Here is a 56640-nt window from a genome sequence, read left to right on the forward strand (position 1 = left end):
CCTGCCCAAGCCGGTGCGGGTGGTCGCGGTGGCGTCCGTGGGCGGTGTCGTGCTGGTCGCGGGCGTCGCGATGCTCGTCCTGCCCGGGCCGGGCATCCTCGCGATCCTCGCCGGTCTGGCGATCCTGGCGACCGAGTTCGTGTGGGCGCGTCGCGTGCTGGAGCGCAGCAAGGCCGCGGCGAAGGCGGGCGTCGACAAGGGGCGCGACGCGCTCCAGCGTCGCCGCTGAGCGAGCCGGTCCGCCGACGCGCCGACCTGGGGTCGCTGACGCGCCGACCTGCCGACGCGCCGACCCGCTGACGCCCCGACCCGGGCGGGACCCGACCGTGCGTCAGCGACCGGCGCGGGGCGTCCCGCCGAACACGGGGTGTGCCGCGAGGTCGTCGGTGCGCGAGTCCAGGAACCGTCGCAGCGCCTCGTAGCGCTCCTCGGCGTCGCGTCGCGCCGTCCCCGCCGGGCAGTGCTCGATCTCGTGGTGCGCGCGGGCGGTGGCCGCGGCGACCTGGAACCAGCTGGCGCCTGCGAGCTCGGCGGCGAGGCGCTCGTCGGCGCCGCTGCGGGGCACGTCCGTGTCCGTCATGGTCGGTTCCTCCCGCCCGCCATCGTCGCGCCGCCCACCGACATCACCGGGATGCCACGCGGTGGGCGTGACCACCCGCAGGGAAGGAGCCGGCGACGGGTCGCGGCGGACGCGGGCGGGGGGTGAGGTGCGGCGCACGGTCAGGCGACGACGGAGGAGCCGAGCGTGACCTGGTCGTGCGGCACCGCGGCGACCTGCTGGCCCGGGTACCGCAGGCCGGTGAAGTAGGCGTTGACGTGCGCGACGATCTGCTCGCCGCCGACCCACCGGCCCGCGAGGTGCGCGCCGGTCGTCGTGTGGCAGTCGGAGACGACCGTGACGTCGTAGCCCGCGGCGGCGGCGGACTGCGCGACGGTCCGCACGCAGTAGTCCGACTGGGCGCCCGCGATCACGAGGTGCGTCGTGCCTGTCCGGACGAGGACGGACTGCAGGTCGGTGCCGGCGAACGCGTCGCGGTACGCCTTGTGCACGCGGGCCTCGCCCGGCACGGGGGCGAGCGCGGGGTGCAGCTCCCATCCCGCGCTGCCGCGGGGGAAGTCCTGCTCGTCCTGGACCCACACGACGGGGACGCCCGCGGCGCGGGCCCGGTCGACGAGCGTGACGGTGCGGGCGAGCACCCCGTCGACGTCGACGCAGTCCCCGACGACGCCGACCTGGAGGTCGACGACGAGAACCGCCGTACGCGGTGTGGTAGCGCTCCCATCCATGGACCCGATTGTCCACGACCACCGGCGCGGGAGCGAAATCGACGCACCCGCGCCGGTCGCGGCGTCCGTCGGCCCCGCCGCGTCAGGCGACGGGGCGGATCTCCGCGACGTCTCCCGGCCACAGCACGGTCACGACGAGGCGCGCGAGGTCCTGCACGTCGTCGGTCTCCACCACGTAGTACCCGCCGAGCTGCTCGACGGTCTCCGCGTACGGGCCGTCCGTCACGGCCGGGCCCTCGGTGTCGTTCCGCACGACGACGGCCCTGCTCGACGACGCGAGCTCGTGCCCCCCGACGATCGTGTGGCCGCGCTCGGCGCACGCGGCGCTGAACGCGTCGTGGTCCGCGTACGCGGCGGCCCGGGTGGCCTCGTCGGCCGTCTCCCACGCCTTCTCGTCGCCGTGCAGCAGCACGACCCAGGTCTGCGACATCGTCCGTCCTCCTGTCGTCCCCCGACGGACCGAGCGTGCCCGTCGTCCCCATGACGCGCGAGGCGTCCGCGGATCGACAGGGTGTGGCGTCAGCCCACGAACACCTGCGCGCACAGCATGCCGCGCGCGCTGTCCACGCACGCGACGCCGATGCCGGTGAAGTCGGCGGACAGGAGGTTGGCGCGGTGGCCGGGCGACGCGAGCCAGGCGTCGACGGTGGCCTTGGCGGTCGGGTAGCCGAGCGCGAGGTTCTCGCCGACGGTCCGGCCGCCGCACGACGCCAGGATCGGCTCCAGGGGGTCGTGCTCGAAGCGGCCCTCGGCGACCAGGACGGTCGCGCGGGCGAGGGCCTGCTGCTGCGCGCACGCGGAGACGGCGAGGTCGGCGACGCCCTGCGCGCGGCGTGCCTCGTTGCCGAGCGCGACGATCTCGCCGTCGACGGGCTGCGGCACGGGTGCGGCCGCGGGTGCGGACGAGGTGTCGGGTGCGGGTGCGGGTGCGGGTGCACCTCCGCCGGAGGGGGCGGGCGACGTGGTCGCGGCGGGAGCGGCCGGGGCGTCGGTCGCGGTGGGTGCGGCGGACGGGGTCGCGGACGGCGTGGCCGACACGGTCGGTGAGGCGGACGCGTCGCTGAGCTCGGCGCGCCCGCCACCGCGGCTCACGGCGTCCCAGAGGCGCTGCTCGAGCCCGGCGCCCGGGGACGCGGTGGCCAGGCCGTCGGCGGCGCCGGGGGTGAGGACGGACGGGGCGGCGATCGCGGCGGCCGCGAGGCCGGTCGCGACGACCAGGGTCTCGACGACGACGCGGCGGCGGCGCCGCGGGCGGCCCCGGTCGCGTCGGCGCAGGTCGCGTCGTCGAGGGGCCGGCTCCGGGAACGTCACGCCCGGAACGTTATCCGACCGTGACATTTCCGTCATCCCGGACTGGACGCGGGTCCGACTCGCGTCGGCGTGTCGCGGTCGCTGGGGGCCGACGGGGATTGCGCTTTCCGGACACGTGTGGCACGTTGAGGAGGATTCGTCGGGAAACCGGTTTCTGACCGCATCTGCGGTCATCCGTCCCCCGCACCCGCGTCCCGAGACGAAGGAGTCTCATGCGCACCACCGCCCCCCTCCCGCGGAGCCGCGCCGGCGCCGCCGCACCCCGCGCACGCACCCGCACGGCCGCCGCCCTCGCACTCGTCGCGGCGCTCGGCGTCACGGGCGCCGCGACGGCCCTCCCCGCCGCCGCGGGCACGCAGCACCGCCCCCCGACCGCACCGGCGGCCGCCGTCGACCTGGGCCGCGAGGTCCTGCCGCCCGGCGACGGCTGGGCCTCGTGGTCCGGCACCACCCGGCCCGACGGCGTCGCCCGCACCGCCGCCCCGACGACCGGTGGCGTCGCCGCGGGACCGCGCGAGGTGTACGTCGTCGACACCTGGCAGGAGCTGCGCGACGCGCTCGCCGGCAAGCCGGGTGGGTCGCAGACCGACGCCCGCCGCAACACCGTCCCGCGGATCGTCTACGTGCGGGGCACGATCGACGCGTGGGAACGCCCTGACGGCACGCGGACCACGTGCGCGGACCTCGAGCGGCAGGTCACCGTCGAGGGCACCGGCGCGCCGTTCGCGATGAGCGACTACATCGCCGCCTTCGGCCCCGGCGTCGACCCGAGCGGCCCGCTCGAGACGGCGCGCACCGCGGCGGCGGCGCTGCAGGCGGCCCAGACGCTGCAGCACGTCGGCTCGAACGTCACGCTCGTCGGCGTCGGTGACGACGCCCGCATCGTCGGCGGGTCGCTGCGGATCCGCGACGCGAGCAACGTGATCGTCCGCAACCTCACGCTGTCCGACGCGTACGACTGCTTCCCGCAGTGGGACGCGAACGACTCCGGCGGCAACTGGAACTCCGCCTACGACAACCTCTCGGTGTGGACGTCGACCAGCGTGTGGATCGACCACAACACCTTCGACGACGGCGACCACCCGCCGGCCACGCTCGACGTCGTCTACGGGCGGCCGTTCGAGGTGCACGACGGGCTGGTCGACATCACGCACGGCTCCGACCTCGTCACCGTCTCGTACAACGCGCTGCGCGAGCACGACAAGACGTCGCTCGTCGGCTCCTCGGACTCCCGGACGCAGGACCGCGGCCAGCACCGCATCACGTACCACCACAACCGCTGGACCGACATCGGCCAGCGCGCGCCGCGCGTCCGGTACGGCGACGTGCACGTCTACAACGAGCTCTACGAGCAGACGAAGCCCGCGCTCTACCCCGACGGTGTCGGCTTCCAGTACTACCTGGGCGCCGGGCGCGAGAGCAGCATCGTCGCGGAGCAGAACGTCTTCGAGCTGCTGCCGGCGTCCGACCCCGCGAAGATCCTCGCCGGCTGGGGCGGCACCGAGGCGAAGGTCACCGGGTCGCTCGTGAACGGCGAGCCGTTCGACGTGCTGGCCGCGTACAACGCGACCGCCGCGACGCCGCTGTCCGCGGCGGTCCGGTGGGACCCCGCCGCGGCCTACCCGTACACCGCGCAGCCGGCGGCCGAGGTCGCGGCGACCGTGCGCGCCCAGGCCGGCGCGGGCGTGCTTCCCTCCGGCTCGCCCGTCGCCGACCGGGCACCCGACCGGTTCCGGCTCGCGCACGACAACGGCTGGGACACGGGCCTCCACGACGGCGACTACACGGTCACCGCGACGCTCTACTGGGGCAGCAACGGCACCGTCGCGAAGCTGTACGAGGACGGCGTGCTGATCGACGCCGCGTGGCTGGAGGGTCGGACGCCCGGCCGCCAGCAGGTCGCGTTCGACGTGTCCGGCCGGACCGACGGGGACCGGACCTACGTCGTCGAGGTCCTCAACCCGTGGGGCTCGTCGACCTCGGCGCCGCTCACCGTCAAGGTGCGTGACGCGGCACCCGCGAAGGCCGTGCTGCGGCACGACAACCGCGACGGCGACGGCGACCTCACGGTCACCGCGAGCCTGTGGTGGGGCACCAACGCGGAGCGCTACGTCCTGTACCGCGACGGTGTCGAGGTCGACAGCCAGACGCTCACGCCGGACACCCCGCACGCCCAGCAGGTCACCACCCGGCTCACCGGTCTCGCGCCCGGCACGTACGTGTTCACCGCCGAGCTGTCCAACGCCGCCGGGACGACGCCGACCGCACCCCTCACGGTCGTCGTCCGTCGCTGACGGCAGCGGGGGCGCGGGGACCATCGTCCCCGCGCCCCCGCCCCCGTGGCCGTAGTGTTCGGTCCGGCGGGGTCGTCCAACGGCGGGCGACCCCCGACCACGGAGGTGGACGATGGCCTCGATGCGCCACGAGCTCGAGCAGCGCCGCGACGGGATGTGGACCGGTGCGTACGTCACGCTGCTGCTCGTCGTCCCGGCCGCCTACAGCGCCGTCCTCGTCCCCGGCTTCGTGCTCAAGGTGCTCGTCGTCGCCGCGACGATGGGGCTCGCACTCGCCGGGTACGTGCTCGCGACCAGCGCCAAGCGCCTCGAGGTGATCCTCGACGAGTCGCTGCCCGGCCCGACACCGCCGGGTGTCACCCCGCCCGCCGAGGTCGAGCACAACCCCTGACGGGTCGTCAGCCCAGCGCCTGCGCGAGCCGCTCCACGAGCTCCGCCTGCGCGGCCACGACCGCGAGCCGCGCGTCGTCGGGCGTGAACCACGCCGCGCGGTCGACCTCCGGCACCGTGAGCGTCCGGCCCGACCCCGGGGGCCACTCGACCTCGACGGTGTTGCTGCGGACCGACGTCTCGTCGACCGAGCCCTCGCGCGCCCACGCGTGCACGACCTTCCCGCCGCTCTGCCGGACCGACCCCAGCGGCAGGTCGGGCGACGTCGGCGGCGGGGGAGCGACGCCGAGCTCCTCGGTGAACTCCCGGACCGCGACCGCGAGCAGGTCGTCCTCGTCGGGCTCGGGCTCGCCCTTCGGGATCGTCCAGGCGCGCTCGCGGCGCTCCCAGAACGGGCCGCCCATGTGCGCGAGCAGCACCTCGACGCCGTCCCCGGTCCGCCGGTACAGCAGCAGCCCGGCGCTCACGCGGGCCGCCACGCTCAGCCCTTGCCGAGCGCGTCGATCGCCGCGACCTCGTCCGCCGTGAGCTCGAACCCGAGGGCGCCCAGGTTCTCCTCGATGCGGTGCTGCTTCGTGGACTTCGGGATGACGACGACGTCGTGCTGGACGTGCCAGCGCAGCACGACCTGCGCGGGCGTCACGCCGTGCGCCCGGGCGGCGTCCGCGATGGGCGCCGCGTCGAGGTCGGTGCGCTTGAGCGGGCTGTAGCCCTCGACGACGACGCCGCGCTCGCGGTGCGCCGCCAGGAGCGCCGGGTCGTGGTCGACCGGGCTGTAGGGGATCTGGTTGACCGCCGGCGCGACACCGGTCGCCTCGATGAGCTCGTCGATCTGCGCGATCGAGTAGTTGGAGACGCCGATGGACCGGACGAGTCCCTCGTCGCGCGCGGCGACGAGCTCGCGCCACGTGCTGGGCGTCGCCTCCTTGTTCGGCGGCCAGTGCACGAGCCACAGGTCGAGGTGGTCGGTGCCGAGCGCGGCGAGCGACTCCGTGAGCGTCTGGCGCTCGCGGCCGACGTGGTCCGGCGGCAGCTTCGTCGTGACGAACACGTCGTCGCGGTCGATGTCGATCGTGGCGAGCGCGCGGCCCACCTCGGCCTCGTTGCCGTACCCCGTCGCGGTGTCGACGTGGCGGTAGCCGAGCTGCAGCGCGGCCGTCACCGCGCGCTCCGCGTCGCCGCCCTCCGCCTGCCAGGTGCCGAGCCCGAGCACCGGGATCTCGCCGCCGGGGATGGTGAGGGTGGGAGTGGTGGGAGGAAGTGTCATGCGTCCATCCTCACCCGCGCCTCCCGACGGTGCGCGGCGGGTCGCCGGGGGGCCGGGCGCGCGCTCACCCGCTCGGGCGGTCGCCGGACGCCTCGATGCGTTCGTACACTTGTTCGATGGTGCGGGAGGTCGACTGGTCGAAGTGGCAGCGCACGCCACGCGGCTGGGTGCGCGTGCCGCCGGCGTCGTGCCCGGCAGGCCACCGGTGGACGACGAACGGCCCCGGGCGCCCGTCCGAGCGGTTCGTCACGTGCGGCTGCACGATCGACCGGCACCACACGCTGTGGGTCTGCCCCGCGTGCGGCATGCACTGCGCGGAGGGCTGCCGCGACGTGCGACTGTGGGCCGGGACGACGGTGTCCGTGGGGGTCACGGTCGAGCGGCGCGGTCGGGTGTAGGGCGGCGGCCACCGCCTCCGGGTGCGCGGCGACGTGCCCTGCCGCGACACTGGGCGCGTGCGGACCGCGGGGGACCGGTCGCCCGGCGCGCGCCTCGTCGCGGCGCTGGTGCTCGTCGTGCCCGCGCTCGCGGCGTGCGGCACGCCCGCGTCCGGCCCGGTCGCGGCGCCGACGGTGACGGTACGGCCGGAGGCGGTCGTCAAGGCGGCGGCGCCCAGCCCGGTGGTCCCGACGCCCACGCCGACCCCGGCGCCGCCGTCGACGCCCACGCCGGCGGCGACGCCCGCACCCGCCCCGCCCGTCCCCGCGTACACGGGGACGGTGAGCGCGCTGACACCGGAGGTGGTCGCGCGGATGTCCGCGTCGTGGCGCCCCGGCTGCCCGGTCCCGCTCGAGGACCTGCGGTACGTGACCGTGACGCACCACGGGTTCGAGGGGCAGGTGTCCCAGGGCGAGCTGGTGGTGCACGCCGACGTCGCGGACGGGATCGTCGAGGTGTTCCGCGCGCTGTTCGGTGCCGGGTACCCGATCCGGTCGATGCGGCTGGTCGACGACTTCGGTGCGGACGACGACGCGTCGATGGCGGCCGACAACACGTCCGCGTTCAACTGCCGCGCGATCACGGGCGGCACCGCGTGGTCGGAGCACGCGTACGGCAGGGCGATCGACGTCAACCCCGTCGAGAACCCGTACGTGATCGGGCGGCACGTCGCACCGCCCGCCGGGCGTGCGTTCGCGTCGCGCACCCCGGCGCCGGGCGTCATCCTCGCCGACGACGTCGTCGTCCGGGCGTTCGCGGCGGCGGGCTGGCGGTGGGGCGGCTACTGGGACTCGCCCGTCGACTACCAGCACTTCTCCGTCTCGGGCCGCTGACCGGGACGCCCGCCGGCCCCCGTCCGGGGCTCAGCGGTCCCGGTGGACCACGGGCGCGACGGCCTCGACGACCGTGCGGGTCACGCGTCTGGCGTCGCGCGTGGCGGCGGTCCCGACGAGCACCCCGAGCGCGATCGAGAACAGCGCGAGGACCGTGTCGACGAGGTCGGAGACGCCGAAGGAGTACCCCGTGGCGAGCTCGGAGACACCGCGGAACCCCAGCGCGCCGGGGACGAGCAGCCAGAACGCGGGGAGCATCGTCACGACGGCGGGCGGGCCGCTGCGCGCGCGCTGGATCGCCTGCGAGACGGGGACGACGACGAGCCCGCCGACGAAGCCCGACAGCTGCGGGTTGAGGACGAGCCCGCCCACGGCCTGCGCGGTGTAGGCGGCGTAGAGCGCGAGCAGCAGCCACCAGAACGTGCCCCGCGGTGGCGACGAGAAGAAGCGGTGGCCGACGGCGACGCACAGCACCCCGAGCCACGGCGTCCACGCGCCGAGCGGGTCGAGCCGGGTCTCGGTCGCGAACGGGCCCGCGATGCTGACGGCTGCGACCACGCCGAACGCGAGCAGCAGCAGCTGCGCCCCGCCGAACACGAACCGGCTCGCGCCCGCCACGACCTGGTTCGACGTCAGCTCGATCGCGGCGACGGTGAGCACGGCACCGGGCAGGAAGCTCACGAGCGGCGGCGCGAGGATCCGGACGGGGTCCCCGCCGAGCGCGGGCGACACGAGCGTGATCGTGACGACCGTGACGAGGAACGACGCGGCGACGGGCAGTGCGGCGCCCAGCGTGGGCCAGCGGCCGCCGAGCAGCCGGAGGATCCCGACGACGGCCCCGAGCACGAAGAACACCGGGAGCGTCGCGGCGGTCGGGTAGAGGATCAGGCCGAAGCCGACGGTGAGCAGCGCGTGGCCGAGGACGACGAGCAGCGGACCGAACCGCGCCGGTGTCGCGAGCACCTCGCGCAGCCGGACGCGCGCGGCGGCGAGGTCGGCGTCGCCGCGGGCGAGGTCGCGGACGAGCCGGTCGACGCCGCCGATCTGGTGCAGCGGCAGGGTGCCGCTCGCACCCGGACCCGTGAAGTCGCTCAGCGTGCCGTGCGTCGTCTCGACCTGCACGAACACGCCGGTCGGCAGCACGATCGTGCGGACGTGGTCGGCGCCGTACGCGGCCGCGACCTCGCCGATCTGCCGCTCGGTGTCGACGACGGACTGCCCCGACGACAGCAGGGCGGCCCCCAGCTCGCGCAGCAGCGGGACGAGGTCGGGCGGGACCTCGGGCGGCTCGACGGGCTCGGGCGGCGCGGGCGGCGCGGCGGGCTCGGTGAGCGCGTGGGCCGCGCGTCGGAGGCGTGCGGCGAGCGCCCGTCGACGCGCCACGGCCGCCGGCGCGGGCGCGAGGCGGGTGCCCGCCGGCGTCGACGGTCCGCGGACGGCGGGCGTCCCCGTGGGTGAGGTCGGCGGAGGGTGGACGACCGGTGTGCCCGCGGGAGACGTCTCGGGCGACCGCGTCCCGTCGTCGCGCATGCCGCCTCCCGCGCGTGCGCCCGGGCCGTCCTGCCGGGCTCGTCCGATCGTGCCGGTCCTCCTCGGATCGTACGGACGGACCGGTCAGGCGTCCCGGCGGGCGGTCCGGGCGACGGTCCCGACGACGGCGAGCTCGACGTACTCGTCGACCTTCATGACACGCAGCGCGGCACGCACGGGCGCGGGGACCAGCCGGGCGCCCGCGTCGCCGCGCAGGCGGACCGGGTCGTCGAGGACGAGCACGCGGCCGCCCCGGACGAGCCGGGCGCCGCCCGCCGCGTCGACGTTGCGCAGCCACTGCACGTCGGGCCCGTACGTGAGTGCGAGGACCACGCCGCGCGGCGTGCGGAACGCCATGACGGGCGTGCGGTAGCGGCGGCCCGACGAGCGCCCGACGTGGTGGAGCGTCGCGAGCGGCGGGACGCGGTCGGAGACCAGGCCCATCACCGGGTTGGTGACGACCCGGTTGACGCGGGTGATCCAGTGCGGGATCGGCATGAGGTGGACCGTACCGACGGTCCACCGTCGTGGCACGCGGGTCCACCGCAGCCGTCGCGACGACGCGTGCGGTGGCGGAACCTACGAGGTCGACGCGGCCTCCGCGACCGGGGCGCCCGGCGTGTCGCGAACGGTCTCGGTGGGCGGACCTCGACTTGCCTGCCTGCGGGCGGCCCGCCCACGGTGGAGAGGTCCGCAAGCGCTGCCCCGGCGTCGGACGGCCCCCGGGTCGCCGGTGACGGGGTGGTGTTCCCCGGCACGAGAGGAGCCGCCTGTGCTCACCCTGACCGAGAACGCCTGCACCGCCGTCCGGACGCTCACCGAGCGGGCGGGCCTGCCCGACGAGACGGGCGGGCTGCGCATCGCCGAGCAGGACGCGGGAGGTTTCGAGCTCGCGCTCGTGGCCGCCCCGGTCCCCGGTGACGACGTGGTGTCCGACGCGGGTGCCCGCGTCTACGTGGACCAGCGCGCGTCGCACACGCTGTCGGCGCAGCAGCTGGACGTGGAGCCTACGGCGAGCGGCTCGAGCTTCACGCTCTCGCCGCAGTGACCCGGGTGCCGCGGTGAGTCCGCGGCCCTGGACCGTCCCCGCTCGCTGAGCGGGGCGGCGTCCCCGGACGGCGGGGCGGGAGGCGTCACTCCCGCCCCGCCGTTCAGCGTGCGGGCGTGTCGGGCGCCGCGAGGCCCTTGCCGACGGTGAGCAGCAGCTGGCTCACGACGTCGTGCGGGCCGGTGGTGCCCTGAGCGAGCTCGCTCCACGCCGCGTAGAGGGACGCCCACACGGTGGTCTGGACCCATGCGGCCGTGAGCCGGGTGTCGAGGGAGCCGTCGGCGAGCCCGCGCGCGCACGCGGCGTCGAGCGCGTGCGTGAACCCGTCGGGCGGGTCGCAGTCCTCGAGCGGCACGAGGCCGGTGAACACGAGCGTGAGCAGGTCACCGAGCCGCAGGCACTCCTGGCAGGCGCGCAGGATCGCGTCGAGCCCGGGTCCGTCGTCGAGCCGTGCGCGGTCGGCGACCGCCGCGAGGCGTGTGCCGGCCTCCTCGGCGACGGCCGCGAGCAGGTCGCTGCGCTCGGGGAAGTAGCGGTGGAGCGTGGTCCGGCCGACGTCGGCGGTGTCGGCGATCTGGCCGAGGCTCGCGCCGGCGTCCTGGGCGAGGGTGCGGATCGCCGCGTCGACGATGGCCCGTCGGGTGCGCGCGCGTGCGCCGCTCGCGATGTCCGTGCTCACGTTCGGACAGTAGCACCGTGTTCCACAGTGGAATGTTGGTTGACCGCGATGGAACACAGATGTTCCACTTGGCGCATGGCTCCGACCACCGCGCCCGCGACCGAGAACTCCGGCACCGCCGACCCGCAGCCCGACGGGGTCCCGCCCGCGCCCGACCTCCCGCGCGGCGAGCGGTTGCGCATCCTCGTCTCGTTCGCCCGCCCGCATGCCCGCACGCTGTCGATCGGGCTGGTCCTGGGGCTCGCCGCGACCGCGATGGGCCTCGCGACACCGATGGTCACGAAGTGGGTGCTCGACTCGCTCACCGTGTCCGGCGACCTCGCCGCGCCCGTCGGTGTGCTCCTCGCGCTGCTGGTCGTCGGGTCGGCCGTCGGGCTCGCGCAGTGGATCCTCATGGGCACCGTCGCCGAGCGGATCGTCTACGACGCCCGGCGGTCGCTCGTCGACCACTTCCTCCGCGCGACGGTCCCGGCGATCACCCGGAGGCCCGTCGGCGAGCTCGTCACGCGGACCACCTCCGACACCGTGCTGCTGCGCGAGGCCGCGTCGTCGAGCCTCGTCAGTCTCGTCAACGGCACCGTGTCGCTCGTCGGGACGCTGATCCTCATGGCGGTCCTCGACCTCGTGCTGCTCGGCACGACGATCGCCGCGATCGTCGTGGTCGGCGCCGTCATGGCGCTCCTGCTCCCGGGCATCGGCACGGCGCAGCAGGCGTCGCAGGAGTCGATGGGCCGGCTCGGCGGGACGCTCGAGGGCACGCTGCGCGCGGTGCGGACCGTGAAGTCGAGCCGGGCCGAGGCGCGGCAGGGCGAGAAGATCCTCGTCGACGCGCGCGGCGCTCGCGACCACGCGATCCGCGCGGTGCGGACGACCGCCGTCGCGTGGACCGTGTCGTGGGGTGGCATCCAGCTCGCGATCGTCGTCATCCTCGGGCTCGGCGCGTGGCGGGTCTCCGAGGGGCTGCTCGCGGTGTCGAGCCTGGTCGCGTTCCTGCTGTACGCGTTCAACATCGTGGGCCCCATCTCGGAGCTGACCCAGAGCTTCACGCAGCTGCAGTCCGGCATCGCCGCCGCGGCCCGGATCCGCGAGGTCACCGCGATGGAGACGGAGGAGCCGCCGACCCCGGCGGCGGCCCCGGCGGCGACCGCGGAGAGCGTGCCCGCCCGCACGACCGACGACTCGGCCCCGGTCGTGGAGCTGCGCGGCGTGACCGCCGCGTACGGCCCGGACGCGCCGCCCGCGGTCCGCGACGTGTCGTTCGCGATCCCGCGCCGCGGCCACACCGCGCTGGTCGGTCCGTCGGGCGCGGGCAAGACGACGGTGTTCTCGCTGCTGCTGCGGTTCCTCGAGCCGCAGGAGGGCACGCTGCTGCTCGACGGCGTCCCGTTCGCCGAGGTCGGCCACGACGCGCTCCGCGCGCGGTTCGCGTACGTCGAGCAGGAGACCCCGATCGTGCCGGGCACCATCCGCGACAACCTGCTGTTCAGCGCACCCGACGCGACGCAGGAGGAGGTCGACCGTGTCCTGCGGGCCGTGCGGCTCGACGGCGCGTTCGACGGGCTGGACGACGGGCTCGACACGTCGCTGTCGTCGACGTCGGTGTCGGGCGGTCAGCGGCAGCGGATCGCGCTCGCCCGTGCGCTGCTGCGCTCGCCGGACGTGCTGCTGCTCGACGAGGCGACCGCCCAGGTCGACGGCCTGACCGAGGCCGCGGTGCACGACTGCATCCGCGCGGCGGCGGAGACCGGCGCGGTCGTGACGGTCGCGCACCGGCTGTCGACGGTCGTCGACGCGGACACGATCCTCGTGATGGACGAGGGCCGTGTCCGCGCGCGCGGCACGCACACCGACCTGCTGGCGACGGACGACCTCTACCGGGACCTCGTCGAGGCGCTCCGCATCGGCGTCGAGCTCCCCGCCCGCGCGCCGGCCTGACCGCGCCCCGACCTCCTGGGCCGGCGGGTCAGCCGCCCAGGAGGTCCTCGAAGGACGGGACCGCGTCGTACAGGCCCGTGGGGGCGCTGGGCTCGCGGTCGGCGACCTCCTCGGCCAGCTGGCGGCCGGCCCGGCGGATGCGGTCGGGCAGCGGGTTGACGCGGTCGCTGCCCGCGTCGGCCCAGTCGTCGGTCGCGGCGAACACCGCGGTCGGCACGACGTCGGCCCGCAGGTAGGCGAACAGCGGGCGCAGCGCGTACTCGAGCGCGAGCGAGTGCCGCGCGGTGCCGCCGGTCGCGCCGAGCAGCACGGGCCGCCCGACGAGCGTGTCCTTGTCGAGCACGTCGACGAAGGACTTGAACAGCCCCGAGTAGGACGCGGAGAACACGGGCGACACGGCGATGACGCCGTCGGCCCGCTCGACCGTGTCGAGCACCTCCCGCAGCGGCCCGGACGCGAACCCCGTGAGGGTCATGTTGACGATCTCGTGGGCGAGGTCCCGCAGCTCCACGGTCTCGACCTGCGCGGTGATGCCGCGCTGGGCGAGCTCGGCCACGGTCGCGTCGGCCAGCCGGTCGGCCAGCAGCCGCGTCGAGGAGGGCTGGGACAGCCCGGCCGAGACGACGACGATCGAGCGGTTGCTCATCGTGTCCTTCTTCCTGTGCTCTCGATGGTCCGTGTGGCTCAACGCGTGACGGCGTCCGCTGCTTCCACGTCGTCCTCCGCGGTCCGGCCGGTCCAGCGGTCGGCGGCGGCGGTCGCGGGGGTGGCGGGCAGTGTGCCGGCGGCACGGGCGGCCGCGACGCGGTCGGCGTGCGACGGCGGGTTCGCCGGGACGTGCGCGGGGCGGACGGCCTCGGCCTCGCGGCGCAGCACGGGCACGATCTCCTCGGCGAGGAGGTCGATCTGCTCGAGCACGGTCTTGAGCGGGAGGCCGGCGTGGTCGACGAGGAACATCTGCCGCTGGTAGTGGCCGACCTGCTCGAAGAACTTCCCGTACCGGTCGATGACCTGCTGCGGCGACCCGACGGTGAGCGGGGTGTCGCGCGTGAACTCCTCCATCGACGGGCCGTGGCCGTAGACGGGGGCGACGTCGAAGTAGGGGCGGAACTCGTCCCACGCCTTCTGCGAGTCCTTGCGGACGAACACCTGGCCGCCGAGCCCGACGATCGCCTGGTCGGCCTGCCCGTGCCCGTAGTGCTCGAAGCGCTGGCGGTAGAAGTTCACCATCTGCGCGGTGTGCTCCATGGGCCAGAAGATCGCGTTGTGCAGGAACCCGTCGCCGTAGTACGCGGCCTGCTCGGCGATCTCGGGCGAGCGGATCGACGCGTGCCACACGAACGGTGCGACGCCGTCGAGCGGGCGCGGGGTCGAGGTGAAGCCCTGCAGCGGGGTGCGGAACTTGCCGGACCAGTCGACGACGTCCTCGGTCCACAGCCGGCGCAGCAGCGCGTAGTTCTCGATCGCGAGCGGGATGCCCTGGCGGATGTCCTGGCCGAACCACGGGTAGACGGGGCCGGTGTTGCCGCGGCCGAGCATGAGGTCCATGCGGCCGTCGGAGATGACCTGGAGCATCGCGTACTCCTCGGCCAGCCGGACGGGGTCGTTGGTGGTGATGAGCGTGGTCGCGGTCGACAGCACGATGTTCTTCGTGCGGCCCGCGAGGTAGCCGAGCATCGTCGTGGGCGACGACGGGACGAACGGCGGGTTGTGGTGCTCGCCCGTCGCGAAGACGTCGAGGCCGGCGGCGTCCGCGTGCTCGGCGATCGTGAGCATGTTCCGCACGCGCTCGGTGTCGTCGGGGGTGTGCCCGGTGGTCGGGTCGGTGGTGACGTCGCCGACGCTGAAGATCCCGAACTGCATGGTGCGCCTCGTTCCTGCTGCCTCGATCCGGGAAGCCCCGGAGGTTCATGCGTTTGCATGTATCGTCGCGCTCAACCGACCGGCCCCGCGACCTATTCCCAGCCTGCCGTGCACGCCGCCGGGAGGACAGCGGAGCGCGGCGGCGCGCCGACCGACCGGTCTCGGGGCGCCCCGTCGCCCCTCCCCGGTTACGGTGTCGGGGAAGGGCAGTCGGGGGTGGGGAGGGCCGGCGAGCGTGGCCGACGACCAGGTGAAGGTGCTCGTCGTCGAGGACGACGTCGACACCGCCCAATTCGTCCGGACCGTCCTGGAACGTCGCGGTGGGATGTCCGCCACCGTCGTGCACGACCCGATGTCGGCGCTCGCCGAGGTCGCGCAGCAGACGTTCGACGTCGTCCTGACTGACATCCAGATGCCCGGCATGAGCGGGCTCGAGCTCCTCGGGGAGCTGCGCTCGCGCGCGCCCGGCGTCCCCGTCGCCGTGATGACCGCCTTCGCGAGCGTCGACTACGCCGTCGAGGCGCTGCGCCGCGACGCCGACGAGTTCCTCGTCAAGCCCGTCGGGGCCGCGATCCTCGTCGAGAAGGTCCGGGCGCTCGCCGCCGAGGGCCGCAGCCGCCGGGACGCCGCCGGCCCCACCGAGACCGTGCTGGCCGTCGGCGCCCACCCCGACGACGTCGAGATCGGGGTCGGCGCGACGCTCGCCTCGCACCGCGCCGCCGGGGACACGGTCGTCGTCCTCACGCTGTCGAGCGGCGCGATCGGCGGCGAGGTCCACGCACGCCGGCACGAGGCGCTCGCCGCGGCGGCCGTCATCGGCGCGCGGCTGTACCTGCACGACTTCGAGGACACCCGGCTCGACCCCGCGGGCGGGCTCATCACGACGATCGAGGAGACGATCGCCGAGGTGTCGCCGACGATCGTCTACACGCACTCCGTGCACGACCGGCACCAGGACCACCGCGCGGTGCACCAGGCCGTGCAGGTCGCCGCGCGCCGCGTGCCGTCGCTCGCGTGCTTCCAGAGCCCGTCGTCGACCGTCGACTTCCAGCCCGACACGTTCGTGCCCGTCGACGGCTTCGTCGAGACGAAGCTGCAGATGCTCGCCGCGTTCGAGTCGCAGGCGCACCGCGACTACATGGAGCCCGAGCTCGTGCGCGCGACCGCCCGCTACTGGTCGCGGTTCGGGACCGGCCGGTACGCGGAGCCCCTGGAGACGGTCCGGGTGGCCGCGATGATCTCGGGATCGGGGCGCGCGGGCGGGATCGCCGCGGCCGCGCACCAGCCCGCGCCGCTGACGCACGACGACACGGGAGGCACGCGATGACCAGGGTCCTCGTCACGGGAGCGGGCGGGCCCGCGGGCGTCGCCGTGATCCGCTCGCTGCAGCGGCGGGGCGACGTCGAGGTGTACGCCGCCGACATGGACCGGTGGGCCAGCGCGATCTACCTCGTGCCGCCCGAGCGTCGGCGGCTCGTGCCCGCGGGACGTGCGCCCGAGTTCGTCGACGTCGTGCGCGCGATGTGCCGCGACGACGGCATCGACGTGCTCTACCCGACCGTCGACGTCGAGCTGCCGCGGCTCGCCGCCGCCCGCGACGACCTGGCGGCCGACGGCACGCTGCTCGCGTCACCCACGCTCGCCACCATCGAGACGTGCCTGGACAAGCTCGCGCTCGCCCGCGCGTGCGCGCGCACCGTCCGGGTGCCCCGGACCGAGCTCGTCGGGACGCCCGAGGCCACGTCGGGCTGGGACTTCCCCGTCATCGTGAAGCCGCGCCGCGGGGCCGGCTCCCGCGGGGTCCGGACGGTCTTCACGGCCGCGGAGCTCGACGCCGTGCACGCCGAGGAGGACCTGCTCGTGCAGGAGATGCTCCCCGGCGACGAGTACTCGGTCGACGTCCTCGCCGGTCCCGACGGCCGCGTGATCGCCGCGGTGCCGCGCGCGCGCCTGCGCGTCGACTCCGGCGTCGCGGTCGCGGGCGTGACCGTGCGCGACGACGAGCTCGTCGCCGCCGCGTCCGCGGTCGCCCGCGCGGTCGGTCTGACGAGCGTCGCGAACGTGCAGCTCAAGCGGGACGCCGACGGCACGCCCGCGCTCCTCGAGGTCAACCCCCGCTTCCCCGGCGCGATGCCGCTGACGATCGCCGCGGGCGTCGACATGCCGTCGCTCACGCTCGACGCGGTGCTCGGCCGCGACGTGCCCGAGCGCGTCGACTTCGCCGAGATCGCGAACGTCCGGTACCTCGAGGACGTGTTCCTGCCCGTCGACGAGGTCCTGCCCGCACCCGACGCCGCGCACGCCCCGTCCGGCGCATGACGACCGGCACGGCCGCCGGCCCGTCGCTGCGCGGCGACCACCACGTGCACTCGGCGTTCTCCGACGACGCGGTCAGCACGCCCGCCGAGAACCTCGCGGCGGCCCGCGCGGCGGGGCTCGACACGATCCGCATGGTCGACCACGTCCGCGTCTCCACGACGTACGTGCCCGACTTCCTCGCGGTCGTGCGCGGACTGCCGCCCGTCGACGGGCTGCGCGTCCTGACCGGGGTCGAGGCGAAGATCCTCGACGCCGACGGCCGTGTCGACGCGCCGCCCGAGGTGCTCGCGGCGCTCGGCCGCCCCGACGGCGCGGACCGCGTGCTGCTCGCCGACCACCAGTTCCCCGGCCCCGACGGTCCGTGGAGCCCGCGCGTCGTCGTCGAGCACCTCGCGTCCGGTGCGCTGACGCCCGCGGGGGCCGTCGAGACGCTCGTGACCGCGACCGTGCGGGCCGTGCGACGCGTCGGGCGTGCCCAGCTCGCGCACCCGCTGTCGCTGCTGCCGAAGATCGGCCTCACCGAGGACGACGTGCCCGACGACCTGCTCGACGAGCTCGCCGCCGTCGCCGTCGCGACCGGCACGCCCGTCGAGGTCAACGAGAAGTGGCGCTGCCCGGGTCCGCGCGTGCTGGCGCGCTGGGCGGCCGCGGGCGTCACGCTGGTCGCGTCGACGGACGCGCACGTCGCCGACGACGTCGGCCGGTACGCATGGCTGCGCGGGTCGGGCAGGCTGGACGCATGACCGACGACGACACGACCACCCGACCGGCCCGGGCGCGCACGACCGCCCGCGTGCTGGTCGTCGACGACGAGCCCGACGAGCGCGCGCTGCTCGCGACGCACCTGCGCCGGGCGGGGTGCGAGGTCGTCGAGGCGCCGAGTGCGGAGGCCGCCCTGGCCGACGAGTCGCAGCTCGACGTCGACGTCGCGTTCGTGGACCTGCGGCTCCCGGGCATGGGCGGCTGGGAGCTGGTCGAGGAGCTGCGCCGGCGGCGGCCCGGGCTGCCGGTCGTCGTCACGTCCGTGCTCGACGAGCACGACTACCCCGACGTCGAGGCCGCACTGCCGAAGCCGTTCGTGGGGGAGCACGTGCGCGCCGCGCTCGAGCGGGCGCTGCCGGACGGGTCGCCGTGACGTCGTCCTACCGCTCGACGATCCCGTCCGTCCCCGCGGGCGGGGGCTCGCGCCTGCTCACGAAGATCGCGTCGCGCCTGGGCGACGACGCGAACGTCGTCGAGCGACAGCTGCCGTTCCTCGGGGTGTACCTCGTCGCCGTCCTGACGCTGTGGATCCCGTCGATCACCGTGTCGGTGCCGTGGGCGGTCTGGGTGTCGGCGGCCGTCGCGGTCTCGGTGGCCGTCGTCGCGCGCCTCGTGCGCTGGCGCGACGAGCCCGAGTGGACGCAGGACCTCCTGCCGATCATGCAGATCGTCTGCATCGGGTTCCTGCGCTACGGCACGGGCGGCATCGGCTCGATCTTCACCGTGATGATCTTCCTGCCCGTGCTCGCGCTCGCCGCGCAGCGCGGGTGGCGCGGCCCGATCATCTCCGTGGTCGGGGTGAACCTCGTCATCCTGCTGCCCGCGATCCTCGACCCGGACACGCCGCTCGACACGCTCGTGCTGGTCCGCGGGCTGTTCGTGTCCCTGGTCGCGCTGGTCGTGGCGGTCACCGCGCACGAGGTCACGGAGCGGCTGCGCGCGCGCACCGAGGCCGTGGCGGTCATGCGCGACCGCGAGCAGGAGATGGTCGAGCGCATGCGCGCCGACGCGTTCGAGCTCGCGCGCGTCGCCGACGCCCGGCGCGCCGCCCGCGACGAGCTGGTGTCGATCATCGACTCCGCGACCGAGCAGGCGATCATCGCGACCGACGCGACGGGTGTGGTCCGTGTCTTCAACGCGGGCGCCGAGAGGCTGCTGGGCTACGCGCAGGGCGAGGTCGTCGACCGGCTGCGGATCACCGACCTGTACGCGTCCCCCGAGCCCGAGCCGCCGGGCGGCCCCCAGCGCGCACCCGGCTCGGTCGCCGCGCGGCTGCTCGAGTCGATCGTGACGCCCGAGGACGGCGTGCGCACGGGTCGCGACGCCCGGTACCGCCGCCGCGACGGGAGCGAGGTCACCGTCCGGCTCGCCGTCACGCGGCGGCTGGACGTCGACGGCAGCGTCGCGGGCTACGTCATCGTCGCCACCGACGTCACGGAGGAGCGCGAGGCGTCCCGTCTCAAGGACGAGTTCGTCAGCCTCGTGAGCCACGAGCTGCGCACGCCGCTGACGTCGGTGCTCGGGTACCTGGAGCTGCTGCTCGACGGCACCGACGAGCTCACCGAGGAGCAGCGCAGCTACCTCACCGTCATCGAGCGCAACGCGCGGCGGCAGCTCCGCCTGGTCGGCGACCTGCTGCTCACGGCCCAGGTCGACGCGGGCACGTTCGCGATCTCCCCGCGCGGCATCGACCTCGCCGACGTCGTCACGGGGTCGGTCGCGTCGTTGGGGCCGGTGGCCGAGCAGGCGGGCGTGCGCCTGACGACGACGATCGAGCCCGCGCCCGTGACGGCCGACCCGGGCCGCCTCTCGCAGGTCGTCGACAACCTCGTCTCCAACGCGGTGAAGTTCACGCCCGCGGGCGGCGAGGTGCACCTGTCGGTCGGCCCGACCCCCGACGGCGGCGCGGCGCTGTCGGTGCGCGACACCGGCATCGGGATCGCGCCCGACGAGCTCAGCCGCCTCACCACCCGGTTCTTCCGGGCGACCTCCGCGACGCGCCGGGCCATCCCCGGCGTGGGGCTCGGTCTCGCGATCGCGCGCGCCGTGGTCGACGCGCACGGCGGCCTGCTCGACATCGAGAGCACGCTCGGGGAGGGGACGACGTTCGTCGTGACCCTGCCGTCCGCCCCGCCGCACGCCCCGGCCTGACGCCGCCGCCGCCCGCGCGAGGCGCAGCCCTGTCGACGGACGAACCGGATGTATCTGGACATCCGCCCGGGATTCCTTCTGCCCGTGCGCCGACCGCGGCGCCACCCCGTGACAGCGCACGGAACCCCGTGCAGGACCCGAAGGATCTCCCATGTCGTTCGTCAGCCCCGCCCTCGGGACGGACTCCCGCCCGACCGGCGCCGCCGCCGTGCGCGCCCTGCGCGACGCCGTCCCCGCCGTCCACCTGCCCGGCACCGACGGCTACGCGCGCCACACCGCGACGTCGAACCTCACGCACCGCCTCAGCCCGCTCGCCGTGGTCGAGGCCACCGGCCCGGCCGACGTGAGCGCCACGCTGCGGATCGCCGCCGCGTTCGGCGTGCAGGTCGCGGTGCAGGGCACCGGCCACGGCGCGACCGAGGAGATGCGCGACGCGATCCTCGTCCACACCGCCGCGCTCGACGAGCTCACCGTGCACGCCGACGAGCGCTGGGCGCGCGTCGGTGCCGGCGTCCGCTGGGAGCGGGTGCTGGAGGCGACCGCGCCGCACGGGCTCGCCGCGCTGTGCGGGTCGTCGCCCGACGTGGGCGTCGTCGGCCTGCTCACCGGCGGCGGACTCGGTCCGGTCGCACGCTCGCACGGCCTGTCGTCCGACACGGTCCGCGCCTTCGACGTCGTGACGGGCGACGGCGTGCTGCGGCGCGTCACGCCGGACGAGCACCCCGACCTGTTCTGGGGCCTGCGCGGCGGCAAGGGCACCCTCGGCATCGTCACCGCGGTCGAGATCGACCTGCTGGACCTGCCCGACCTCTACGCGGGCGGTCTGTGGTTCGCGGAGCCCGACGTGGCCGCGGTCCTGCGGACGTGGGGCCAGTGGTGCGAGCTGCTGCCCGAGGAGGGCACCACGTCCGTCGCCGTCATGCGGCTGCCCGACATGGACCCGTTCCCCGCGCCGCTGCGCGGCCAGGTCACGCTGCACGTGCGCTTCGCGTGGACCGGCGACCCGGCCGTCGGCGAAGAGATGATCCGCGCGATCCGCTCCGTCGCCGCGCCGGTCGTGGACACCGTCCGGACGATGCCGTACGCCGCGCTGGGCGACGTCCACGCCGACCCGGTCGACCCGATGCCGCTGCACGAGACGCACCACCTGCTGCACGGCTTCGGCGTGGCGGGCGCGGACCGCCTGCTCGATCTCGTCGGCCCGGGCGTCGACTCGGCGCTCGTCGCCGTCGAGGTGCGGCAGCTCGGCGGGCGGGTGCGCGAGGGCGACCCGTGCGCGTACGCGCACCGCGACGCCGGGTACAGCGTGCTCGCGATCGGCCTGATGATCCCGGAGGTCGCCCAGGTCGTGACGCGGGACGCCGCGCGCGTCGCGCACGGCCTCGAGCCGTGGGTCGTCGACGGCGGCCTGCCGAACTTCACCGACGCCGCGGGCGCGGCGTGGGCGGACCGGGTGTTCACGCCGCTGGTCGCGCGCCGGCTGCGCGCGCTCACCCGCACCTACGACCCGGCGGGCGTGCTGCTCGCCGCGCGCGGGGTACGGACCGCCGCCTGACCCGCGGTCACGGCCCGCCGGCCGCCGCAGGTCCCGCCGCGTGCGGGGCCGCTGCGGCCGGCATGCGCCTGGCGAGCTCGTCGAACGCGGCCTGGTACTCCTGCGTGCGGAAGTCACCGCCGTGGGTGTCGACGCGCTGCCTGTCGGCGTCCCACTCGGTGTCGGGCTGGTCGATGACGGACTGCTCGACGGCGTACCGGTGCACCGGGAAACCCAGGGGGTCGGTGCGACGCCACAGGCTCCGCCACCGCGGGGCGCCCCACCCGTGCGCGCCGTCGTGCGGAGACAGCGAGCCGACCAGGGTGAACGGCGAGGGCGGCGGGAGCGCGGCGTCCGTCGGCTCGGCCTGCCACGGGTCGTGCGGCCACGCGTGCGCCCCGGTCGTCGGGCTCGTGCCGAGCGCGGACGGGCCGAGGAGCTCGGGGAAGAACCGGCCGAAGTACGGCCGCAGCTGGCACCCGAACGACAGGAAGGCGATCGCCTCGCTGTCGGTGCTGCCCGTGCGCGTGTCCCACCGGGCGAGCAGCGTGGCGACCGAGACGACGGCCCCCAGGCTGTGCGCCGACACGATGACCGCGCGGTCGGGCCCGCCGGCGAGCCAGTCGTCGATCCGGTCGCGCAGCTCGGGGACGGTGCGCTCGGTGTAGCACGGCGGGCCGAACGGGTGCCCCGCGTGCGGGAGGAAGCACTCGAGGTCCCACAGCAGCCCCCACGGGCGCGCCTGGGACCTCGACCCGCCGCCGAGCCCGACGCTCGCGAAGAGCAGCCCGGCGACGACGACGACGGACCCCGTCCCGAGGTCGTCGAGCCAGCCCCACAGCGGCGCGAGGCTCGGCACGGCGCCCGCCTCGGCCGACGTGCCCGACGGCCGGACGAGGAGGCTCGCGAGCAGCGCGACCCAGAACGTGACCGCGAGCCAGCCGACCAGCGGCTCGGCGCGGTGGGCGAGCGAGGCGACGCGCCGCACCCTGCCGACGGCGGCGACGGGCGGCGGGACGTCCGCGACGCCCGGCACGACGGAGAGGACGTTGCGGCGCGGCAGCGCACGGACGGCGAGGACGACGACGGCGAGCACGAGCGCGACGACGACGAGGAAGCTGGTCGACGCGAACTCGCGGTACCCCTCGGGCACCCACAGCGGCGGTGCGTCCCCCGTCGGCTGCAGCACCCGCACGACGCCCCACACGGTCGCGGTGCTCATCACCATCGCGAGCCCGGAGGCGAGCGCGAGGAACACGGCGGGCCCGCGGCCGTCCCAGCCCTCGTCGAGGCGGCCCTCCTGCCGGAGGTTCGCCCGCAGCGCGGTGGCGGCGAGCGCGACGAGCGCGAGCAGCAGCACGCCCGCGGACCACCGCTCGACGTCGGGGTTGCCCGAGTCCCGCGCGGCGAGCGCGGCCAGCGAGGCCACACCACCCACCGCCACGAGGGGTGCCCACACGACGGACCGGAGGCCGCCGCGCAGCCCGACCCCCACCGTGCACAGGAGGACGAGCAGCACGACGAGGATCGCCGGGCCCGCCTCGAGGCCGCCGAACCGGACGACCGCGTCGGCCGCGTCGGTCCGTCCGGGTGCCGTCCACGTCTCCGCGAGCACCCAGCCGAGCACGCCGACGCTCGCGCCGACGAGCGAGGCGGTGGGCGCGGTCCTGCTCCCGGTCCGGCTCGGTCGCTCCGTCCCGGGGTCGACGCGCACGCATGCCGCACGGACCACCGCGACGACCAGGACCACCGACGACAGGACGAGCGTCGTCGCCCAGGACTTGCCGACGTCGGGCGTGCCCGACAGGTCCCGGCACGCGGTGAGCAGGTGCGCGACCGAGCCGGGGCAGCCCGCGGCTGCGCGTTCGAGCTGCTGCCAGGCGAGGAGCGTGGAGAGCAGCGCGACCCCGGCGGCCAGGTGGGCCCACCAGGAGACCCAGCTGGTGGTCGCGTGGTCCCAGACGCCCGTCCGCGCGAGGTAGGGCCAGTGCGCGCCCGCCTCGCCGGCCGGGCGCGGCGGCGGGACCGTGCCGGTGGCGCGTTCCTCCCGCCGCCGCCGGGACACCGTGGCGTCGTACCGGACGATGCCCCAGAACGACGTGACGGCGAGGACGACGAACGCCACGAGCGCCGCGCCGGCGAGCACGGCCGTGCGCGCGCCCGCCGTGAGCCCGACGAGGGCGTCGTCGACGACGTCGGGGACCCAGCGGCACACGGCGGTCGTCGACGCGCCGTCGGGCACGTAGCACTGCTCCGCGACGCCGAGCGTCAGGGTCGCGGCCGTGGTGACCCACAGCAGGGTGAGCACCACCCCGGTGGCGCGGACCGCGACGCCGCTCGCGGTACGCCGGTACCAGGGCTCGTCACGCTCGTCCTCGTCCAGGTCCCGTGCCCAGAACGCGGCGTTGAGCAGGCCGAACGGGACCAGGAACACCCAGAAGAGCCGGATCAGCCCGGCTGTGCCCGGCAGCGGGGCCTTCGAGACCCGGGCGAGGCCGCCCCACGAGTACGCCTCGCGCCGCACGTCCGGCGGGACGGCCCAGTACGGCCGCCGGTCGGCGGGCCACCCGGCGAGCCGGTCGGCCGTGACCTTCGCCGGCCGGACGGTCCAGAACCCGGCGTCCGCGGGCGTGCCCCCGGCCGCCTCCACGTCGGCGGTGGAGACCCCCAGCATCGCGGCGGGCGGGGTGTTGGACACCCCGTGCACCCTGATCTCGAGGATCCTCGGCCCCTCGGCGGCCGGCCGGCCGGTGCCGGTGGTCGTCGGCAGCTCGCTCGTGCTCATGATCGCCCCCGTCGGGCGCGAGCGACGGCGCCCTCACCGGGACGCTAGCCCCGTGCGGACGGCGACCACAATGTCCGGTATGGGCGAATTCGGTCAGGGGTCGGTCGCTGTGCGTCGGTCTGCGGACGAGGTCAGCCGCGCCCGTCGGACGTGACGCCACGAGGCAGCCACGTCCCCGGCCCGCGCGGACCCTTCGGCCGCGGGTCCGCGTCGGCGGTCCTGTCGGTCGTCGCGGGCGGGACGGACTGGGGCGCGGTGCGTGCCGCGGCCGTCGGCCCGTCCGCGGCGGGGTCCGTCGTCGGGTCGGCCGTCGGGTCGACCGTGGGGTCGGCCGTCGGGGTGGGCGTGCTCGTGGGCCCCACCTGGTACCGGATCTCGACGGTCGCGTGGTCCGTGAACTGCGCCTGCGTCGACCCGACGAACGGCGCGACGAGCGCGGCCACGGCGAACGCGAGCACGACGGCGAGGCGCACCCACGACCCGCGGTCCGCCGTCAGGAACGGGTGGCGGGCCGCGGCGCGGGCGGTGTCAGTCGAGGAGGAGGTCATCGAACCTCCTCGCGTCGGCCTGGGCGCTCGCGGCGGCCGCGCGGCGCTCCCGGCGACCGTCGAAGACGGCCAGCAGCTCGAGCGTCGCGAGCGCGAGCAGCGGCGGCACGAGCATCACCGCGCGGCCCGACGCCGACGTGGACCACTGCAGCACCCACCCCCACCCGCGGTGCACGTCGAGCACGACGCCGCGCACGCGCGTGATGGGGATCGCGTTCGGGTCGGCCTCGGCGTTCGCGTCGCCCTTGGTGAACACGTACGGCTTGGTGACGGGCGCGCCGTCGGTCCCGACCCGGGGGACGCGCTCGCCCGTCACCGGGTCGTCCGTGAGCTCCGGCAGGTGGCGCAGCGCGACGATCCGGTGCGTGACGAGCTGCTGCGACCCGACCGGCCAGAACGACACGACCTGCCCGACCTTGAGGTCCGACTCACGCGTGATCGCCTGCAGGACCACGGCGTCGCCGGCCTCGAACATCGGGGCCATCGACCCGGACGTCACGATGAGCAGCCGCTCGTCGTTCACCTGGTACCAGAGCGGGACCAGCAGCGACGCGGCGTAGGCGGCCCCGCAGACCGCCACGACCGTCCAGAGCGCGGCGGACACCAGGCGGCGCCAGGTCGGACGCGGGGCACGCGTCGTCCTGGTGCGCGGTGGCACGCTCGGCATCCGTCGGTCGACGGCGGGCGCACCGGGGGCGCGCCTGCGGAACCTCATCGCACGGGCCCTCAGGTGGCCGGTGTGCCGTCGTTGTTCGCGACCTGCTCGGCCTGCATGCGCAGGGAGAGCGCGAGCGCCGTGTCCTGGTAGCTGTTGTCGGCGCCGATCGGGAGGTGCACGCGGACGCAGAGCGTCTCGTTCGTGCCCGCGCCGAGCTCGCGGTCGTCGGCGTCCGGGCCCGTCGCCGCGCTGCCGACGATCGCGGTGAAGTCGGTCGCCAGCGGGGTCGCGGCCCCGTCGACCGCGCCGAGCTGCGGCGCGACCGCCACACCGCCGGCGTCGCACTGCGCCGTCTCGAAGATCGCGAGCTGCACGACGTTCCCGAGCGACTGCGGCGTCGCGCCGTCCGCGAGCGTCGGTGCGGGCGCCGGACCGGTGGCGAGCGTCTCGGAGCGGTACTCGATCGCGTAGCGCAGCTGCAGCGAGCCGTCGTTGCTGACCGTCACCGGCGTGTAGACGGTGTCGCCGGGCGCCATGCCGCCGGGCGGGAGCGTGAAGGCCGTCGCGCCGACGGCGAGGTCGACCGTGCCGGTCGAGATCTCCGCGCTGGTGGAGTCCGTGTCGCTGAACAGCGCCGAGGTGGTCAGCGAGGTCGCCCCGACGACCGCGAGCCCGACGATGCCGACCGTGGTCCACATGCGCCGGCGGCGGGGCTGGTCCCGCTGCGGCGGCGCGGGGTCGATCATCTCCTGGAGCAGGTCGTCCATCATCGGGGGAACTCCTCGGGCATCGTGCGCAGGCAGGTACGGGCCGGACGAATCACCATCGGCAAACGGGTGGCGCGGGTTGAGGCATCCGGGTGAGATTCACTCGTTCGAGTGATGAGTCGTCTGCGCCGTCCGGGGGCGACGTCGCCCGCCCGGGCGCGAACCCGCAGGTCGCGTCGACTCGTCGGCGCCGCGGCGGGGCGTGGGGACGAGCGTGCCGAACGTGAGGTCCGCGGGCGGCACGGCCCGCGAGTAGAGGAAGCCCTGCGCCTGGTCGACCCCGAGCCTCGCCAGGATGTCCGCGGTGTGCTCGTCCTCGACACCCTCCGCGACGACGCGCAGCCCGAACGAGTGCGCGAGGTCCACCATCGCGCGGACCACGACCTCGGACCCCTCGCGCCCGCCGGCCTGGAGGTCCGCGACGAACAGGCGGTCGATCTTCAGCTCGTCCACGGGCAGGTCCCGCAGCTGCGAGATCGAGGTGTTGCCGATGCCGAAGTCGTCGATCGCGACCCGCACGCCGAGCTCGCCGAGGCGCTCCAGCACCGGCACCACGCGCGACCGGTCGGCCACGAGCGCGGTCTCCGTGATCTCGACCTCGAGCAGCTCCGACGGCACGCGGTGCTCGGCGAGCAGCCGCTCGATGAGGTCGACGACCTCCGTCGACGCCACGTCGTGCGCGGACAGGTTCACCGCGACGGGCGTGGTGCGGCCGTCCTGCGACCACTGCGCGAGCTGGCGGACGCACGCCGTGAGCGCGAACCGCGTGACGTCGTGGATGAGGCCCGACTGCTCCGCGAGCGGGATGAACGCCGCCGGCGCGAGCAGGCCGCGCGTCTCGTGCCGCCAGCGCATGAGCGCCTCGAGCCCGACCGTGCGGCCCGTCGTCAGGTCGACCTTCGGCTGGTAGTGCATCTCGAGCTCGTGCGAGTCGTGGTTCGCCGCGTCGAGCGCGCGGTGCAGGTCGCCCAGCAGGACCAGGCGCGCGGGGGAGGAGTCGTCCTCGTCGAGCGAGTACACCGCGACACCCGTGCGGCGGTGCTTCGCCGCGTACATCGCGACGTCCGCCGTCCGCATGAGCGACGACGCGTCGCTCGCGTGGTCCGGCAGGCACGCGACGCCGACCGACGTCTCGACGTGCAGCGCGAGGTCGCCGAGCGGGAACGGCGTCGCGAACAGCCCGCGCACCCGCCGCGCGAGACGCTCGGCGTTCTCGACCGACCGCACGTCCGGCAGCAGGACCGCGAACTCGTCGCCGCCCAGCCGGGCGACGACGTCGTTCTCCCGCAGGGCGCCGCGCAGCCGCTCCGCGACCTGCTCCAGCAGCTCGTCGCCGCGGTCGTGGCCGAGCGAGTCGTTGATGTCCTTGAAGTGGTCGATGTCGAGCATCATGAGCCCGACGCGCGTCCCGTCCTGCTGCGCCTCGGCGATCGTGCGGCGCATGCGGTCGGCGAGCATCCGCCGGTTCGGCAGTCCCGTGAGGGAGTCGAGCAGCGCGAGGCGGGCGTTCTCCAGCGCGGTCGCCTGCAGCCGGCGCGACGTCGTGAGCACCGTCCGGAACAGCAGCACCCACAGCAGCACCAGGCCGACGCCGACGACGATGCCGACCGTGCGGACCGCGTCGCCCACCGCGTCCGCCGAGCCGGTGTGGTCGAGCATGACCTCCGCGGCACCCACGACCTCGCCGGGGCGCGTGCCCTCGGCGTCCGTCGCGAGCGTGTCGCCCGCCGTCACCGGCACGTACACGTCGAGCACGTCGGTCTGCGTACCGCTCGCCGCGCCCTCGTCGCCGCGCACGTCCGTGACGACCCGGGCGTCGGGCTCGCCCGTGCGCATGGTCGCGTCCAGCCTGTCGCCGTCGGGGAACCCGCTCGTCGTGCGGTCGGCCGTCGAGAAGATCAGGGTCCCGTCCTGCGCCCACAGCCGGACCTCGACGACGCTGTCCGCGAACCCGGCGACAGCCGCGCGCACGGCGGCGTCCTGCTCGGGCGTCAGCGCCGTGGCCAGCACGAACGAGTCCGTCGGCACCTGGCCCGTCGCGTAGGACTGCACCGACTCGGCCGACGCCATCCCGTCACGCGTCGACTGCCGCTCCATGACGTTCGCCGAGACGACCACGAGCGCGAGGCCGAGCACCGTCATGGCGACGACGCTCACGACCGCGAAGTAGCGCGTCAACGACCACGGTCGTCGGGTACGGGGCACGCGGACCTCACGGGCGGGGACGGACGACCGGGGGCGAGTCGGTCGGGTTCGGCGGCTTTCGGTCAGCGCGGGAGGAGCGTGCGCTACGGGGCACGGTAGACCGAACTGCCGCACAACTGCGAGACGCGCTGGTCAGCGACCTGCCCGGCGCGTCGGGAACCACCGCCGCCCGCGACGTGTTGCACCGGTCGGGCGCCGCACCGCGCGGCCCCACGAGGAGGACGAGATGGGCTACGAGGTCGAGAAGACCGACGAGCAGTGGGCCGCCGAGCTCGCGCCGCAGGAGTTCGCGGTGCTGCGCCGGGCGGGGACCGAGCGCGCGTGGACCGGTGCGCTCCTCGACGAGAAGCGGGTCGGCGTGTACCGGTGTCGCGCGTGCGGCAACGAGCTGTTCCGGTCCGAGACGAAGTTCGACTCGCACTGCGGGTGGCCGAGCTTCTTCTCGCCGCTCGCGGAGGACCGCGTCGAGCTGCTCGTCGACCGCAGCCTCGGCATGGTGCGCACCGAGGTCCGTTGCGCCCGCTGCGGCTCGCACCTGGGGCACGTCTTCGACGACGCGCCGCAGACCCCCACGGGTGACCGCTACTGCATGAACTCGGTCAGCCTGACGTTCGAGCAGAGCGCCTGACCGCAGGGCACGAAGCCCCCGTCGCGGGACGATCGGGGATCACCCCGACGGGGGCCGTCCGGATGGTCGACACACCTGAAGTCCGGGGCCGTTCCTGCCGATAATGCATGCGTGGACGAGCTGCTGACGGTGAGGCGGTGGCGCCGGTACGGCGCCGACCGTCTCTTCGTCACGCAGGAGACCGGTGCGCCGGTCGGCTCCGTCGACCTCCAGTCCGGCGAGGTCGTCGTCGAGCACCCCGCTCTGGAGGACGGCGTCCGCAAGGCCGCCCAGGCGTGGCTGCGCGCCGACCTGCGCACGGACACGGGTGCGCTCGTGCTGCCGGTCCCGGCCAGCGCGACCGACGCGCTCGACGCGCTCGACCAGGCTGCGCTTGAGGCGTGGCTCGGCACCGTGTCGGCGGACGCGCCGTCGCTCCCGGCCTACCGCGGCGAGCGCGGCAGCTCGGTGCGCACGCGCCTGTCCCGGCTCGTCGACGAGGGCTGGCAGGTGCTGCACGACGTGCCCGTCGGCCGGCAGGGGTCGCTGCTGCAGAACCTGCTCGTCGGCCCCGGGGGGATCCTCGCCGTCTCGGAGCGCGACCTCACCGGCTCCGACGTCGTCGTCGAGGGCCGCTTCATGACCGTCGACGGCGAGCCCGTGCCGTTCCTGCGCGACGCCCGGCTGGAGGCGTCCCGCGTGCAGACGGCGCTGCTGGCCGCCGCGTGCGCGGGTGTCGTGGTGCGCGCGGTGCTCGTCGTGCAGGGCCGGCTCGAGGTGCGCTCGCCCGGCGGCACCGACGACGTGCTCGTGGTCCCGCGGACCGAGGTGCCGGGCATCTTCCGCCGCATGGCGCCGCGGCTCGGCGCCGACCGGGCGGCGGCCATCGCGACCATCGCCGGACGGCGTACCACCTGGTCACGCTGACCCGTCTGGGTGCCAGCACCTAGACCGGTCGGCGTGTCGGGCAGCTGTCCAGCGATTTCGCCCGCCCGGACGTGCCCGGTGGGGCGAGGATGGGTCCGTGGTCGAGGAGAACTTCGCGAGGCTCGAGCGAGAGCTCGGTCTGCTGCTGCGCCGGGCGCACGCGTCGTCGGCGGCGCTCGCGCGTGACGTGCACCCCGACCTGGAGCCGTCGGCGTACGTGCTGCTCGGGCACATCGAGGCGACGCCCGGCGTCCGGGCCAGCGACCTCGCGACCTACATCGGCGTCGGCCGCGGCACGATCTCCCGCCAGCTCGCGCGGCTCGGCGCGATCGGCCTGGTGTCGCGGCGTCCCGACCCGGACGACTTCCGTGGCCAGCTCCTGGACCTCACGGACGAGGGCCTGCGCCGCCTGTCGGCCGCCCGCGCGGCGCGCCGCGAGTTCCTGCTGCGCGCGCTCGACGGCTGGACCGCGGGCGAGGTCGACGCGCTCGCGGAGCAGCTCGACCGGCTGAACTCGGCGCTCGCGGCGATCCGCCAGCACGACTGACCGTTCCGCCGACGCACGGACGCGCCGCCCCCGGGGTCCCGGGAGGCGGCGCGTCCGTGTGCGAGGCGGAGGTCAGGCGACCGTGGCGGGCGCCTTCTCCTCGACGTCGGCGTCCTGCTCGAGCCGCTGCTCGATGCCGGACTTGCGGCCGAGCGGCACCTCCTTGAGGAAGAGCACGGCGACGAGCGACACCAGGGCGACGGGTGCGGCGACGAGGAACAGGTCCGCGATCGCGTCGCCGAACGCGCGCTCGACGACGAGCCGGACCGGCTCGGGCAGGGTGGCCAGGTTCGGCAGCGTGCTGGTGCCGCCGGCACCGAGCGCCGACGCGTCGATCCCGAGGCCCGCGAGGCCCGCGACGATGAGGTCGCCCACCCGGTTGGACAGCACGGCGCCGAGCGCCGACACGCCGATCGCACCGCCGAGCGTCCGGAAGAACGCGACCGTCGAGGTGCCGGAGCCGATCTCGCTCACGTCGAGCGTGTTCTGCACGGCGAGGACCAGGTTCTGCATGAGCATGCCCACGCCGGTGCCGAGGATCACCATGTAGAGCGCGACGAGCGTGAAGCTCGTGTCGTAGTGGATGGTCCCCATGAGCACGAGGCCTGCGGTGAGGACGGTCGCGCCGGCGACCATGAACCCCTTGTAGCGGCCGGTGCGGCTGATGATCTGCCCGGACAGCGTCGAGGCGACGAACACCCCGACGACCATGGGGATCGTGAGCAGGCCCGACTCGGTCGGGGTCTTGCCGCGCGCGAGCTGCATGTACTGGCTGAGGAACACCGAGGTGCCGAACAGCGCGATGCCGACCGCGACGGACGCGACGACCGACAGGACCAGCGTGCGGTTCCTGAACAGGTGCAGCGGGATGATCGGCTCCGCGGCCCGGGACTCGGCCCACACGGCCAGCGCGAGCAGCACGAGCGAGCCGCCGACCATCGCGGCGGTCTGCCAGGACGCCCAGGCGAACGAGGTCCCCGCGAAGGTGACCCACAGGAGCAGCAGCGCGATACCCGCGGACAGCAGGGCCGCGCCGAGGTAGTCGATCTTCACCTGGCGGCGCGTGAGCGGGGGCAGGTGCAGCGTGCGCTGGAGCACGATGATCGCGGCGACCGCGAACGGCAGGCCGACGAAGAAGTTCCAGCGCCAGCCGGGGCCGTCGGTGATGAGGCCGCCGAGCAGCGGGCCGCCGACCATGCCGATGCCCATGACGCCGCCCATGAGTCCCATGTACCGGCCGCGCTCGCGCGGGCTGATGATGTCGGCGATGAGGACCGTGCCGAGCGCGGTCAGACCGCCCGCGCCGATGCCCTGCACGGCGCGCATGCCGATGAGCACGCCGGTGCTGTGCGAGAGGCCTGCGAGCGCGGACGACACGACGGAGATGACGAGCGCGAGCTGGATGAGCAGCTTGCGGTCGACGAGGTCGGCGAGCTTGCCCCAGATCGGGGTCGTGATCGTGGTGGTCAGCAGGGTCGCGGTGACGACCCACGTGAACGCGGACTGCTCACCCTGGAGGTCGGAGATGATCCGCGGCAGCGACGACGACACGACGCTCGTCGCGAGGATCGAGACGAACATGCCGAGGAGGATCCCGGACAGCGACTCGAGCACCTCGCGGTGCGTCATGCGGGGAGCGTCGGCGGGCGCGGCGTCGGACGTGGTGTCGAGCGCGGCGTCGAGGGGGAGACCCGCGGCGTCGGCCGACGTCCCGACGAGCCGGGTGGCCTCGTCGGGCGCGGTGGGGGTGGTGCGGTCGGTCATGGTCTCGCTCTCGTCGAGGTCGGGTCGTGCGGTGCGGGACCCGGCGTCGTCGGCAGGTCGGTGGGGGTGCGCGTCGTGGCCGGTCCGCGAGCCGGAGGTCGCGGCGGGCCCGTCACCCGGTCGTGGCGAGGGCCGGTGCCTGCTCGCGCAGGCGGGCGGCGTCGATCGTGGCGGCGATGCGGTGCAGGACGGCGGCCGCGTCGTCGATGTCGTCGGGCGCCCACTCGCCGAAGACGGCCTGCATGGCGCCGTCGCGGACGTCGAGCATGCGCGCGGCGAGCGTCTCGCCGTCGGCGGTGAGCCGCAGGGTGCGGGCGCGGCGGTCGTCGGGGTCGACGGTCCGCTCGACCCAGCCCTCCGCGACGAGGTGGCTCACCTGGCGGCTGACGACGGAGACGTCGACGCGCATGGCGTGCGCGATCTCGCCGACGCCGAGCGCGCCGCGACGGGCGAGCAGGCGGATGAGCGGGACCTCGCCGCGCGAGCAGGGGAACTGGCGCGACATGACGTGCGACGCCTCGCGCAGCGAGCGGGTGAGCTCCTCCATGGCACGCAGCAGGAGACGTGTGGGCGTCTCGGGTGCGTCGGTGGTGCCGGTCATGGGTCGCTCCTTCGTTGCGTGACGCAAAGACTGTAGGACACAGCATTTGCATGGGGCAACTTATTCCGTGTCCCATCGCGCGGGCACGACGGAGGCCCCTGGCGCGTGGTGCGCCAGGGGCCTCCGGGACGTGCGGGTGCTGTCAGCGGGTCGTGGTGGCCCTCCCACGCGTGCGCCGCTCGACCTTGACCGACTCCATGTCCTCGAGCTGCACGCCCTTCGTCTCGGGCACCTTGAACAGCGTGAAGAAGAAGGACAGGGCCGCGAAGATCGCGTACATCAGGTAGGGGATGGACGCGCCGAACCGGTCGAGCATCGGCGGGAACGAGATCGTGATGAGGAAGTTCGCGATCCACTGCGCCATCGCCGCGACGCCGAGCGCGGCGGCCCGGATGCGGTTGGGGAACATCTCGCCGAGCAGGACCCAGACCAGCGGGCCCCACGTCGCACCGAAGAACACGACGAACGCGTTCGCCGCGACCAGCGCGATCGTCCCCCACGAGCCGGTGAGCGTGAGGTCGTCGCCCGTGCCCGTCGACTGCGTGAACGCGACCGCCATGACCGCGAGCGAGACCGCCATGCCCGCGGAGCCGATCAGCAGGAGCGGCCGGCGGCCGATCTTGTCGATGAGCGCGATCGCGATGAAGGTCACGGCGACGTTCGTCACGGACGTGATGGTCGAGACCATGAACGAGTCGGACTCGTCGAACCCGACCGCCTGCCACAGCGTCGTCGAGTAGTAGAAGATCACGTTGATCCCGACGAACTGCTGGAACACCGACAGCAGGATGCCGACCCAGACCACCGGCAGGAGGCCGAAGCGCGGGCCGCGCAGCGTCGCCTGCTCCTCGAGCCGCTTGTCCGACTCGATCGTGTGCTCGATCTCGCGCACGCGCGCCGCGGGGTCCTCGTCCGGTCCCAGCACGTCGGCCAGCACCTTCTGGGCCTCCTCGCGCCGGCCGCGCGCCACCAGGTAGCGCGGCGACTCCGGGATCATCAGCGCGAGCACGCCGTAGACCGTCGCGGGGACCACGGCGACCATGAACATCCAGCGCCACGCCTCGAGGCCGAACCACAGCTCCTCCGCGGCACCGCCCGCCGACGTCGCGAGCAGCTGGTCGGACAGCAGGGCCGCGAAGATGCCGAGCGTGATCGCGAGCTGCTGGAGCGACCCCAGCCGCCCGCGCATCGCCGCGGGGGCGATCTCGGCGATGTACGCCGGTGCGATCACGGACGCGATGCCGATGCCGACACCCGCGAGGAAGCGCCACAGGATGAGGTCCCAGACGCCGAACGCGAGCCCGGACAGGATCGACGACACGAAGAACAGGACCGCACCCACGAACATGACCCGGGTGCGGCCCCAGTGGTCCGCGAGCTTCCCGCCGGACCAGGCGCCGAGCGCGCAGCCGAGCAGCGCGACGGCGACGGCGAACCCCTGCAGGGCGGACCCGAGGTCGAACTGCTCCCCGATCGCGTCGACGGCGCCGTTGATGACGGAGCTGTCGAACCCGAAGAGGAAGCCACCGACGGCCGCCGCCACGGCGAGCGCGATGGCCTTGTTGTGGTGCGGGCTGCGCACCGCGGATCCACCCGCCGCCCCCTGCGGCGGCCGTGTCGCGTCGGACATCGTCTGGCACCTCCGTACCCTCGGGGCCGTCCCGGGGAGTGAGAACCACTGTGGCCCCACCTGCACAGACACGCATGTCGAGCACGTCGCCCACCGCGGCCGGGCGCCGGGCGCCCCGCGCGACGGCCCCGACGAGGGGGCAAGATCGTCCGACGGGTGAGCGCCGGCCCCGCGGCTCGCCCCGAGAGGAGGTGTGCGATGACCGGTCCCACCAGCGGCGACGAGCCCCGTCGCCCGCGGCGTCCCGCGATGCTCGACCCGCAGCAGGCGGACGCGATCCCCGGCGACCTGTCGCCCGCGCTGCGCGACGAGGTCGCCCACACCACCGCACAGGCCCTGGTCCGCCGCGGCCGCGCCCAGCCGGACCCCGACGTCGTCGCGCGCCTCGTCGCGCTCGTCGAGCACGAGGGTCTGGACGTCGTGGCGGGGCTGTGGGCCGACAGCCAGCCCGACACGCTGCCCGGCGCGCTGTGGCGCCTGTACGTGCTGCGCGAGTGGGTGCGCCGCGACCCGGTCACGATCGCCGACCGGTACCGCGCGGGGGTCGCCGCGGCGCCGGTGCACGGCGTCGTCGCGGGCGTCGCGGACACCCCGGGCCCCGACGACGTGCGGGCCGTCGCCGACGCCGTGCTGTCGGGCGTGTACGCGGGCGACCTCGCGGTCGCGCTGGAGCGGGCCGCCGCCTTCTGTCAGGTCCTCGCGACGGGCGCCGCGTTCGACGCCGACCACCTCGACCTCGTCGACCCGCGCGGCGCGCTGCGCACGACCCGCGGGGCCGCCTCCCTCGTCCGCACCGCGGAGGAGCTCACGCACGCGGCCGCCCTGTGGCGCGCGGAACGCCTGGACTGACCCGGCGCGGTGGTCGCCCGCCGCTGCGCGGCGGACGGGTGCCGTGAGGTTCCGCACAGCCCGCGCCGGACGACGACGTCGTAGGATCGTCCCGGCGCCGGGCCGCGGTAGCCCCGGGCTCCATCTCAAGCCGCTTCGAGCGGCCACGCGCCGAGAGGCGCTCCCGGTCCGGCGCCGCCCCACCCCTCACCTGCGCGAACGCGCGAGACGACCGGGGTGCGGGCGCCCTCGCGACGCGCCCCGCGTGGCGCGCGGCGCGTCGCCACCCGGACGGGCGCACGTCGTTCCCCGCAGGGTCGCGGGGCTGTCACCATGTGTCCACGGGCCCGTCGGTCGCCGTTAGGCATTCGGGTTCCGTTGACCTAGCCTGAACCCGTCCGTCCCCCTGTCCCGGAGATTCCCGTGCGCCTGCGCCTCACCCCGCGCGACACCACGTACTTCGACCTCTTCGCCGACTCGGCGAAGCACCTCGTGACCGGGGCCAACCTCCTCGGCGAGATGCTCGGGGCGGACCGCGCCACCCGCAAGGAGATCGGCAAGCGCATCGCGGACGCCGAGCACGCGGCCGACGACGCGACGCACACGATCATGCGGCGCCTCAACCAGACGTTCGTCACGCCGTTCGACCGCGACGACATCTACATGCTCGCGTCGCACCTCGACGACTGCATGGACCTCATGGACGAGGCCGCGGACCTCATCGTGCTCTACAAGATCGACGAGCTGCCCGCACGCGTGTCGGACCAGGTGCAGGTGCTCCAGCGCGCCGCCGAGCTCACGGCCGAGGCGATGCCGCGGCTGCGGTCCATGGACTCGCTGTCCGAGTACTGGGTCGAGGTCAACCGCCTCGAGAACCAGGCCGACAAGTCGCACCGCAAGCTCGTCGCGCAGATGTTCGACGAGGTCACCGACCCGATCATGATCATCAAGCTCAAGGAGATCGTCGACCGGCTCGAGGACGCGGCCGACGCGTTCGAGAAGGTGGCCAACGCGGTCGAGACGATCGCGCTCAAGGAGTCCTGAGCCCACGTGGACGTCCTGCTCGTCGTCGTCGTCGTCGCGTTCGCCCTCGGCTTCGACTACACCAACGGCTTCCACGACGCGGCGAACGCGATCGCGACCTCGGTCTCGACGCGCGCGCTGACGCCGCGGGTCGCGCTGCTCATGGCGGCGTTCTTCAACCTCGTCGGCGCGCTGCTCGGTACGCACGTCGCCACGACGATCGCCGAGGACATCATCAGCATCGGCGACGTCGGCCCGCACGAGGGCCTCGTCATCGTGCTGTCGGGCCTCATCGGCGCGATCACCTGGAACCTCATCACGTGGTGGCTCGGGCTGCCGTCGTCGTCGACGCACGCCCTCATCGGCGGGCTCACGGGCGTGGGCGTCGCGTCGGGCATCACGGTCCACTGGGACGCCATCTGGGAGAAGGTCGTCCTGCCGATGGTGTTCTCGCCGCTCGTCGGCTTCCTGCTCGCGTTCGGCGTCATGGTCGGCGTGCTGTGGCTCGTCCGGAACCGCGCACCCGCCCGGGCCATGCGCCGCTTCCGGCTCGCCCAGACGGTGTCGGCGGCCGCGATGGCCCTCGGTCACGGCCTCCAGGACGCGCAGAAGACCATGGGCGTCATCGTCCTCGCGCTCATCGCGGGCGGCTTCCACGACCCGGACAACATGACGATCCCGCTGTGGGTCAAGCTGTCCGCGGCGGCCGCGATCTCCGCCGGCACGTACGCGGGCGGGTGGCGCATCATGCGCACGCTCGGCCGCAAGATCATCGAGCTCGACCCGGCGCGCGGCTTCGTCGCCGAGTCCGTCTCGGCGATCGTGCTGTACGTCAACGCGTACTGGCTGCACGCGCCCGTCTCGACCACCCACACGATCACCTCGGCGATCATGGGCGTCGGTGCGACGAAGCGCCTGTCGGCCGTGCGGTGGGGTGTCGCGAAGAACATCGGCGCCGCCTGGGTGCTCACCATCCCCGCCGCCGCGCTCGTCGCGGCCGGCGTCTACCTGGTGCTCAACCCGATCCTCACCTGACCGGTCAGGCCTTCGGGCCGTGCACCTCGACCGCGACGACCCGCGGCCCCTTCGGTCGGTGGGCCACGTGCGCCACGAGCAGCTGCCCCGGCTGCAGGTACGGGTCCTCGGACGGCAGCTGTGCGGCGACCGCCTTGCGCGCCCGGGCGGCGAGCGCCTCGAACGCCGTGCCCAGCACCGGACGGTGCGTGCACACGACCCCGTCGCCGGGCCAGTGCAGCAGCGCGTCGACATGGCCCGTGACGAGCCCCGGCGCCTCCTCGTGCGCGTCCTCCGACCACGCCTCGACCCGCTGCTCCGGCATGCCGACCGCGCGCGCGTACGGGCGGACCGTCTCGACGCAGCGCCGCCACGGGCTCGTCACGACGTGCGCGACACCGAACGCCGACAGCAGCGGCACGAGCGCCTCGGCCTGCCGCGCCCCGTCCGAGGTCAGGGGCCGGTCGGCGTCCGGGCCCTTCCACGCGCTGCGCTTGCGCGCCGACCCGTGCCGGGCGACCACGAGCGCGTGCGTGTCGAGCCGCCCCTTGCGGTAGGCCGTGACCAGCGCCGCCAACGGCGCGCGGTCGGCGGACCGGGTCAGCCGGCGCGCCGCGGTCCCGACGTCCATCCACCGCACCCGGTCGATCTCCGAGCGCGACGCGCGCGGCACGGGCGGGCGGGCCCGGAGCGCCACCGCGTCGCGCCGGCCCGCGACCTGCGCCGCCCAGTAGTGCACGCGCTTCGTCCGACCGTCGGACAGGCGGTACTCCAGACCCGGCAGCGGGATGCCGAGCACGACGTCGTGCCCGGTCTCCTCCGCGACCTCACGGACCGCCGCGGCGACAGGCGTCTCGCCCGGGTCGAGCTTGCCCTTGGGCCACGACCAGTCCCGGTAGCGGGGGCGGTGCACGACCGCGACCTGGAGCCGCCGCAGGCGCACGCGCCACACGAGAGCGCCGGCCGCCTCCACGACGGCCGGGGAGGGCGTGCTGCTCACCGGGTGGCGCCGGGGCGGCGCCGCTGCCGCTGGATCAGGGCCGCCTGCAGGTCGACGAGCGGCACGCCCTCGTCGTCCGCGTGCCGGCGGTGCCAGTCGCCCGCGCCGTCGAGGTGCCACGACGACGTCGCGTCGTCCATCGACTCGTCCAGCAGGTCGACGAGCTCGCCGACCTGGTCCGGGTCGGACACGCGGACGAGCGCCTCGACGCGCCGGTCGAGGTTGCGGTGCATGAGGTCGGCCGACCCGATGTAGACCTCCGGCCCCTCGAACCCGGCGTCCTCGCCGCCCGTCGCGTTCGCGAACGCGAAGATGCGCGAGTGCTCGAGGAACCGTCCGAGGATCGAGCGCACGCGCACGTTCTCGGACAGGCCCGGGACGCCCGGGCGCAGGGCGCAGATGCCGCGGACGACGAGATCGACCTGCACGCCCGCCTGCGACGCGCGGTACAGGGCGTCGATCGTCGCCTCGTCGACCATCGAGTTGACCTTGATCTTGATCCACGCGGGCTCACCCGCGCGCGCGGCGGCGGCCTCGCGCTCGATCCGCTCGACGAGCCCCGCGCGCACCGACCGCGGCGCGACGAGCAGGCGGTGGAACCGCGACTTCGGGGCGTACCCCGACAGCTGGTTGAACAGCCGCGTGAGGTCCTGCCCGACCTCCGGGTCCGACGTCAGCAGGCCCAGGTCGGTGTAGAGACGCGCGGTCTTCGGGTGGTAGTTGCCCGTCCCGACGTGGCTGTACCGGCGCAGGCCGTCCGCCTCCTGGCGGACCACGAGCGACAGCTTGCAGTGCGTCTTGAGGCCGACGATCCCGTACACGACGTGCACGCCCGCCTGCTCGAGCTTGCGGGCCCACGAGATGTTGTTCTGCTCGTCGAACCGCGCCTTGATCTCGACGAGCGCGAGCACCTGCTTGCCCGCCTGCGCGGCGTCGATGAGCGCGTCGACGATCGGGGAGTCGCCCGACGTGCGGTACAGCGTCTGCTTGATCGCGAGGACCGCCGGGTCCGCGGCCGCCTGCTCGAGGAACGTCTGCACCGACGTCGAGAAGGAGTCGTACGGGTGGTGCAGCAGGATGTCGCGCTCGCGGATCTTCGCGAACACCTCGGCGGGCGTCGCGCTCTCGACCTCGGCGAGCTGGCGGTGCGTCGTCGGCACGAACCGCGGGAACTGCAGCTCGGCGCGGTCGAGGTCGGCGATGACGTTGAGGCCCGTGTAGTCGAGCGGCGCGGGCAGCTCGTACACCTCCTCCTCGGCCATCCGCAGCTCGCGCACGAGCAGCTGGCGGATGCGCGGGCTGATGCCCTCGGCGATCTCCAGGCGCACCGGCGGGCCGAACCGGCGCCGCAGGAGCTCCTTCTCCATCGCCTTGAGCAGGTTCTCGGCGTCGTCCTCCTCCACCTCGACGTCCTCGTTGCGGGTCACGCGGAACGTGTGGTGCTCGCGCACCTCCATGCCGGGGAACAGGTGCTCGAGGTGCTCCGAGATGACGTCCTCGACCGGGACGAACGACATCGGGCCCTTCTCGGGGGCGGCCGCACCCGCGTCGGGCGCCGACGGCCGGCCGCTCGCGTCGACCGCGATGAACCGCGGCAGCAGCGGCGGCACCTTCACGCGCGCGAAGTGCTCCTTGCCGGTCACCGGGTTCGCCACGACGACCGCGAGGTTGAGCGACAGCCCCGAGATGTACGGGAACGGGTGCGCCGGGTCGACCGCGAGCGGCGTCAGCACGGGGAAGATCTGCCGCCGGAAGAACTTGCGCAGCCGGTCCTGCTCGCCCTCACCGAGCTCGTCCCAGCGGACCAGCGTGATGCCCTCCGCGCGCAGCGCCGGCTGCACCTGCTCCGCGAACACCCGCGCGTGCCGGTGCTGGAGCTCGTGCGCCTTCTCGCTGATCGCCTCCAGGACCTGCCGGGGCGACAGGCCCGACGCGGCCGTGACCGCGATGCCCGTCGCGATGCGCCGCTTGAGGCCCGCGACGCGCACCATGAAGAACTCGTCGAGGTTCGACGCGAAGATCGCCAGGAAGCGGACCCGCTCCAGCAGCGGCAGGTCCGGGTCCTCCGCGAGCTCCAGCACACGCTGGTTGAACGCGAGCCAGGACAGCTCGCGGTCGAGGAACCGGTCGTCGGGGAGCGGCTCGGGCTCGACGACCGGGAGCTCCTCCTGCGGGGCCACGTGCGAGGCGAGGTGCTCCTCGAGGGAGTCGAGCGCGGGGGCGTCGGTCATGACCCCATCGTGGCACCCGTGGGTGAACCCCCGGTATCGGAAGCGAGCATCACGTCGGTGGCGGCCCGCACGAACCCCTGGGCGGCGTACGTCCGGACGGCCGCCGTGTTGTCCCCGTCCACGTACAGCACGACCGTCGTCAGGCCGCGCGACGCCAGGTGGTCGAGCCCTGCCGACGTGAGCGCGCCGCCCAGGCCGGTGCCCTGGGCGTCCGGGTCGACCCCGACCACGTAGATCTCGCCGACCGGTCCGTCCGCCTCGGTGCCCGCCGGGTGCACCTTCGTCCAGACCGACCCGACGAGCACGCCGTCCCGCTCCGCCAGGAGGAAGCCCGCGGGGTCGAACCACGGCTCGCGCTCGCGGGCCTGCACGTCCGCCACGGTCATCCGCCCCTGCTCGGGGTGGTGCGCGAACGCGCGCGCGTTGACCCGGCGCCACGCCTCCTCGTCCCGACCGGGCACGAAGGTCCGCAGCGTCGTGCCCGGCGGCAGCGCGCGACGCGCCGCGTCGGTGCGCGCCGTCAGGTCCAGCCGCAGCTTGCGCAGCTCGCGCACGACGACGAGACCGGTCGCGGCCGCGAACGCGCGCGCCGCGGGGAGGTCGCCGTGGGCCCAGACGCGCAGGCCCGCCGGGGCGTGCGCGCGAGCGGCGTCGAGCAGCGCGCGCCCCGTGCCGCGGCGGCGGTGCGCGGGGTCCACGACGAGCTCCGCGGACGCCGTGTCCGTGTCGACCTGCGCGTAGCCGACGAGGGTCCCGTCGGAGGTCCGCGCGGTGAGGTGCACGACTGGCGCGGCGTCGTCCGCCAGACGGAGCAGCGGCTGCTCGGACAGCGGCGCGACCCCGTCCGACGCGTGCGCGGCCGCCGCCAGCGCGCTGACCTGCGACGCCGTCGCCCCGTCCGGCCGGCCGGTCGCCGAGACGATCGTGACCTGCGCGTTCGTGCCCTCCACCATGCGGGACATCCCACCACGGACGGGGGACGCGCGCCCTGCGCGCACAGCCGGAGCGGGTACGTTGGACCGGCCATGGACGACTCGACGCGCACCCTCGCCGAGGACGCCCCGACCCCGCAGACGCGTCGCTCGCGGCGTGCCCTCCGGGAGGCCGGAGCGTCCGCGGCACAGGCGACGTCGACGACCTCCGCGGACGTCGTCGACGTGGACGTCGTCGTCGTCGGCGCGGGCCAGGCGGGACTGTCCGCGGCCTACCACCTGCGCCGCAGCGGGCTCGTCTCCGTCGGGCAGCGCGGCTGGGAGTCGGGCCCGTCGTTCGTGGTCCTCGACGACGAGCCCGGACCCGGCGGCGCGTGGCAGCACCGGTGGCCCTCGCTCACCATGGAGCGCGCGCACGGCGTGCACGAGCTGCCCGGCATGCCGCTCGTCGTGCCCGACCCCGCCGAGCCCGCCGCGCGCGCCGTGCCGTACTACTTCGCGCAGTACGAGGAGGCGTACCAGCTGCACGTGCAGCGGCCCGTGCGCGTCACCGCGGTCCACGACGAGGGCCAGGCGCCCGTGCCGTCGACCGGTGCGGGCGCGCGCGCGAGCGGCCGCCTCCTCGTGCACTCGCACAGCGTCGAGCGGCCGGACGAGCGCGTCGTCTGGCGGGCCCGCGGCCTCGTCAACGCGACCGGCACGTGGGGGAAGCCGTTCTGGCCCGCCTACCCCGGCCGCGGCACGTTCGGCGGGCGGCAGCTGCACGCGCGCGACTTCCGGTCCGCCGCGGACCTGGCCGACGGGCACGTCGTCGTCGTGGGCGGCGGCACGTCCGCGGTGCAGCTCCTGCTCGAGGTCGCCAAGGTCACGTCGACCACGTGGGTCACGCGACGGCCGCCGACGTGGCGCGACGAGGAGTTCACGCCCGAGGTCGGGCGCGAGGCCGTCGCACTCGTCGAGCAGCGCACGCGCGCGGGGCTGCCGCCGGGCAGCGTCGTCGGCGTCACCGGGCTGCCGCTGACAGACGCGTACCGCGCCGGGATCGAGTCCGGGGTGCTGCGGGCGCGGCCGATGTTCAGCCGGATCGTGCCGGGCGCGGTGGAGTGGGACGACGCGGCGGCGCCCGAGGACGGCTGGGTCGACGGGCCTGCCCGCGTCGAGGCCGCCACGATCCTGTGGTGCACCGGGTTCCGCGCCGCGCTCGACCACCTCGCACCGCTCGGCCTGCGGGCGCGCGGCGGGGGCATCGTCATGGACGGGACGCAGGTCGTCGCCGACCCGCGGGTCCAGCTCGTCGGGTACGGGCCGTCCGCGTCGACCGTGGGTGCCAACCGCGCGGGCCGCGAGGCGGTCCGCCACCTGCGCCGCCTCCTCTCCCTCTGACCGCACACCCCTGACGCGGCGACGCCGGGGCCGCCGCGAGGACGACCCCGGCGTCACCGGGAGGGGTCAGGTGGTCAGGCGCAGCTGACCGGGACGGTGCCGGTCGGGGCGTTGCCCGACGCGACGAACCCGTACTCCGTCTTCACGCCCGCACCGAGCAGGCCGTTCCACGGCGCGTTCTTCACCGTCACGGACGTGCCGCTGGTCGTGTACGTGCCGGACCAGCCGGACTGGATCGAGCCGCCGGTCGGGAGCGTGAACTGCGTCGTCCACGAGCCGATCATCCCGGTGCCGGCGGTGACGGTCACGCCGCCCTGCCAGCCGCCCGGCCACGCGCCCACGACCCGCAGCACCGCGGTGCACGTGCCGCCCGGGTTCGACGTCGGGGTCGGCGTCGGGGTGGTCGGCGTCGGGTTCGGCGTGGTGGGCGTGGGGTCCGGCGTCGTCGGCGTCGGGTTCGGGGTGGTCGGGTCGACCGTGCCGCCGTAGATCTTCGCCGTCTTCGCGGTGGACTTGATGCCGTTCGCGCCGTCGAAGATGCGCGTGCCCCACGACGTCTTCTGCGCCGGGTTGAAGTTCGTCACCATGTCGAGGTACTCGACGCCACCGCCGTTGCCCGACCACGACCAGCCGTAGTAGCCGATCCCGCGGGCGACGGACTCGGACATGATCGTGTCCTCGTCGGGGTTGCCGTCGGAGTGGTCGAAGCCGAACTCGCCGATGACGAGCGGCAGGTTCTTCGCCTTGAACGCGTCGAGGTAGGCCTTGATGGTCGACGCGTCCTTGTAGACGCCGTACATGTGCACCGAGAACAGCACGTTGCCGTCGGGGTCGCCCGCGGCGACGGTCGCGGCCTGGTCGCGCATGGTGCCGGCCCAGTCCTGGCCCCAGTTGGGGGCGTCGATCACGATGTTGTGGTGCAGGCCCGCGGCACGCAGCTTCTTGATCGCCGCGACCGAGTCCGCCGCCCAGCTCGCGTTCGTGGTGGCGTTGTTGCCGTACGGCTCGTTGCCGATGTTGATCTGGACGTAGTCCTCCTGCCCGATCAGCGCCGACTTGATGCCGACCCAGTAGTTCGCGGCCGTGTCGAGCGAGACCGCGCCGGACTGCTCGCCGTAGCCGGTCGTGTCGTGGTTCTCGAGCATGCAGATCAGCTTGTTGGCCTTGCACAGGCTGATGACGTTCGTGACGTCGGCGGCGTCGTTCTTCGTCCACCGGTCGCCGCCCGACAGCACCACGCGCAGGGCGTTGGCGCCTGCCGCGCGGATCGCGGGGATCGCCGTCGCGGTCTGCGACGTGTACCAGGTGTGCGCTTGGCTGACGCCGCGGGCGACGAACGGCGTGCCGTCCTTCTCGACGAGCTGCGTGCCGGAGACGCGCAGGCCAGGCGGCGTGGCGGCGTTCGCCGCCGTCGAGACGAGCGACACCGCGCCCAGCGCGACGACCGCCGACGCGAGGGCGGCGCCGGTGAGCAGGGACAGTCGGGATCTCATGGACATCCTCGTTTCCGGGTGTGTGACGACCGCCGCGAGCCCGGGTTCCAGCTCGACGCCCGCGCCGGTGCGGACCGTGGTCGCACCCGCCCGCCGTTCCGCCGGCCGGTCGACGGGCGGGTGCCGGGCGCCAACACAACCAGGGCGGGAAAGCGTCCCCCAGAGCCCTAAACGCTTCACCGGTCGGGCCGTCCGGCGGGGCCTCCCGATAGGGTCGCCCGCCGCCCGTCAAGCCCCGCCACGGACAACCCCTGGACGCGCGTCGACCCGGTCCTGGCGACCGCTGCGGGGCCGCGAGCGGTAGCCGGAACCGGGTCGACGAGGTGGTGTCAGTCCTCCGACGAAGCGGCGGGCTTCGACAGGCCCTGGGCGATCAGGTCCATGACCGAGGAGTCCGCGAGGGTCGTCGCGTCGCCGACCTGGCGGTGCTCCGCGACGTCCCGCAGCAGGCGCCGCATGATCTTGCCGGACCGCGTCTTGGGCAGCTCCTGCACCACGAGGATCTGCCGGGGCTTCGCGATCGGGCCGATCTCCTTCGCGACGTGGTTGCGCAGCTCGGCCTGCACCTCGTCGCCGGACTTCTCCGCACCGCCCGCGCCGCCGCGCAGGATGACGAACGCGACGACGGCCTGACCGGTCGTCTCGTCCGTCGCGCCCACGACCGCGGCCTCCGCGACCCACGGGTGCGAGACCAGCGCCGACTCGATCTCGGTCGTCGACAGGCGGTGGCCGGACACGTTCATCACGTCGTCCACGCGGCCCAGCAGCCAGATGTCGCCGTCGTCGTCCTTCTTCGCCCCGTCACCCGCGAAGTACAGGCCGGGGAACCTCGACCAGTAGGTGTCCTTGTAGCGCTCCGGGTCGCCCCAGATGCCGCGCAGCATCGACGGCCACGGCTCGGAGAGCACGAGGTAGCCGCCGCCGCCGTCGGGCACGGGGTGCGCCTCGTCGTCGACGACGTCCGCCGCGATGCCCGGCAGAGGCACCTGCGCCGACCCGGGCTTGGCCTCCGTGACGCCCGGCAGCGGGCTGATCATGATCGCGCCCGTCTCCGTCTGCCACCACGTGTCGACCACCGGGGTGCGGTCGCCCCCGATGACGCGGCGGTACCACATCCACGCCTCGGGGTTGATGGGCTCACCCACCGAGCCGAGGACGCGCAGCGACGACAGGTCGAACTGCGCGGGGATCTCCTCGCCCCACTTCATGCACGTGCGGATCGCCGTCGGCGCCGTGTAGAGGATCGAGACCTTGTACTTCTGGACGATCTCCCACCACCGGCCCCGGTGCGGGGTGTCGGGCGTGCCCTCGTAGATGACCTGCGTCGCGCCGTTCACGAGCGGCCCGTAGACGACGTACGTGTGCCCCGTGATCCAGCCGATGTCGGCCGTGCACCAGTAGACGTCCGACTCGGCCTTGAGGTCGAAGACGTTGCGGTGCGTGTACGCCGCCTGCGTCAGGTAGCCGCCCGTCGTGTGGAAGATGCCCTTCGGCTTCCCCGTCGTGCCGGACGTGTAGAGGATGAACAGCGGGTGCTCGGCGTCGAGCTCGACCGGGGTGTTCTGGTCCGACGCGGAGTCCACCACGTCGTGCCACCAGACGTCGCGGCCCTCGGTCCACGCGACGTCCTGCTCCGTGCGCCGCACGACGAGCACGTGCTCGACCGACGGCGTGCCCTTCTCGAGCGCCTCGTCGACCGCCGGCTTCAGCGCCGACGGCGCCCCGCGGCGGTACCCGCCGTCCGCGGTGACGACGAGCTTCGCCTCCGCGTCGACGATGCGTGACGCGAGCGCCTCCGCCGAGAACCCGCCGAACACGACCGAGTGCGGCGCACCGATCCGGGCGCACGCGAGCATCGTCACGACGGCCTCGGGAATCAGCGGCATGTAGATCGCCACCCGGTCGCCCGTGCCGACGCCGAGCGCCGTGAACGCGTTCGCCGCCTTCGACACCTCGCGCTGCAGGTCGGCGTACGTGAGCGAGCGGCTGTCGCCACCCTCGCCCTCGAAGTGCAGGGCGACGCGGTCGCCGCGGCCCTCCTCGACGTGCCGGTCGACGGCGTTGTACGCGGCGTTCAGCTTCCCGTCGGCGAACCACGTCGCGAACGGGGCCTGCGACCAGTCGAGGGTCTGCGTGAACGGGGTCGACCAGGTCAGCAGCTCACGGGCCTGGTCCGCCCAGAACGACGGACGGTCGGCCGCGGCCCACGCGTACAGGTCGCCGTGGGCGTTCGCCTGCGCGGCGAACTCGGGGGACGGGGGGAAGCGGCGGTCCTCGGAGAGCAGGTTCTCCAGCCCGGCGGGCTTGTCCGAGGACTCGGTGGCGGTGGTGTCGGTCACGTGCGACCTCCTGTGGCGCAACGACGTCGGTGCGGAACCCGGGAGCGACCGGGTCAGAACAGGCACTCTAGCCGCGCACGATCCGCCACGGCCGGGCGGGGCGAGGCGCGCGACGGTGACGGACGGGCCGGTCAGACGCGGTGGCGCTCGCGGAACTCGCCGAGGTGCACGCCGCGACGCCGCGCGACCGCGGCCACCACCCCGACCAGCAGGACCAGGAACCCGGCGACGAGCAGCGTCCCCGACGTCCCCGCGACCGTCACCTGCGTGACCGTGAGCCGCCAGCCGGTGTCGTCGAGGACGGCCAGCGTCTGGGCGCGGGCGACGGACGGCGCGAACAGGTAGAAGCCGCCGGCGGCCGTGAGCAGCGCGCCGCCCGCGATCGGGACGGCTGCCGACCAGATCGCCAGCAGCGCGACCAGGCCGAGCAGCAGCAGCCCGATCGACACCAGGACGATGCCCAGCACCTCCGTCGAGCCGTCCCAGCCGTCGACCTGCGCCTCGAGGATGCGCGCCTGCCCGACGAGCACGAGGCCCACGCCCGCGGGCGCGAGCAGCAGGCCGACGATCGCGCCGAGGACGTGCGCGCCGAAGCTCGTGGAGCGTGGTGCGTTGGGGGCGGGGAACAGGCTCTCGTCGTCGGCGGCGGAGGAGGTCCGCGGTGCCGTCGTCGCCGGTGCCGCAGCCGTCGTGCCACCCGCACCCGCGGCGGTCGTCGCCGGTGCGGGCGGGGGCGCGGGCGTCGAGCCGGCGGTCGGGTCGGGTGCCGTGCGCGCGGTCGTCGGGGACGTCGTGGGCGCCGGCGTGTCCGTGCGCGGGCCCGGCGACGAGCCGGTCGCGGGGGTGAACGTCTCACCCGTGGTCGCGGCACCCGTCTCGGGCGGCGGGGTCGGGGCGGGACGCACGACGGCGTGCCGACCGGTGTCGGTGCCGGGCGCCGCCGGGGTGTCGGTCGTCGTCGGGCTGTCGGTCGTCGCCGGGGTGCCGGTCGTCGACGCGTCGGGCGCCTCGTCGGCGGACGGGCGGTGCGGGTCGGAGGTGCTCATCGCGTCTCCTCAGGTGACGGTGCACGTGCGCCTCGACGGCGCCGTTCGCCTCACCGTATTGCCGCAGGCACCGCCTCGCCGGTCGGCAGGGGCGTGTCGTGCGGGGCGCGACCCGGCAGGCCCATCTCGACCACCCGGTGCGCGGCCGTGACGCCGAGCGGCTCCGCGGCCTCGTCGAGCTCCTGCGCCTGCCACCGCGCGACCTGCGGGGCGGCCCGCGGTGCGCGGACCCCGTACGCGTAGGCCGCGCCGACGAGCACGGCGCCGCCGACCAGGTTCCCCAGCCCGACGAGCGCGAGGTTGCGCGCCATCTCCGCGACCGTCGCGCCCGGCAGCCCGCCGAGCAGGCCGAGCGAGAACGTCGTCATGTTCGCGACGACGTGCTCGAAGCCCGACGTGATGAAGACCATGACGCACGCGAACACGAGCGCGATCTTGGCGCCCTCGCTCTTCAGCCGCGCACCGCACCAGATCGCGAGGCAGACGAGCAGGTTGCACAGGATGCCGCGGACGAACAGCTGCCCGCCCGACTCGTGCGCCTTGTGCTCGAGCATCGTCGCGATCGTCGCGCCGCCCGCCGTCCCGGGGCCGACCACCCCCGACACGTGCACGAGCGCGGCGAACGCCATCGACCCGAGCAGGTTCCCACCGGTCACGGCGAGCAGCGTCAGGCCCGCGCGGCCCCACGGCACGCGTCCGAGCATCGCGCCCTGCGTGAGGATCATCATCGCGGAGGTCGCGAGCTCCGCCCCGGCGACGACGACGATCGTCAGCGCGACCCCGAAGACCAGGCCCTTGACCAGCGGCGCGAAGCCCGACCCCGCGGCCTCGAGCGGGCCGCCCGCCGTCGCGAGGATCAGGACACCGATGCCGATGTAGGCGCCGGCGAGCATCGTGCGGACGAGGAACACGCCCGGCGTCGCCATGAGGTCGACCTTGTGGCGCGCCGCGTCGGCCTGCGCGAGCGCGGCGTCGGAGATGGGGAGCACCGGACCACTGTCCCCCCGGCCTGCGTCCGAGTCGTGGGACGAAAGACCGCCCGGGAATCCGCGCGGGCCCCGGCGCGGTTGGCTCCCGACGTGACCCGACTGTTCTCCCCGCTCACCCTCCGCGGCACCACGTTCGCCAACCGCGCGTGGCTCGCGCCCATGTGCATGTACTCCGCCGTCGACGGCCACCCGACCGACTGGCACCTCGTGCACCTCGGTGCGCGCGCATCCGGCGGCTACGGCCTGCTGCTCGCGGAGGCCACCGCCGTCGTCGCCGAGGGCCGGATCTCGCCGCGCGACACCGGTCTGTGGGACGACGCGCACGTCGCGTCGTGGCGGCGGGTCACCGACTTCGTGCACGCGCGTGGGACGCGCATCGGCGTCCAGCTCGCGCACGCCGGGCGCAAGGCGTCGACGCGTGCGCCGTTCGAGGCCGTCGAGGGGTCCGTGGGCGTCGACGAGGGCGGCTGGGCCACTCTCGGGCCGGGGGCCGAGCCGTTCCCCGGGCTCGACGCGCCGACCGCGATGACGACCGAGCAGGTCGCCGCGGTCCCGGCGCAGTTCGCGGCCGCCGGCCGACGCGCGCTCGACGCCGGGTTCGACGTCGTCGAGGTGCACGCCGCGCACGGCTACCTGCTGCACCAGTTCCTCTCGCCGCTCACCAACACGCGCGACGACGAGTACGGCGGCTCGCCCGAGAACCGCGCGCGCCTGCTCGTCGAGACCGTCGACGCCGTGCGCGCCGTGTGGCCCGACGACCTGCCGCTGCTCGTGCGCGTCTCCGCGACCGACTGGGTGCCCGGCGGCCTCGACGTCGCCGACGTCGCCGCCGTCGTGAAGGACCTCGCCGGGCACGGCGTCGACCTCGTCGACGTCTCCACGGGCGGCAACGCGCCCGCGACGATCCCCGTCGGACCGGGCTACCAGGTGCCCGCCGCGCGCACCGTGCGCGAGACGTCCGGCCTCCCCGTCGCCGCGGTCGGTCTCATCACGTCGCCCGAGCAGGCCGAGCAGGCGCTCGTCGACGGTGCCGCCGACGCCGTGCTCCTGGGACGCGTCGCGCTGCGCGACCCGTCGTGGCCGCTGCGCGCCGCGCACGAGCTGGGCGTCACGACCGGCGTGCTCCCGGTCGCCGACGGAGTGTCCGACGTCGCCGGCCTGCCCGAGGTCACCGGGTGGCAGCCGCAGTACGTGCGGGGCGCCTGGCGCTGACCCCGCCAGCCGTGGGCCGTCGCGGCTGACGTCCCGGCTGCCCGGGCGCGACCGGTCCCGCCCGGGCAGGTCAGGCGGTCGCGGTCGCCTCCGCGTCGGCCCGCGCTTCGCGCTCGACGGCCGCCGCGACGACCGTCGCGACATCGGGATGGAAGACGCTCGGCACGATGTACGTCGGGTTGAGCTCGTCGTCGGCGACCGTCGACGCCAGCGCGTACGCCGCCGCGAGCAGCATCCGGTCGGTGATCTTGTGCGACTGCGCGTCGAGCAGCCCGCGGAACAGCCCGGGGAACGCGAGCACGTTGTTGATCTGGTTCGCGAAGTCCGACCGGCCCGTGCCGACCACCGCCGCGTAACGGGCGGCGTCGTCGGGGTCCACCTCGGGCCGCGGGTTCGCGAGCGCGAAGACGATCGCGTCGCGCCCCATCGTCGAGACGTCCTGGGCCGTGATGACGTCCGGCGCGGACACCCCGATGAAGACGTCCGCACCGGCGAGCGCCTGCGGGATCGTGCCCGTCACGCCCCGCGGGTTCGTCACCGACGCGGTCCAGCGCAGCGACTCCGGCAGGCCGGGGCGGTCCGCGTGCACGACGCCCTCGATGTCGGCGACGACCACGTCGCGCGCACCGGCCTCCAGCAGCAGCCGCAGCACCGCCGTGCCCGCCGCACCCGCACCCGACAGGACGATCCGCACCGCGCCGATCTCCTTGCGGACCACCTTGAGCGCGTTCGTCAGCGCCGCGACCACGACGATCGCCGTGCCGTGCTGGTCGTCGTGGAACACCGGGATGTCGAGCCGCTCGCGCAGCCGCCGCTCCACCTCGAAGCACCGCGGCGCCGAGATGTCCTCCAGGTTGATCCCCGCGAACGCGGGCGCGATCGCGACGACCGTCTCGACGATCTGGTCGACGTCCGTCGTGTCCAGGACCAGCGGGAACGCGTCGATGCCCGCGAACCGCTTGAACAGCACCGCCTTGCCCTCCATCACGGGCAGCGCCGCGAGCGGTCCGATGTTGCCCAGCCCCAGCACCGCCGTGCCGTCCGTGACGACCGCGATCGTGTTCCGCTTGATCGTCAGGCGTCGGGCGTCCTCCGGGCGGGCCGCGATCGCCTCGCACACCCGCGCGACGCCCGGCGTGTACGCCATCGACAGGTCGTCGCGGTTGCGCAGCGGCACCTTCGACTCGATCGACAGCTTGCCGCCGAGGTGCATGAGGAACGTCCGGTCGCTCACCCGGTCGACGTGCACGCCGTGCAGGTCCTTGAGCGTCGCGACGATGTCCGCCGCGTGCTGCTCGCCGCGCGTCGCGCACGTGACGTCGACCGTCATCTGCTCGTGCCCCGACGCGGTCACGTCGAGCGCGGTGACGATCCCGCCGGCCTCCTCGATGGCGGTCGTCAGCTCGCTCACCGCCGTCGGTCTGGCCTGCACCTGGAGCCGGGCGGTGATGGACGAGGACACGCTCGGCGAGGCCATGCGCCTCATTCTGGCCCGCGGCGCGGGGCACGTCTCGGCATCGACGCGCGTCTCGGCATCGACGCGCCCGCTGGGGAGCGTCGTCGCGGCTCGTAGGGTGTGCCGGTGCCCGCCGACCCGCTCGCCCCGCTCGTCGACCTGGCCGGCGTCGCCGACGCCGTGGACGCCGCGCGCGCCGCGTGCGAGGGGCTGCGGTGGCACGAGGCGTACCGGCGACGGTGGCGCGAGGTCCGGGCCGAGGCAGGCCTGCGCGGCGCGCGGGCCAGCGCGGCCGTCGACGGTGCGCGCGTGACGCTGGACGTCGCGCGCGGGCTCGCGACGGGCGCCGGGGGCCTGGACGCCGGCTCGACCGGTCGGCCACGCACCGCGCGGCCGGACCCGCACGTCGAGCGCGCGCTCGGCGCGGTGCGTGCGGCCGCCGCCGTCGAGCGCCTGATGCCCGACCTCGGCGCGCGCGGGTCCGCGACGCTCCCGCCCCTCCCGCAGCTCCTGGCACGGCTGCACGCCGCGGCGAGCGCGGGCTGGCTGGACGACGCCGCGGTCGGGCGTGTGCGCGGTGCGGCCGCCCCGCAGGACCTCACGGGACTCGGACCCGCACCCGCCGGCGACGAGGTGGCGGCGCGCCTCGAGCTGCTCGGCCGGACCGTCGCGACCACGCGCGCTCCGGCGCTCGTCGTCGCCGCCGTCGTGCACGGGGAGCTGCTCACCCTGCGGCCGTTCGCGGCGGGCAACGGCGTCGTCGCGCGCGCCGTCGCGCGGCTGCTCGTCACGACCCGCGGGCTCGACCCGACCGGTTCCGTCGTCGCGGAGGGCGGCTGGGCTTCGACGCCGCAGGCCTACCTCGGGGCCGCGGCCGGGTTCGCGACGGGGACGCCCGACGGGGTCGCCGGGTGGCTGCGGGGGAGTGCGGCGGCCGTCGTCGACGGGGTCGAGCGGGCACGGCTGGTCGCCGACGGGGTGCTCGCCGGTCGGCTCCCGTCGGACTGAGCGGGGCGCGCCCGGCGGGTGCCTGCCGGGGCCGTGGGCGACGTGCGGTCGGCGTCTCGGGGCGACGGGACGAGGTGCTGTCGGCGTCTCACGGCGACGGGACGACGTGCTGGCGACGACACAACGACGGCGCCCCGAGGGGCGCCGTCGCCGAACGGTGGCCGGAGGGTGATCAAGCGTGCACCTGTCCAGTCGCTACGGGTCGAGCCCGGTCGACCTGCCCAGAGGTGGGCAATCCTGCGCGTGGGTGCCCTCGCGGTCATCCAGTTGTGAGTCCTTGGTACCTCAGCCCGCGGCGGTTGGGAACCGGGCGGGACGAGAGCCCTGGACACGATCGCCGACGGACCGCATGCCGGGACGCGTGCCCGGCATGCGGACGGGCGTCGTCGGGTGCGTGCCGTCGCCGGCCTGAGGCCGCAGGCCGTCGGCGACGTCGCGGCCGGCGACGCGTCAGCGGGTGCGACGCCGCTGCCGCCACGCGAGCCACCCGAGCACCGCGCCGACCGCGACGAGCACCGCGGCGGTGACGACGGTCCGGCCCGACGGGCGCGGCAACGAGAACAACGCCACCGGGCGGCTGAACGACAGCGTCCCCCACCCGCGTTCGGCCGCGACCCGCCGCAGCGCCCGGTCCGGGTTCACCGCGAACCCGTGCCCGACGGCGGCGAGCATCGGCATGTCGGTGATCGAGTCCGAGTACGCGTAGCTCGACGCCAGGTCGTAGCCGCGCGCCTCGGCGAGCTCGCGGATCGCCGTCGCCTTGTTCTCGCCGTACGCGTAGAAGTCGATGTCGCCGGTGTACCGCCCGTCGCGGACCCCCATCCGGGTCGCGATCACGTGGTCGGCCCCCAGCACCGCGGCGATGGGCTCGACGATCTCGCTCCCCGACGCCGACACGATGACGACGTCGTGCCCCGCCTCGTGGTGCTCCTCGATCAGCGCGACCGCCTCCGCGTACACGGCGGGGTCGATGGACTCGTGCAGCGTCTCGGCGACGATCGACGACACCTGCGCGACGTCCCAGCCCGTCACCATGCGCGACAGCTGCGCCCGCAGCCGCTCCGTCTGCGCCTCGTCCGCCCCGCCGACCAGGTAGAGGAACTGCGCGTACGCCGTCCGCAGCACCGAGCGGCGCGTCAGCAGCCCGCCGGCCATGAACGGTCGCGAGAACGCGGTCGCGGAGGACGTCGCGATGATCGTCTTGTCGAGGTCGAAGAACGCCGCCGCCGGGGCCGCACCGGGCGGCGCGGCCGTCGGGCCGGTCGGGCTGTCGTCCATTCCGCTCCCGGACGGGTCGTCGGGTCCGGTCGGGGCCTGCGGGGCCGACCGTGGTCGCCGCGAGCCTAGCCACCGGCTCCGACGTCCGGGCGGACACACCGGGACGCGCGGGACGACGCGCCGACTGACGCGCCGGTGCGATGCCGCAGGTCCCGCGTGTGGGGACGTCGGGGGCGTGCCGTGCGCGCCGAGAGATCGCGAGCCGTCCACAGCCCCGGGCTGGCGCACGCCGTCCACACCGGCCCGGACCGGGCTGACCGCGCCGGGGACCCCGCGGGCAGGCTGCACAGCGGTCGCCCGCGTCGCGCACGACGCCGGGCACGCGGGGCGGACGACCCCGGGAGAGGAGACCGACATGGACGCGCTCGTGCGCTCCCGGCCGCCGATGACGGCAGGGCACCCGACGGAGGCCGTCGTGCCGCGGCGGGAGACCGACGGGCTGCCGGCGTCGGTGACGCCGATCGACCGGCGATGGCCCGCCGTCGCCACCACGCCGTCGCCGCGAGCGATGGTCGTGGGCGTCGTGGGGGCACGCGGCGGGGCAGGCACCTCCAGCCTCGCGGCCGCGCTCGCCCGTGCGCTCGCGGGATCGACCGCGACGGTCCTCGTCGACCTGGACCGCGGCTGCGGCGGCGTCGACGTGCTGCTCGGGCTCGAGGGGGCGGACGGCGTGCGCTGGCCCGACCTCGCCGACGCCCGCGGTGACGTCGACGGCGCCGACCTCGTGGCGCTCCTGCCCCGGTGGGGCGCGTGCGCCGTGCTGAGCGCCGACCGCGCCCGACCGCAGCCGCCCGAACCGGCGGTCGTCGCCGACGTCCTGCACGCGCTCTCGCGCACCGTCGGCGCGCTCGTGCTCGACCTCGACCGCTCCGGGGTCGTCGCGGGCGAGTCGGTCGCCGCCGTCTGCGACACCGTGCTCGTCGTCGCACCGCGCGACCTGCGCGCGACGGCCGGAGCCCTCGCGCTGCGTCCCGTGCTCGACGTGCCCGGCGCGGACCTCGGGCTCGTCGTCCGTGGTCCGGCGCCGGGCGGGCTCGGCGCGGCCGAGATCGCGGAGGCCGTCGGCCTGCCTGTGCGCGCGGTGCTGCCCGTCGACCGCAGGCTCGCGGCCGGGACCGAGCACGCGGGCATCCCGGCGAGCGGACCGTTCTGCCGGGCGGTCCGCCGCCTCGCAGCAGGGCTCACGCGATGACCACGGCGAGCGGACGCGCACCACGCCGCGGCCCCGTCGACGCCGGCTTCCTCGACGAGGTGCGGACGCTCCTCACGGCCGGTCCGGGCGCCGCGACCGACGACGACGTGCGCGCGGCGGTCGACGCGACGGTCCGGCGGCGCGGCTCGGTCGTCGGGTCCAGCGGCCTCGCCGGTCTCGTCCGGACGGTCCGCGACGAGGTCTACGGCGCCGGCCCGCTGCAGCACCTGCTCGACGACCCCGACGTCACCGACGTGCTCGTCAACGCCCCCGACGAGGTGTGGGTCGAGCGCGCGGGCCGGCTGCGGCGCACCGGCGTCCATCTCGGCACCGCTGGCGACGTCCGCACGCTCGCGGTCCGGCTCGCCGCCGCGGGCGGCCAGAGGCTCGACGAGGCCAGCCCGACGGTCGACGCCCGCCTGCCCGACGGCACCCGTCTGCACGCCGTCCTGCCGCCCGTCGCCGGGGCGTGCACGCTGCTCAGCCTGCGGGCCGTCCGCGTGCGCGCGCTCTCGGTCGTCGAGCTCGTCGCCGGCGGGACGCTGGCGCCCGCGCTGGTGCCCGTCGTCCGGGCGCTCGTCGCCGCGCGCGCGAACCTGCTGGTGTCCGGCGCGACGGGGTCGGGCAAGACGACGCTTCTCGCCGCGCTGCTCTCGCTCGTACCGGCCGACGAGCGCATCGTCGTCATCGAGGAGTCGGGCGAGCTCGCCCCGCAGCACCCGCACGTGGTCCGGCTGCTCGCGCGCCACGCGAACGTCGAGGGCACCGGTCGGGTGGACCTCGCCGACCTCGTCCGGCAGTCGCTGCGGATGCGGCCGGACCGGATCGTCCTCGGCGAGTGCCGAGGCGCCGAGGTCCGTGAGGTCCTGACCGCGCTCAACACCGGGCACGACGGCGGGTGCGCCACCGTCCACGCCAACGCCGCTGCCGACGTGCCCGCGCGGCTCGAAGCGCTCGCCGCGCTCGCCGGGCTGTCGCGCGACGCGGTCGCCGCCCAGGCCGCGAGCGCGTTCGACGCGGTCCTGCACCTGCGCCGCACCTCCGACGGCACGCGTTACCTCGCCGAGGTCGGTGTGGTCCGCCGCTCCGCGACGGGCGAGCTCGAGGTCGCCCGTGCCCTGCGCGCCACCGCGGCGGGGGTCGTGACGGTGGAACCCGCCTGGACGGAGCTCGCCGGTCGACTCGGTCTGCCGTCCGCGGGCCTCGACGGCCTCGGCGCGCGGCAGCGGAGAGCCGCCGCACCGTCACTCCGGCAGATCGCCCCGGCCGTGCGGGCGGAGGGACCGGCCGATGCGGGGTGAGGTGCTGGTCGCGCTCGTCGTGGTCACCAGCAGCCTCCTGGCGCTCGGGCGCGGGAGACCCGTGCGCCCCGCTCGCGAGCCTGCGGTCGACGGTCCCGACGTCTCGGCCCGGTCCTCGTCGCTCGGGCTCAGGCTCAGGCTCGGGCTCTCGCTCGGGGGCTCGCCGGCCGTGGACGCGTCCGCGGCATCCGGCAACCTGCCCGTCCGGTACCCGTCCGAGGAAGCCGGAGAGCTG

General features: G+C 74.9%; 53 protein-coding genes (2 of these 53 cut by a window edge). 25 read left to right on the plus strand and 28 right to left on the minus strand.

The genetic code is table 11. The features are described 5' to 3' along the window. Nucleotides 1-229 carry the 3' portion of a PGPGW domain-containing protein gene (locus tag OOT42_RS04200; RefSeq protein WP_273653699.1) on the plus strand. 80 nt of this gene lie to the left of the window's left edge, so only the last 229 of its 309 coding nucleotides appear in the window; its start codon lies beyond the left edge, outside the window; the stop codon is at nucleotides 227-229. A gap of 102 nt (nucleotides 230-331) precedes the next feature. Here the strand turns inward: OOT42_RS04200 and OOT42_RS04205 are convergent, their stop codons facing one another. From OOT42_RS04205 to OOT42_RS04220, 4 genes are all read right to left on the minus strand, one after another. Next, on the minus strand, nucleotides 332-580 hold the full coding sequence (locus tag OOT42_RS04205; protein ID WP_273653700.1) for a hypothetical protein: 249 nt from the start codon (nucleotides 578-580) through the stop codon (nucleotides 332-334). 140 nt (nucleotides 581-720) lie between these two features. Then, nucleotides 721-1287, minus strand: a complete 567-nt coding sequence (locus OOT42_RS04210) for an isochorismatase family protein (RefSeq protein WP_273653701.1) — start codon at nucleotides 1285-1287, stop codon at nucleotides 721-723. A gap of 82 nt (nucleotides 1288-1369) precedes the next feature. After that, nucleotides 1370-1717, minus strand: coding sequence for a YciI family protein (locus OOT42_RS04215; RefSeq protein ID WP_273653702.1), 348 nt, complete (start codon nucleotides 1715-1717; stop codon nucleotides 1370-1372). Between the two features lie 89 nt (nucleotides 1718-1806). After that, entirely contained in the window at nucleotides 1807-2598 is a 792-nt protein-coding gene (locus tag OOT42_RS04220; protein WP_273653703.1) for a CAP domain-containing protein, read from the minus strand. A 212-nt stretch (nucleotides 2599-2810) separates the two neighbouring features. Between OOT42_RS04220 and OOT42_RS04225 the strand changes: the two genes are divergently transcribed. Both OOT42_RS04225 and OOT42_RS04230 read left to right on the plus strand, forming a co-directional pair. After that, nucleotides 2811-4892 (plus strand): hypothetical protein, encoded by a 2082-nt coding sequence (locus OOT42_RS04225; protein ID WP_273653704.1) that lies wholly within the window; start codon nucleotides 2811-2813, stop codon nucleotides 4890-4892. Between the two features lie 112 nt (nucleotides 4893-5004). Continuing rightward, nucleotides 5005-5283, plus strand: coding sequence for a hypothetical protein (locus OOT42_RS04230; RefSeq protein ID WP_273653705.1), 279 nt, complete (start codon nucleotides 5005-5007; stop codon nucleotides 5281-5283). A 7-nt stretch (nucleotides 5284-5290) separates the two neighbouring features. Here the strand turns inward: OOT42_RS04230 and OOT42_RS04235 are convergent, their stop codons facing one another. After that, on the minus strand, nucleotides 5291-5761 hold the full coding sequence (locus OOT42_RS04235; protein WP_273653706.1) for an NUDIX domain-containing protein: 471 nt from the start codon (nucleotides 5759-5761) through the stop codon (nucleotides 5291-5293). A gap of 2 nt (nucleotides 5762-5763) precedes the next feature. Further along, a complete protein-coding gene (locus tag OOT42_RS04240; RefSeq protein WP_273653707.1) occupies nucleotides 5764-6549 on the minus strand; it encodes an aldo/keto reductase in 786 nt (261 codons plus the stop codon). Between the two features lie 116 nt (nucleotides 6550-6665). On the opposite strand from OOT42_RS04240, the gene OOT42_RS04245 reads away from it, so the two are divergent. Together OOT42_RS04245 and OOT42_RS04250 are read left to right on the plus strand one after the other, a co-directional pair. Further along, nucleotides 6666-6947 carry a hypothetical protein gene (locus OOT42_RS04245; protein ID WP_273653708.1) on the plus strand — a complete coding sequence of 94 codons (282 nt, stop codon included), beginning with the start codon at nucleotides 6666-6668 and terminating at the stop codon, nucleotides 6945-6947. Between the two features lie 57 nt (nucleotides 6948-7004). Next, nucleotides 7005-7820: a M15 family metallopeptidase gene (locus OOT42_RS04250; RefSeq protein ID WP_273653709.1), complete on the plus strand. Its 816-nt coding sequence runs from the start codon at nucleotides 7005-7007 to the stop codon at nucleotides 7818-7820. 30 nt (nucleotides 7821-7850) lie between these two features. On the opposite strand, the gene OOT42_RS04255 is transcribed toward OOT42_RS04250, so the two are convergent. Both OOT42_RS04255 and OOT42_RS04260 read right to left on the minus strand, forming a co-directional pair. Continuing rightward, nucleotides 7851-9350, minus strand: a complete 1500-nt coding sequence (locus OOT42_RS04255) for a threonine/serine ThrE exporter family protein (RefSeq protein ID WP_273653710.1) — start codon at nucleotides 9348-9350, stop codon at nucleotides 7851-7853. 84 nt (nucleotides 9351-9434) lie between these two features. Next, a complete protein-coding gene (locus tag OOT42_RS04260) occupies nucleotides 9435-9848 on the minus strand; it encodes a nitroreductase family deazaflavin-dependent oxidoreductase (protein ID WP_273653711.1) in 414 nt (137 codons plus the stop codon). A gap of 274 nt (nucleotides 9849-10122) precedes the next feature. On the opposite strand from OOT42_RS04260, the gene OOT42_RS04265 reads away from it, so the two are divergent. Continuing rightward, nucleotides 10123-10398: an adhesin gene (locus OOT42_RS04265; protein WP_273653712.1), complete on the plus strand. Its 276-nt coding sequence runs from the start codon at nucleotides 10123-10125 to the stop codon at nucleotides 10396-10398. A 103-nt stretch (nucleotides 10399-10501) separates the two neighbouring features. On the opposite strand, the gene OOT42_RS04270 is transcribed toward OOT42_RS04265, so the two are convergent. Beyond that, nucleotides 10502-11077 carry a TetR/AcrR family transcriptional regulator gene (locus OOT42_RS04270; RefSeq protein ID WP_273653713.1) on the minus strand — a complete coding sequence of 192 codons (576 nt, stop codon included), beginning with the start codon at nucleotides 11075-11077 and terminating at the stop codon, nucleotides 10502-10504. A 75-nt stretch (nucleotides 11078-11152) separates the two neighbouring features. Between OOT42_RS04270 and OOT42_RS04275 the strand changes: the two genes are divergently transcribed. Next, a complete protein-coding gene (locus tag OOT42_RS04275; RefSeq protein ID WP_273653714.1) occupies nucleotides 11153-13012 on the plus strand; it encodes an ABC transporter ATP-binding protein in 1860 nt (619 codons plus the stop codon). A gap of 28 nt (nucleotides 13013-13040) precedes the next feature. On the opposite strand, the gene OOT42_RS04280 is transcribed toward OOT42_RS04275, so the two are convergent. Both OOT42_RS04280 and OOT42_RS04285 read right to left on the minus strand, forming a co-directional pair. Further along, nucleotides 13041-13658, minus strand: coding sequence for an FMN reductase (locus tag OOT42_RS04280; protein WP_273653715.1), 618 nt, complete (start codon nucleotides 13656-13658; stop codon nucleotides 13041-13043). Between the two features lie 38 nt (nucleotides 13659-13696). Beyond that, nucleotides 13697-14875: an LLM class flavin-dependent oxidoreductase gene (locus OOT42_RS04285; RefSeq protein ID WP_273653716.1), complete on the minus strand. Its 1179-nt coding sequence runs from the start codon at nucleotides 14873-14875 to the stop codon at nucleotides 13697-13699. Nucleotides 14876-15110: 235 nt separating this feature from the next. Between OOT42_RS04285 and OOT42_RS04290 the strand changes: the two genes are divergently transcribed. From OOT42_RS04290 to OOT42_RS04315, 6 genes are all read left to right on the plus strand, one after another. Further along, nucleotides 15111-16202, plus strand: a complete 1092-nt coding sequence (locus tag OOT42_RS04290; protein WP_273653717.1) for a response regulator — start codon at nucleotides 15111-15113, stop codon at nucleotides 16200-16202. Beyond that, nucleotides 16199-17194, plus strand: a complete 996-nt coding sequence (locus tag OOT42_RS04295; protein ID WP_273653718.1) for an ATP-grasp domain-containing protein — start codon at nucleotides 16199-16201, stop codon at nucleotides 17192-17194. Before OOT42_RS04290 ends, OOT42_RS04295 begins: the two co-directional genes overlap by 4 nt. After that, complete coding sequence (locus OOT42_RS04300) at nucleotides 17191-17937, plus strand: PHP domain-containing protein (protein ID WP_273653719.1); 747 nt, start codon at nucleotides 17191-17193, stop codon at nucleotides 17935-17937. The genes OOT42_RS04295 and OOT42_RS04300 overlap by 4 nt, the downstream gene beginning before the upstream one ends. Then, nucleotides 17934-18329, plus strand: coding sequence for a response regulator (locus OOT42_RS04305; protein ID WP_273653720.1), 396 nt, complete (start codon nucleotides 17934-17936; stop codon nucleotides 18327-18329). Before OOT42_RS04300 ends, OOT42_RS04305 begins: the two co-directional genes overlap by 4 nt. After that, nucleotides 18326-20107, plus strand: a complete 1782-nt coding sequence (locus OOT42_RS04310; RefSeq protein WP_273653721.1) for a sensor histidine kinase — start codon at nucleotides 18326-18328, stop codon at nucleotides 20105-20107. Before OOT42_RS04305 ends, OOT42_RS04310 begins: the two co-directional genes overlap by 4 nt. Before the next feature lie 151 nt (nucleotides 20108-20258). Further along, entirely contained in the window at nucleotides 20259-21662 is a 1404-nt protein-coding gene (locus tag OOT42_RS04315; protein ID WP_273653722.1) for an FAD-binding oxidoreductase, read from the plus strand. Between the two features lie 7 nt (nucleotides 21663-21669). Here OOT42_RS04315 and OOT42_RS04320 read toward each other — a convergent pair whose 3' ends face one another. The 5 genes from OOT42_RS04320 to OOT42_RS04340 form a co-directional block, all read right to left on the minus strand. Further along, entirely contained in the window at nucleotides 21670-24426 is a 2757-nt protein-coding gene (locus tag OOT42_RS04320) for a hypothetical protein (RefSeq protein WP_273653723.1), read from the minus strand. A 131-nt stretch (nucleotides 24427-24557) separates the two neighbouring features. Next, complete coding sequence (locus OOT42_RS04325) at nucleotides 24558-24974, minus strand: hypothetical protein (protein ID WP_273653724.1); 417 nt, start codon at nucleotides 24972-24974, stop codon at nucleotides 24558-24560. After that, the gene (locus tag OOT42_RS04330) at nucleotides 24955-25641 is read right to left on the minus strand and encodes a signal peptidase I (protein ID WP_423776002.1); all 687 of its coding nucleotides are present in this window, start codon (nucleotides 25639-25641) and stop codon (nucleotides 24955-24957) included. The genes OOT42_RS04325 and OOT42_RS04330 overlap by 20 nt, the downstream gene beginning before the upstream one ends. Nucleotides 25642-25700: 59 nt before the next feature. Continuing rightward, on the minus strand, nucleotides 25701-26402 hold the full coding sequence (locus OOT42_RS04335) for a TasA family protein (RefSeq protein WP_273653726.1): 702 nt from the start codon (nucleotides 26400-26402) through the stop codon (nucleotides 25701-25703). Nucleotides 26403-26498: 96 nt separating this feature from the next. Then, nucleotides 26499-28577 (minus strand): putative bifunctional diguanylate cyclase/phosphodiesterase, encoded by a 2079-nt coding sequence (locus OOT42_RS04340; RefSeq protein WP_273653727.1) that lies wholly within the window; start codon nucleotides 28575-28577, stop codon nucleotides 26499-26501. A gap of 253 nt (nucleotides 28578-28830) precedes the next feature. Between OOT42_RS04340 and msrB the strand changes: the two genes are divergently transcribed. From msrB to OOT42_RS04355, 3 genes are all read left to right on the plus strand, one after another. Next, the gene (gene msrB / locus OOT42_RS04345) at nucleotides 28831-29232 is read left to right on the plus strand and encodes a peptide-methionine (R)-S-oxide reductase MsrB (protein ID WP_273653728.1); all 402 of its coding nucleotides are present in this window, start codon (nucleotides 28831-28833) and stop codon (nucleotides 29230-29232) included. 111 nt (nucleotides 29233-29343) lie between these two features. Then, nucleotides 29344-30138 carry an NERD domain-containing protein gene (locus OOT42_RS04350; RefSeq protein ID WP_273653729.1) on the plus strand — a complete coding sequence of 265 codons (795 nt, stop codon included), beginning with the start codon at nucleotides 29344-29346 and terminating at the stop codon, nucleotides 30136-30138. 97 nt (nucleotides 30139-30235) lie between these two features. Next, nucleotides 30236-30685, plus strand: coding sequence for a MarR family winged helix-turn-helix transcriptional regulator (locus OOT42_RS04355; RefSeq protein ID WP_273653730.1), 450 nt, complete (start codon nucleotides 30236-30238; stop codon nucleotides 30683-30685). Between the two features lie 72 nt (nucleotides 30686-30757). Here the strand turns inward: OOT42_RS04355 and OOT42_RS04360 are convergent, their stop codons facing one another. The 3 genes from OOT42_RS04360 to OOT42_RS04370 all read right to left on the minus strand — a co-directional run bounded on the left by OOT42_RS04360 (nucleotide 30758) and on the right by OOT42_RS04370 (nucleotide 34680). Next, the gene (locus OOT42_RS04360; protein WP_273654774.1) at nucleotides 30758-32314 is read right to left on the minus strand and encodes an MFS transporter; all 1557 of its coding nucleotides are present in this window, start codon (nucleotides 32312-32314) and stop codon (nucleotides 30758-30760) included. Nucleotides 32315-32561: 247 nt separating this feature from the next. Next, a complete protein-coding gene (locus OOT42_RS04365; RefSeq protein WP_273653731.1) occupies nucleotides 32562-33050 on the minus strand; it encodes a MarR family winged helix-turn-helix transcriptional regulator in 489 nt (162 codons plus the stop codon). A 142-nt stretch (nucleotides 33051-33192) separates the two neighbouring features. Beyond that, the gene (locus OOT42_RS04370) at nucleotides 33193-34680 is read right to left on the minus strand and encodes a sugar porter family MFS transporter (protein WP_273653732.1); all 1488 of its coding nucleotides are present in this window, start codon (nucleotides 34678-34680) and stop codon (nucleotides 33193-33195) included. Nucleotides 34681-34929: 249 nt separating this feature from the next. Between OOT42_RS04370 and OOT42_RS04375 the strand changes: the two genes are divergently transcribed. The 3 genes from OOT42_RS04375 to OOT42_RS04385 all read left to right on the plus strand — a co-directional run bounded on the left by OOT42_RS04375 (nucleotide 34930) and on the right by OOT42_RS04385 (nucleotide 37566). Next, nucleotides 34930-35529, plus strand: a complete 600-nt coding sequence (locus OOT42_RS04375) for a hypothetical protein (protein WP_273654775.1) — start codon at nucleotides 34930-34932, stop codon at nucleotides 35527-35529. A gap of 402 nt (nucleotides 35530-35931) precedes the next feature. Then, complete coding sequence (locus tag OOT42_RS04380) at nucleotides 35932-36552, plus strand: DUF47 domain-containing protein (RefSeq protein WP_273653733.1); 621 nt, start codon at nucleotides 35932-35934, stop codon at nucleotides 36550-36552. A 6-nt stretch (nucleotides 36553-36558) separates the two neighbouring features. Next, the gene (locus OOT42_RS04385; protein WP_273653734.1) at nucleotides 36559-37566 is read left to right on the plus strand and encodes an inorganic phosphate transporter; all 1008 of its coding nucleotides are present in this window, start codon (nucleotides 36559-36561) and stop codon (nucleotides 37564-37566) included. Between the two features lie 4 nt (nucleotides 37567-37570). On the opposite strand, the gene OOT42_RS04390 is transcribed toward OOT42_RS04385, so the two are convergent. The 3 genes from OOT42_RS04390 to mshD are packed head-to-tail and all read right to left on the minus strand — an operon-like array spanning nucleotide 37571 to nucleotide 41738. Then, entirely contained in the window at nucleotides 37571-38545 is a 975-nt protein-coding gene (locus OOT42_RS04390) for an NUDIX hydrolase (RefSeq protein ID WP_273653735.1), read from the minus strand. Continuing rightward, nucleotides 38542-40776, minus strand: coding sequence for an RNA degradosome polyphosphate kinase (locus tag OOT42_RS04395; RefSeq protein ID WP_273653736.1), 2235 nt, complete (start codon nucleotides 40774-40776; stop codon nucleotides 38542-38544). Before OOT42_RS04395 ends, OOT42_RS04390 begins: the two co-directional genes overlap by 4 nt. Further along, the gene (gene mshD / locus OOT42_RS04400; protein ID WP_337251886.1) at nucleotides 40773-41738 is read right to left on the minus strand and encodes a mycothiol synthase; all 966 of its coding nucleotides are present in this window, start codon (nucleotides 41736-41738) and stop codon (nucleotides 40773-40775) included. The genes OOT42_RS04395 and mshD overlap by 4 nt, the downstream gene beginning before the upstream one ends. A gap of 63 nt (nucleotides 41739-41801) precedes the next feature. Between mshD and OOT42_RS04405 the strand changes: the two genes are divergently transcribed. Further along, entirely contained in the window at nucleotides 41802-43091 is a 1290-nt protein-coding gene (locus tag OOT42_RS04405) for an NAD(P)-binding domain-containing protein (protein ID WP_273653737.1), read from the plus strand. 74 nt (nucleotides 43092-43165) lie between these two features. Here OOT42_RS04405 and OOT42_RS04410 read toward each other — a convergent pair whose 3' ends face one another. From OOT42_RS04410 to OOT42_RS04425, 4 genes are all read right to left on the minus strand, one after another. Further along, the gene (locus OOT42_RS04410) at nucleotides 43166-44584 is read right to left on the minus strand and encodes a cellulase family glycosylhydrolase (protein WP_273653738.1); all 1419 of its coding nucleotides are present in this window, start codon (nucleotides 44582-44584) and stop codon (nucleotides 43166-43168) included. A 329-nt stretch (nucleotides 44585-44913) separates the two neighbouring features. Then, nucleotides 44914-46923 carry an acetate--CoA ligase gene (acs, locus tag OOT42_RS04415; protein ID WP_273653739.1) on the minus strand — a complete coding sequence of 670 codons (2010 nt, stop codon included), beginning with the start codon at nucleotides 46921-46923 and terminating at the stop codon, nucleotides 44914-44916. Nucleotides 46924-47054: 131 nt separating this feature from the next. Next, entirely contained in the window at nucleotides 47055-47969 is a 915-nt protein-coding gene (locus OOT42_RS04420; protein WP_273653740.1) for a hypothetical protein, read from the minus strand. A 50-nt stretch (nucleotides 47970-48019) separates the two neighbouring features. Further along, nucleotides 48020-48958 carry a formate/nitrite transporter family protein gene (locus OOT42_RS04425; RefSeq protein ID WP_273653741.1) on the minus strand — a complete coding sequence of 313 codons (939 nt, stop codon included), beginning with the start codon at nucleotides 48956-48958 and terminating at the stop codon, nucleotides 48020-48022. Nucleotides 48959-49048: 90 nt separating this feature from the next. On the opposite strand from OOT42_RS04425, the gene OOT42_RS04430 reads away from it, so the two are divergent. Next, nucleotides 49049-50170, plus strand: coding sequence for an NADH:flavin oxidoreductase/NADH oxidase (locus tag OOT42_RS04430; protein WP_273653742.1), 1122 nt, complete (start codon nucleotides 49049-49051; stop codon nucleotides 50168-50170). A gap of 70 nt (nucleotides 50171-50240) precedes the next feature. Here OOT42_RS04430 and OOT42_RS04435 read toward each other — a convergent pair whose 3' ends face one another. Beyond that, nucleotides 50241-51647, minus strand: coding sequence for an NAD-dependent malic enzyme (locus tag OOT42_RS04435; protein WP_273653743.1), 1407 nt, complete (start codon nucleotides 51645-51647; stop codon nucleotides 50241-50243). Between the two features lie 105 nt (nucleotides 51648-51752). Between OOT42_RS04435 and OOT42_RS04440 the strand changes: the two genes are divergently transcribed. After that, nucleotides 51753-52634, plus strand: coding sequence for a Fic family protein (locus OOT42_RS04440; protein ID WP_273653744.1), 882 nt, complete (start codon nucleotides 51753-51755; stop codon nucleotides 52632-52634). Between the two features lie 450 nt (nucleotides 52635-53084). Here OOT42_RS04440 and OOT42_RS04445 read toward each other — a convergent pair whose 3' ends face one another. Further along, a complete protein-coding gene (locus OOT42_RS04445; protein ID WP_273653745.1) occupies nucleotides 53085-53912 on the minus strand; it encodes an HAD family hydrolase in 828 nt (275 codons plus the stop codon). A 355-nt stretch (nucleotides 53913-54267) separates the two neighbouring features. Between OOT42_RS04445 and ssd the strand changes: the two genes are divergently transcribed. The 3 genes in view from ssd to OOT42_RS04460 are tightly spaced (each overlapping or abutting the next) and all read left to right on the plus strand, a layout consistent with a single transcriptional unit that may run on beyond the window. Continuing rightward, nucleotides 54268-55104: a septum site-determining protein Ssd gene (gene ssd, locus OOT42_RS04450; protein WP_273653746.1), complete on the plus strand. Its 837-nt coding sequence runs from the start codon at nucleotides 54268-54270 to the stop codon at nucleotides 55102-55104. After that, nucleotides 55101-56405 carry a TadA family conjugal transfer-associated ATPase gene (locus tag OOT42_RS04455; protein ID WP_273653747.1) on the plus strand — a complete coding sequence of 435 codons (1305 nt, stop codon included), beginning with the start codon at nucleotides 55101-55103 and terminating at the stop codon, nucleotides 56403-56405. The genes ssd and OOT42_RS04455 overlap by 4 nt, the downstream gene beginning before the upstream one ends. Then, nucleotides 56395-56640: the start of a hypothetical protein gene (locus OOT42_RS04460; RefSeq protein ID WP_273653748.1), read on the plus strand. Its footprint extends 630 nt past the window's final position; 246 of the gene's 876 nt are visible here — the first part of the coding sequence; its start codon is at nucleotides 56395-56397; its stop codon lies beyond the right edge, outside the window. The genes OOT42_RS04455 and OOT42_RS04460 overlap by 11 nt, the downstream gene beginning before the upstream one ends.

The sequence above is a fragment of the Cellulomonas fimi genome, assembly GCF_028583725.1.
Lineage (GTDB): Bacteria > Actinomycetota > Actinomycetes > Actinomycetales > Cellulomonadaceae > Cellulomonas > Cellulomonas fimi_B.

Coding starts and splice junctions, on each gene's coding strand:
- OOT42_RS04205 (WP_273653700.1), bottom strand. CDS start 580: ATGACGGACACGGACGTGCCCCGCAGCGGCGCCGACGAGCGCCTCGCC.
- OOT42_RS04210 (WP_273653701.1), bottom strand. CDS start 1,287: ATGGATGGGAGCGCTACCACACCGCGTACGGCGGTTCTCGTCGTCGAC.
- OOT42_RS04215 (WP_273653702.1), bottom strand. CDS start 1,717: ATGTCGCAGACCTGGGTCGTGCTGCTGCACGGCGACGAGAAGGCGTGG.
- OOT42_RS04225 (WP_273653704.1), top strand. CDS start 2,811: ATGCGCACCACCGCCCCCCTCCCGCGGAGCCGCGCCGGCGCCGCCGCA.
- OOT42_RS04230 (WP_273653705.1), top strand. CDS start 5,005: ATGGCCTCGATGCGCCACGAGCTCGAGCAGCGCCGCGACGGGATGTGG.
- OOT42_RS04240 (WP_273653707.1), bottom strand. CDS start 6,549: ATGACACTTCCTCCCACCACTCCCACCCTCACCATCCCCGGCGGCGAG.
- OOT42_RS04245 (WP_273653708.1), top strand. CDS start 6,666: ATGGTGCGGGAGGTCGACTGGTCGAAGTGGCAGCGCACGCCACGCGGC.
- OOT42_RS04255 (WP_273653710.1), bottom strand. CDS start 9,350: ATGCGCGACGACGGGACGCGGTCGCCCGAGACGTCTCCCGCGGGCACA.
- OOT42_RS04260 (WP_273653711.1), bottom strand. CDS start 9,848: ATGCCGATCCCGCACTGGATCACCCGCGTCAACCGGGTCGTCACCAAC.
- OOT42_RS04275 (WP_273653714.1), top strand. CDS start 11,153: ATGGCTCCGACCACCGCGCCCGCGACCGAGAACTCCGGCACCGCCGAC.
- OOT42_RS04280 (WP_273653715.1), bottom strand. CDS start 13,658: ATGAGCAACCGCTCGATCGTCGTCGTCTCGGCCGGGCTGTCCCAGCCC.
- OOT42_RS04285 (WP_273653716.1), bottom strand. CDS start 14,875: ATGCAGTTCGGGATCTTCAGCGTCGGCGACGTCACCACCGACCCGACC.
- OOT42_RS04295 (WP_273653718.1), top strand. CDS start 16,199: ATGACCAGGGTCCTCGTCACGGGAGCGGGCGGGCCCGCGGGCGTCGCC.
- OOT42_RS04300 (WP_273653719.1), top strand. CDS start 17,191: ATGACGACCGGCACGGCCGCCGGCCCGTCGCTGCGCGGCGACCACCAC.
- OOT42_RS04305 (WP_273653720.1), top strand. CDS start 17,934: ATGACCGACGACGACACGACCACCCGACCGGCCCGGGCGCGCACGACC.
- OOT42_RS04315 (WP_273653722.1), top strand. CDS start 20,259: ATGTCGTTCGTCAGCCCCGCCCTCGGGACGGACTCCCGCCCGACCGGC.
- OOT42_RS04320 (WP_273653723.1), bottom strand. CDS start 24,426: ATGAGCACGAGCGAGCTGCCGACGACCACCGGCACCGGCCGGCCGGCC.
- OOT42_RS04325 (WP_273653724.1), bottom strand. CDS start 24,974: ATGACCTCCTCCTCGACTGACACCGCCCGCGCCGCGGCCCGCCACCCG.
- OOT42_RS04330 (WP_423776002.1), bottom strand. CDS start 25,641: ATGCCGAGCGTGCCACCGCGCACCAGGACGACGCGTGCCCCGCGTCCG.
- OOT42_RS04335 (WP_273653726.1), bottom strand. CDS start 26,402: ATGATGGACGACCTGCTCCAGGAGATGATCGACCCCGCGCCGCCGCAG.
- msrB (WP_273653728.1), top strand. CDS start 28,831: ATGGGCTACGAGGTCGAGAAGACCGACGAGCAGTGGGCCGCCGAGCTC.
- OOT42_RS04360 (WP_273654774.1), bottom strand. CDS start 32,314: ATGACGCACCGCGAGGTGCTCGAGTCGCTGTCCGGGATCCTCCTCGGC.
- OOT42_RS04365 (WP_273653731.1), bottom strand. CDS start 33,050: ATGACCGGCACCACCGACGCACCCGAGACGCCCACACGTCTCCTGCTG.
- OOT42_RS04370 (WP_273653732.1), bottom strand. CDS start 34,680: ATGTCCGACGCGACACGGCCGCCGCAGGGGGCGGCGGGTGGATCCGCG.
- OOT42_RS04375 (WP_273654775.1), top strand. CDS start 34,930: ATGCTCGACCCGCAGCAGGCGGACGCGATCCCCGGCGACCTGTCGCCC.
- OOT42_RS04395 (WP_273653736.1), bottom strand. CDS start 40,776: ATGACCGACGCCCCCGCGCTCGACTCCCTCGAGGAGCACCTCGCCTCG.
- mshD (WP_337251886.1), bottom strand. CDS start 41,738: ATGTCCCGCATGGTGGAGGGCACGAACGCGCAGGTCACGATCGTCTCG.
- OOT42_RS04405 (WP_273653737.1), top strand. CDS start 41,802: ATGGACGACTCGACGCGCACCCTCGCCGAGGACGCCCCGACCCCGCAG.
- OOT42_RS04410 (WP_273653738.1), bottom strand. CDS start 44,584: ATGAGATCCCGACTGTCCCTGCTCACCGGCGCCGCCCTCGCGTCGGCG.
- OOT42_RS04420 (WP_273653740.1), bottom strand. CDS start 47,969: ATGAGCACCTCCGACCCGCACCGCCCGTCCGCCGACGAGGCGCCCGAC.
- OOT42_RS04435 (WP_273653743.1), bottom strand. CDS start 51,647: ATGGCCTCGCCGAGCGTGTCCTCGTCCATCACCGCCCGGCTCCAGGTG.
- OOT42_RS04445 (WP_273653745.1), bottom strand. CDS start 53,912: ATGGACGACAGCCCGACCGGCCCGACGGCCGCGCCGCCCGGTGCGGCC.
- ssd (WP_273653746.1), top strand. CDS start 54,268: ATGGACGCGCTCGTGCGCTCCCGGCCGCCGATGACGGCAGGGCACCCG.
- OOT42_RS04455 (WP_273653747.1), top strand. CDS start 55,101: ATGACCACGGCGAGCGGACGCGCACCACGCCGCGGCCCCGTCGACGCC.